We start from the raw sequence: 57,671 nt of genomic DNA, 5'->3' as shown, positions 1-57,671 counted from the left end.
CTTGTTTATCTCGCATTTATCTCTATATTTGCACCCGCAAACAGCGTTCAACAAAGCTACGAAAATTAGCTGAACCAAGCAAAAAGGCCTCGTGGCGCAACTGAATAGCGCATCTGATTACGGCTCAGAAGGTTACTGGTTTGAATCCAGTCGAGGTCACTCTACGGGACAAAAGATAAAAATCATCTTTTGTCCCGTTTTTTTTACTCTCTAACTCTTTGTTAATCAAATAAATACCCTCTACTATTTTGTTAACTCTAGCGGTTTGTACTTTATTTTCTTTAATAGTGAAATTTTCGGGATAAACCAAACCAATTAGGCTTCGAGCTTCTGATAAAGCCATGTCTAAGTAAGCTTCATTTATTTTAATTAAATTGTCAATCCCTTTAACTAGCAGGTTTTCAATGCTATGCTTGTCTTTTGATATCGACGATAATTCTCTCTCAAGGTTTGTAATTCGTACACCGTAGTCTTCTTTCATTAATTTATAGTCATCGGAATCTATTTTTGATTGTAAAAGAAGATCTCTTGCATTGCTTAACCTATGCTCATAATCTTTAATCTGTTCCAACAGTCTTCTTTTCTGCTCGCCAGCATTGTTCGCCATTTCGCGGTGAGTTTCATATAAAACTGAACTGTATAATTTTTTGATCTCCGGTATGGGTTGATATTTTTTTAAATTTTCGACAAATAATTCATTGGCTAACTCAGAATTGATTCTAAACTTACACTTCGTTTCACAATGGTAATAATAGTAGTGCTTATGCCTGCCTTTACACTTGCTCCCCTGAAGCTTCTTTTGGCACTTTGGACAATTAAAGAACCCTCTTAGAGGAAATTCCACAACTGTTTTAATTTTCGGTCTGTAAATACGAGATTTACCGTCTAAAATATCCTGAACATTATAAAAAAGACCCTCCGAGATTAAAGGCTCATGCTGCCCTGTAACCAACATGCTTTCTTCATCTTTATATTTGGGAACAAAAATTTTACCATAGTAAATTGGATTTCTAATTAATCCCCACATATTGCTTTTTGTTCTTTTAAAACCCCTTTTGCATGCGAGATGGTAAACCTGCTCAGTATTAAATACTCCTCTTGCAATCTCCTCAAAAATCCATCGCATTACTGACGCTGCTGGTTCGACAAGAGCTATATATTTAGTTCCATCTTCTTTTGATTTATTAGCATAACCAAAGGGCGCTGTTCCCATATATCTTCCTTCTTTTTTTGCTCTTCGCATTCCATGAAAAGTATTTAAAGCTCGTCTGTCATTTTCTACTTCGGGAGCAGCTAGGTAAAAAGCAAGCATCATTTTGTTCTCTGGAATGGATAAATCAAGTGGTTGTTCAATTGCCTGTGGTTCCACGCCAAGTTTTCGCAGAACACTTATCATTTGGTATGCATCCCCAGCATTTCTGCTGAACCTGTCCCATTTTGTAAATAAGACAAAATCACATTTATTTTTCTCTTTTTTAAAGTTAAGAAGCAGTTTATTCCACTGAGGTCTGTTGAAGGTTTTGGCTGAATGATCCTCATAGATAACATTTCTCACCTCAATATAATTTAAAGAACAGTACTTACGTAGCACTTCTTCCTGATTTCTTTGTGAATAGCCTTTTTCAGCTTGTTCATCTGTACTTACACGGATGTATAAATCTGCAATAATACTCATGATTCTAAAAATTTTGAGACGACCGCATGGGCCAATTTTCGTAAAAATAGCAAAATTTCGGTTGCTTCTTCAATTGTAACATTCATACCCTCAGAGTTTAACATTTGCCTAGCTTTCTCTGGAGTTATTTTTCCCCTCATTTCTTCTTTTTCATTTTCCATCATTATTTAATTAAAATAATAAAAGCCCATCAAGGGCTTTTATGGTTATTAATCTATGTTCGATCGTAAAAGTAAATCTTACTTCCCTGCGTTTTTTTAAACGAAGGTTCGTATTTAAGATATCCATAACTACTTAGTTCATTTATACATCTATGATAAGTGTAAGCAGATGAAATTTTAGCCAAAGGAGTTATTTCATGCCTATAGACTTGTATTGGATTAGCAAAACCCTTATCAACCCTATATTGAAGCAAGGCGGCATACAGCGCAATATGTGTCGTACTTATACGGAAATCTTTTTCTATAGCTAAAAAGAAATCTGATAAAGGTTTTAGCGTTTCCATTTAACTATAAAGTTTTAGCCTTGCTTTTCTTTTGAGATCTTTTTTTTTCACCTTCCTCCGATTGTGGTTCCTCTTTTTGACCTACATCCCTTTTCATTGATTTGCCTTCACTTTCGGCCTGCTTCTGATCTTTGCTTTCTCTATGATTTATTCTTTCCATGTTTCCGTCGTAAACATTCACAGTCTTAAACTGCGGATTTGCTTCTACGTACATTTTGTTTTCGACACCGCCGACAACAAAAGTTACCGACTGAAGATTTCCTTTTTTAAGAGAATTCAAAAGATCCTCTTTATATTTCGGCGTGTCGAGTTCTTTAATAGCGTGTTTTGAAAGACTGACTTCCAGATCATATCCATAATTTTGATGGTAATGATTCAGTTTGAAATTGCCCGAATTGTCGCTTTCTTTGAAATCTAATTTTAGCCAGGAATTGTAAACTTCACCTTCTTTAGTTTTAAGATCCTTATTGACAGATCGGCCTTCCATCAAATTATAGGCCTCTTTCATAGTTATGCTGCTACTGTCTTTGTTGATGTAAAAAGTCTGCTCCAGTCCTGGCTTATTTTCCTCTTTCTGTAGATTTACGTGGTAGGAATTAAAAAAGTACATATCGGTCTGTTCAGACTTCTTAAAATTCAATTCAACCATCAAAGTATCCTTGTTTGGGACACCATTATTCATAATGCCATTATAGATGATTTTAAAATCCTTATCACCTTTCTGCATGTTCTCTTTCAGTTCAGCATCGAACGTTTCTCCAAATCCAGTATATTTTAACTGGTCTTTCAGGTATTCTAAATTTTTCTGATTCATTTTATCTAGATTTAAATTATTTTCTAAAAATTCTTTCCTCTCCCTAAAAAGCTGGGCAAATCCATTAAGCTCAAAAGCTTCATTTTCGGAAGTATCAATTCCACTCTCTAAAACAGCTCTTAGGTCATCAATAAGAGATTCAACCGGCAGATTTTGAAAATATTCTGCATCATTAGTCATAACCAGACAGTACTCCTGCGCATCCAACGACTTTCTAAAAAATTCTATTGTATAGGTATCAGTTATCTGGTCAGTATTGAATGCGACAAATCGATGGCCGTTACGTGCCATTTCCTCGGCAAACGACAGCATCATTTCAGTTTCAGCTAAATTGATTATCATAATATTTTTTAAACCTTAAAAATTATCAAGGTTGAATTCCGTAATCGGAAATACCTTATCAGTAAGATTATTTTTTATATCCACTTCCAAATGTCTTCCACCGTTTTTTTCAATCATCTCAAGTGTTAAATACTTATTTTCAGGGATAGTAAATTTCTCCAGTGCATAAACTTTTATTACTTCAGATTTATAAGGAATCACAGCAGATGAAGAAGTGCCGTACAGCGGACGTATTTCTATTTCCTGTGATGCTGTGCGTTTAGATTTTCTCTGGTCCCTTATAAAAAAACGAAACTGATCTATGTCGTAGTTAATCTTGGATTTATTTTCAAATACTACTCTCAAATACAAAATATCCTGATGAACAAAAATGCCGTTTACTTCAAGACTGATTTGAAACTTAGACTTTTTTAAACCGCTGGTCTTTTTCTTTTTGGATAATGCAAGAGAAGCGCACTGCTCTATTTTTTTCTGATTTTCATTTTCGAGTGAAAATAAAATGTCCCCACTGGCTGCAACCGCATTCTCTGCCTTGATATTTAGATCCGGACAGTCTTCATTGTAATTCAGCACAAAAACATATAATCTGCCGTCTGAAGTTACTATGGTTAAATTGGTTTGGAAAAAATTCTGCTTAGCGGCTTTTACCAGCAGTATATTCTCTACTCCTTTGGCTTTCTGCACAAGCACATCGGCACTTCCTTTATCTATGCTTTTTATCGAATAAGAAAAAACAATGCTTGTAGTCTTTGAATAGCCGATCTGAAGGTTCTTATACTGGTCTTCATAAAAGACAGTTTCTCTGCTGTTTGACTGCGGGAATACTAAAACCGAAACCAACAGCAGGCCAATTAAAAGCAAATCATTAATTTTTTTCATTTTTACTTTCTTTTAGGGTTTTAAATTCTTTTGTTTTTCATCATACAGAAGCACCTGATATCCAGCTTTTACCACTACTTTTATGAGTTTTACTTTTTTGCTCATAAGGCTTTTTGCCGCTTCGATTCCCATTCCTGCTGCCTGAGCTCCCCAGGAATCTGTAACTCCTGTTAATCCTAAAGTTTGAATCGAACGGTCAGCCGAAGCTTTAGCAACATCTCGGCTGATTGCTCCTGGAATATAAATTCCATTAATCCCGTCCATATCATAAACAGTAAGTTCAACTGGATAAATTGAATTCCTGAATTGGATATTATCAATTTTGATTTCTAAACGCTCTCCCTTCAAAGATGCAGTTCCATATAAAAAAGTGTTCTTCGGAATTACATTTTTCTGGAGAAACACATCTTTTATTAATCTCAGTTTAACGACTGATCCATTTATAATAGTCTGTGTTTCATGAATAACCGCTTCAATTGAATTCTGCTGCTCTTCATCTTTTATATCCTCATCCAGTGAATAAAAAGCATTGATAGGCAATGCATTCCTAGCTTCCCCCTTAGAAGCCAGAGAGGTTATATTGTCTTCTTCTTTTTTCCTGCTGACAGTAAAAATTTTACCTTTTTTATTGTCTGATGACTGCTTTAATTTTTCTTCCACTCTGGATGGATGCTGAATATCCAAAATGTTTTCCAGCATCCCGCCCAGCTGCTGCAGTTCCGGGTCTGGCTCTTGAGAGGTTCCTATTGTGGACATCATCTGCTCCAGATTCTTTATTTGATCTGAGATTCCTGGCGATGAACCATAATTTTCAAATTCTCGCATATCCTGACCGTAACTATTTGAAAGAGCAGGCTGGCTGATTACTTTTTTCAGCGCATTTAACTTTTCGTAAACTTTCTGTTCGTTTCTGTCTTGAAATGATGATGAATTTGACAGTAGCGGGTTTTTCCCAAATCCTTTGTTTTTAAAATCTTCATCTCCGCAGTCCCCTATTGAATCCTCCAGTATTTTGTACTTGGAATAATTAGGATCTTTTTTAATCTGCTCCAGAAGTTTTATAGAATCCATTGCTGCCTGGTCATAGTAACTCATTTTATCAAATGATGAGTCTTCTTTGAATTTAGGGATAGGAAGATTAAAATTAAATCCTTTCTTTGGTTCCATTTCAGCGGTCATTTTCTCATTTTTTCCTCCTCCCAAAATGTAAAACAGAATGGTTATAAAAGGAAGCGTAATAAGAGGCAGAACCAAAAGCATTTTACGTTTTCTAGATTCTTTTAATGATATAGTTTTTTGTTCCATGACTTTATTTTTTGTTATGTATAGTTGTAATAGAAGAATTGTTTTTTAAAGCCGCAGCATCATTTTTTGACACCACTGCATAAATATTATAAAGAAAGAAACCTGCCGACATTACTATAAAAACGATTAAAAAAAATATGAGTTTTTTCTTTGAAAGATTCTGTGTCAGGTAATTCATTTTCTGAGCCCATTTGTCTTGTGCAAGCACATAATACCTGCTGTAAACAAATGAAGTTTCCTGTTTTTTCAATAGCCGTTTCATAATCTGTTATTTTCTGTTTTCCACTGCCAGATCCCTGTTCTCAACCGTATTGAATCTCTCGATTAGAAAGCCATGAGGATTATTATCACTTCTAGATACATTCCTCAGGCTGCCCTCTGTAATGAGATTCCTTTTTAAAATACTTGTTGTGCGGATAATACTTTGATTTGCATAACATTTAAATCGGTACGGATACTCTTTAATATCTATAGTAATACTGTCTATTTGAATGGTCTGGCTTATATTCCCAGAGATAATTCCCGAATAAAAACCGTTTTCCTTAAGGTCATCATAAATCCTTTTAGCGCTGTCATCAGCCAGATAAAGCGCTTTTGTAATATTGGCTTTAATTACTTTATCATCAGGATCAAGGGTGAAAAAGAACTTATGAAAGGTCTTTACATGATCTCTTGCTTCCACAGATACATTATCTTTACGCTCTGAAGCATACGCTTCCAATGCTTTTCCATTTGCCAGTATATATACCTTGTTCTGCATCAGTTTTACAGATTCAAAACTTTTGTACAGGGCGTAACAACTGATAATGACACATCCCGCAATCACCAGCATTGTAAATCCTCTCACATTTTGGAATGCTGTATCGATATTTTTCGTTTTGCTGAACATGCTCTTTTTAGATTACTTTGAATTACCTTTAAGTTTATCATTCATATAATTTCCCTTTTCCAAAAAATAGGGACTGCTTCCTGCTGTAGCTGCCATACTGCTGGTCATTCTTGCATCAGCGTTGCCCATCGCATCCAAAACCATTCCCGCTCCCTGCGACGTTTTGGATACAGCAGTAGTTGCTGAGCTGCCGAACATGCTGGTTACTTTCTGTCCCAGTGCACTGCCTCCTCCGGCATGAACAATATAGTTAGCTACTGACGGCACGGTAAAATATCCAATGATTCCTATAATCATAAAAATGAGATATGCCATATCAGTCCTGCTGAAAAAAGTGTCTCCAGTTGACTGTACCTGTGAAAGATCCAGTTTGAGCATTAGTTCCTGAATCTTCCCTATGATGCTTCCAAAAATATTAGCTACGGGAAGCCAGAGGTAAATATTGATATATCTTGCCGGGCTAATAGGACATTCCTTTGGCGGATATGAAACGGACTTTATTATCACTCAGACCAGTCTGTTTGCCGCTGCAGTAGCTGGTTCGGCTATAACGGATCTGACAAGCTTTTATTTATCAATTGGAACAGCCTCTGGAAAACCTGATATATGGCGTTTAGAGAGCCAGCAGTGGCGGATGGGGAAGTCATTGTATGAGGATCGTGCAGGCTATAATAGAAATTCTCCTATTGAGCATGTAAAGAATATTACAACACCTTTATTTTCGTGGACCGGGGGCAGTGATAAAGAAGTACATCCTGAGCAGAGTATAGAATTTTATGTGGCGATGCGCCGTCTTAAAAAACAGCATATTATGGCAGTGTATCCCGAGGAAGGACATACAGTTAATAACCCTGCAAACCAGAAAGATCTTTCCATACGTCTGCACCAGTGGTTTGATTATTATTTAAAAGATGAAGCACCCGCTGCATGGATAAAAGAAGGCATTAAATAACCGGCTGCTTTTTTACAAAACAATGCAGTTCCTATGGAACTGCATTGCACTTATTAAATGTTAAAAATTAAAATTACTCAGGACGGTACACTTCTCTTGAACAAGTTGTGCTTTCATTTGGAAACTTTGCTTTAGCCACAGGGCCGCTGTCATCAAACTGGCGGCAGATATCGCCTGTTTCTGTATCACAGTCTACAGGAATATCACACGGGCTTCCACCGTTCAGGGCATCAACGTAACCAATTATGGGAAGTACTTCAGCTTTTGCACTGCTCTGCATAGAGACAGTAAAAAAAGCTCCTGTAATGCCCAATACAAAAACTGCAAAAGGCATCATTTTTTTTAAAATTGTTGTTTTCATAATGTAAAAATTTAAATTAAATGATCTACTTTTTTATACAGGTTTTCGATCTGATTCCTGATACCGGCGCCGGTATATTTTTCAACGCATCATCAATTTGAATCTGCTGCGCCATTTATTTTATTGTTCAGTTCACTGCTGAATTTATAAACAGTCAGTTTTGTATCTATAAGAACAAAGATCCTGTCAGAAACCACGTAAAAATTCCGAAGTTTTTTTCCCTTTATCCCGTCAATATGAAAACTGAATACATAGGATTTTTTATTAAGGTCATAAACATCAATTACAGAAGAATTTTTCCATGACTCTTTTGGTTCATATTTGCCCGGTACATTGGAATTTACAAAGAGGAAATGTCTCCATATACTGCTGGTCCTATTCACATTCAGTATAGGGACTGCCATCGCCCGTTCTTTATTTCCTTTCAGGTAAGCCACTTTTATTTTTGCATGGGATATGGTATCAATTGTATGTCCCCTGAAATCCAGCATCCCGTTTTTATCTGCGACTATATATTCATTTCGATAGGTATACAGGTATATCATTCTTTTCATTTCAGTACTGTAATGAAGCATTCCGTCTACATCAAAAACTCCATCTATCTGTTTTTGCAGCAATTGCGGAGCCAGGGCGGTCCCTGCCTGTTTTCCCCATCCGAATACCCCAATAACATTATTATTTGTTTTTGAACTGGTTCCCCTGAATACTATGGAGGTACTGTCAGCTGGTACGGCAATATTAAAATAAGGGGGAGCAGGATTCAGCAATGCGGCTTTCCAGTCTGAAGTCTGTCCCTTGAATATAACGGGAACACCTCCGTCAAAAATGTAGAAAAATGGAGGGCGAACCGCTATTTTGATTGATTTAAAAAAAAAGCTTTCCCTGCCCAGTCCGATTCTTATCTTTTGCTGCTTCATTTTCTCATCAAATGCCAGCAGGCTTAAAGGAACAGTAGTATTTCCAAGATATAATTTCCCTTTCCCATCTCCAGCAAAATAATAAGAATTGTATTTTAAATCAACAGTCTTTTCCAATGCAACAGGATGGTGCGGATAACGTCGTATGAAGGGGTTTTGATAATGCATAATCTTCTCAGAAGTGAGAAATAAAACTCCTACCAAAGCAGTACCTGAAATGAAGGATATAAGCAGGAGTACTGGATTTGAAATCCTCTTCAATAGTACCTCTCCGCCCGGGTTAAATAAAATTGCGGCTGCTGCAAGCACCACAAAAACAATATTAAACACCAAATGCATCTCCCAGCTCATTTTCTCAAGTATACCTCCGCAGGAACAGGGAACAAAGGAGCTGTAGTTTAATATGATAAAAATGTAGGCACTGAACATTGTCATTAAACAAAATCCTGCATGAAGTCCAATAGTCCTGGTTCTGGGAAAAGCAAGCAGTAAAGCCGTTATAAATTCTGCAGCAATTACCGCCCAGGATACCCAATGTGCAAAAGCACTAAGCAGCGGCGACTGCCCCAGTTGAACCTGAAAATTCTCAAAATCAAGAACTTTACTAAAGCCCGCATAAACAAATAACAGTATATATAACAAACTAATTAATTCTATAATAATTTTTCTAAAATTGAAGTGAAATTTCATAGCCAAAAAAATTAGAGGTTTTCTGTTTAATTAAATAAGTAAATAATTATGTACAAAATTAGATGTACAGCTTAAGAAATGAGTTATCAAAAACAAGCCAAAAGTTTTATAAAACGTGCCAAATTTCAATTCTCTTTTTTTTAAATAAAAAACGGCTGCCTGATTTAAATTTATCAGCCAGCCGCAATTTCTTTTTTTTTCCTTGTTAGGTTCTGCACGCTTCGCTGAGCGTTTTTAATTTTTGATTGAGTTCCACAAGACCTGCTTTCTGCAGACATTCTTCCGATAGGTTTTTAAGATTCTGTAACCCTTCTTCAGAGACACTTGCCAGCAGTCCCGCGTCATCATCTTTCAAGTCTGCTCCCCTGCCGATTACATGGGTCAGCAGCAGTACATTTTTACGTGAAATTTTCAAATCAATCCTCACAATCTCATTCATTCCAGGTATGCTCAGCACGGTATCATACACCTTGGAAACATCATTTTTTGTAATCATAATTTCAGCGTTTTATATTAATAATATCTTGATGTAAACTTAGAAATATCCTCTGATATTATTCACGTCAAAATCTGGCGATGATTGTACATCCTTTAAGGCTTCGCTAATTTCGTAACGGCTTTAAAAGTTGAAGGGATATTCCGTCCATTCCTGGATTATGGTGATTTAATCCGTATTGTCCCCTTTATTTAAAAAAGCTGAAAGACTGCCCTGTTCCTGCAGTCGGCCAGATGTCCGGTTGTATCACAACCGCTATCTGGCTGCCCTTTTGGCTCGGAACTCGCCGGCAGAGATTTTTTAAAGAAAAAACAGGTTTCAGATATGAAAATGAAAGCAGATGAAAGAGAAAAATGCAAACCGTACCAAGTGGATCCACCTTAGGCTGACGCCAAATGAAATGGATCTTCTGCATAGAAGATTTGAAAAATCACTGTGTCCAAAACTCAGTGATTTTGCCAGAAAAAACATGCTTGGAAAACCCGTAATCTTAAAATACAGAAACCAGTCTGTTGATGATTTTATTGTAGAAATCAGCAGGCTTCGGGCTGATCTGAATGCCCTGGGAAACAATTATAATCAGGAAGTCAAAAAACTCCACAACCTGCGGCAGATCCCTGAATTCAGGGAATGGATTTCTGTATCGCAGATACAGAAAGAAAGGCTTTTGGATTCCATAGAAAAAATAAAAAACTGTGTTTTAAAACTTGGAGAAAAATGGTTGCAGTAATCAGGACCGGACAGTCTGTCCGCCGCATATTCCACTACAATGAAAACAAAGTTTCTCATGGTAATGCCCTTTGCATCGGGGAAAAAAATTATCCCGCAGACCATCAGGATCTGAGCAGTTCACTGAAAATAAATCTGCTGCTGAGTCGATTGGAACTCAATGAAAATGTAAAGCGCGGCAGTGTTCACATATCGCTTAATTTCCATCCTTCTGAAAAGGATCTGAGCCCGGAAAAATTAATGGATATCACAAACGCCTATATGACTCAAATCGGATTCGGACAGCAGCCCTATCTGGTATATCAGCACTTTGATGCCGCCCACCCCCATGTTCATATCATTTCAGTAAAAGTTAGACCTGACGGCAGAAGAATTGACATGCAGAATATCGGACGCAACCAGTCTGAGAATGCCCGCATAAAAATTGAAAAAGATTTTAATCTTGTAAAGGCGCAGGGAAGGGAAAAACAGATTGCCTGCGCACTGCCGCCCATTCTTCCCTCTATGGTAAAATATGGTAAGATACAGTCTAAAAAAGCAGTTTCCCAGGTTCTGGATTTTGTATTGGACACCTATCAGTATAAAAGCCTGCCGCAGCTCAATGCTGTTCTGAACCTCTATAATGTAACGGCTGACAGGGGCTCGGAAAACTCAAGGGTCTTTAAAGGCGGAGGCCTCGTCTACCGCATAATGGATACAGATGGAAAACAGACCGGTGTTCCTATCAAAGCCAGTGATTTTTACAACAGGCCGACCCTTAAATTTCTGGAGAAAAAATTTGAGGAAAACAGGCTCAAAAACGCAAGACCCGGCCTCAGGATAAAAAATGCGGTACGCTCTGTTTTTGATTCTGAAAAGCCGTCCCTCAAGGAACTTTCCAAGGCATTGGAAGCACAGGGTATTACAATGGTTCAGCGGCTCGCCCAAAACGGCACATTGTATGGGCTTACCTATGTGGACCATATTTCAAAACAGGTATGCAACGGCAGCGAACTGGGAAAGGAATTCTCAGCTGCCTCAATAGCAAAGAGCTGCAGAAACACGAAATCAGATCTTCCAAATACTGCTTTTTCTGCTGAATTCAGAAGCAGTCCCGCCGTTAGGACACTTCTTGAAATACAGGATATCCTAGTTTCAAATAATATGCATGCCCCGCTTTTGCAGGAATTCATCAGCAGGCTTTTCGAAAGGGAATATCCCGGCAGCTATGTCCCGGCGGCATTCAGGAAAAAGAAGAAAAACAGAAAAAGAAAAGGGCTCTCAAACAATTAATCAACGCTAAAAATCACAGTAATGCAGACAGGGGAAAATGAACAGGCACTGAGAAAAATTTTGGATATGACCCGGCTGATGAGTATCGCACTTCTGGGTATTCATCTTTATTATTATGGCTACAGCATTTTTGCTGAAGCAGGATTCTCATCTAAATTCAGCGACCGTATTCTGGAGAATATCTATAAAACAGGGCTCTTCAGTTTCTTTGATAAGTCAAAACTTATAGCACTGCTTTTGGTCTTGATTTCCCTTTTGGGTACCAGGGGCCGTAAAGACGAAAAGCTTGCACTAAAAACAGCTTTATATTTTATTTTTCCAGGGCTGGTTTTATATTTTGGAAGCAGCTTTGTACTGCAGCTGGGCTTTGAGGATTCATCTTCCTTTCCTGTCTATATTTTTATGACCTCCACAGGTTTTCTGATGGTAATTACCGGAGGCACGCTGCTGAGCAGAATAATAAGAAGGACTTTAAAAGGACGCGATATTTTCAACAGGGAAAATGAAACATTTCCACAGGAAGAAAGACTCTTGCATAATGAATTTTCCATTAATCTGCCGGCGCAGTATCACCTTAAGGACAAGGTCCGAAAAAGCTGGATTAATATCATAAACCCGTTCCGGGGCCTTTTGGTCTGCGGCTCGCCCGGATCAGGAAAATCCTATTTTGTTATCCGTCATATTATCACCCAGCATATCTCTAAAGGATTTGCCATGTTTGTTTATGATTTTAAGTTTGACGACCTGACCAAAATCGCCTATGATGCCTATTTGAGATACAGGCATTTATATATCCGCAGGCCTCGGTTTTTTGTCATTAACTTTGATGATCTCACCCGCTCTCACAGATGCAATCCACTGGAGCCGTCATCCATGACAGACATAACCGATGCCGCTGAATCTGCCCGCACAATACTTCTGGGGCTCAACCGGGAATGGATCAAAAAACAGGGTGATTTTTTTGTTGAATCGCCTATCAATTTTTTGACAGCTGTAATCTGGTACCTGAGAAAATACAATAACGGCGAGTTCTGCACCCTTCCGCATGTGATTGAGCTCATGCAGCTGGAATATAACAATCTCTTTACGCTGCTTAGATCTGAAAAAGAAATTGAGGTGCTGATCAATCCCTTTGTCAGCGCATATCTTAATGAGGCCTCAAAGCAGCTTGAGGGACAAATTGCTTCAGCTAAAATTGCCATGTCAAGGCTCTCCTCTCCTCAGCTTTATTACGTGCTTTGTGGTAATGATTTTACGCTTGATATTAATAATCCACGGGATCCTAAAATCGTATGCATGGGAAATAATCCGCAGAAAATACAGACTTATGGAGCCGTACTTTCTTTGTATATTAACCGTCTTATCAAACAGGTAAACCAGAAAGACAAGCTTAAAAGCAGTTTGATATTTGACGAATTCCCGACCGTATATCTAAACAATATAGACAGCCTGATTGCAACTGCAAGAAGCAATAAAGTAAGTACCTGTTTGGGAATACAGGATTTCAGCCAGCTTAAAAAAGATTACGGACGTGAGCAGGCTGAAGTGATTATGAACATAACTGGGAATATCATCTCAGGACAGGTTGCAGGTGATACAGCCAAACAGCTTTCCGAACGGTTTGGAAAAATTATGCAGGACCGAGAAAGTCTTTCCATCAACAGTTCTGATACTTCCATCAGCCGCTCAAGACAGCTCGAATCTGCCGTTCCTGCCTCTAAAATTGCATCGCTGAGCTCAGGTGAATTTGTCGGAATGACAGCAGATAATCCGGACTGCAGGATTGATCTTAAAACATTCCATTCAGAAATTTTAAACGATCATGAATCACTGAAGAAGGAAACGGAAAACTATAAAGATTTTCAGCCCGTCCGCAGCCTGGAGAATGGTGTGGTAAATAGAAATTATATTCAGATAAAAAAGGACATTCAGGATCTTGCAGATTCTGAAATAGACGCTATCGCGCAAGACCCGAACCGCAGGCACCTGATAGTTAAAATAAAGAAATCTTAAAATATTTTGATCTTTGCTGTTTCCTTTATAATGAAATTGCTCTCAGTATTCCATAACTGTTTCTGGCTGTTTCGGACTGCCTTGCTGCTGTTCTTTTTTGAATTAAGACAGATAAGATAATAACTGTCAGTATAGTAGAAAAAAGATTGAAAAAACCAATTGGATTTTATATCTAAAATCCGTTCAAAGCCTTGCCCCTGTTGAACTATTTAGTTAATTTTGCCTCATGAATCCTGAAGAAATAAAACGTTATTTTGAAACTGCACCTCCTCCTAAGGAAGTGGATTGGAAACCTTGGGCTAAAATTGTAGACTCCCAGCTTTTTCTAAACAGCTGCTATATAGGCATACGTAATTTTAATGGTTCTCTTGAAATGTGTCCGGCCTGGTGGCACCTTAAGGATTTTTATCTGCATACCAGGAAGACACTTGCTCAGGAAACTCCGGCTGAAAACCGGCCTGAATAATGAAATAATGCCTGCAGTTTTTGTCCTGAAAAAACAGCTTCAGGAAGCTGGATGTTCTAGTTTATAAGGGGATCGTTTTCTTGGTCTTTTAGTATCATAATATTAAGCCCGCAGAAATTTTTTTCTGTTCTTTCTTATTCTGTCCCAGTCATTATCCAGCACCTTTCTCAGCAGATCTTTTAGCCCTTGAAAAGTACTGGGTTTGACAGCATAAAAATCTGCCCCCAGCTCATCGGCCAGTTCAATATTGGATATGCTGCTGCTGGTCGAAAGCATAATAATCTTCACATTTCGAAGATGTCCTTCTGTATTTCGTATTTCTGTAAGGCAGTCAAAACCGTTTTTACCTGGCATATTAATATCCAGAAAAATCACTTCAGGGAGAACCTGAGCCTCAAAAAGGGTATTGAGCAGCTGCTGCCCGTCTGCCGATTCAACGACAACAGCCTGTAAATTCAGATCCCGTACCGCATCAGCAAACAACATTCTGTCATCCTCATCGTCATCTGCCAGATAAATAATTTTCTTTGAGCTTGGTTGCTGTGGCATGGCTTTCAAATTTATTGCGCAATAAGATAATACATATCTTCATATGCACAGGTTTATAAAAAGAATCAGCCTTTAAATCGTTAAACGATCGAATAGTTGTGGAACAGTTCAGCCTTACAAATATAAGCACTTTTTCCTTTTTTTCAAAAAATCGAATGTTGGATACTCAATTTATATATCATCACACCTCGACATGGTCTGCGTATTGGTTTCGTTTTTTCTTCCTGGCAATGCATAAAATAAAACTGCACTGATCTGCTAATAACGTAAATTCTTAATAAAGGCATTTCATGATGGTTTTGACGCAATTTGCGGTGCATTGAAAAATAAGGAATTTCAAACTTTGTTATTATTAATAACAATTAATTTTTATAAATTGTTCTAATCTGCACTAATTTTGACCTGTATAAAATGATATAGATTATGAGCAGGGCAATTGTACATATCGACATGAACACGTTTTTCGTTTCCTGTGAAAGACTTACCAATTCTGAACTTCATGGCATTCCGCTGATTATCGGCGGCGGCGAGAGAGGTGTTGTGGCATCGTGCTCTTATGAAGCACGCCGTTTTGGGGTCCGCTCGGCCATGCCGATCCATATGGCCATGAAGCTGTGTCCTCAGGCCAAGATAATGAAAGGCGATATGGAATTGTATTCAAGGCTCTCCCATGATATTACAGAAATCATCCAGGAAAAAGCACCTGTGGTTGAAAAGGCCAGCATCGATGAATTTTACCTTGACATCAGCGGAATGGATAAATTCTACGGCAGCTACAAATGGACCGATGAACTCGCCCAGCGCATTACAAAAGAAACCGGTCTGCCGCTCACCTTTGCCCTTTCTATTAATAAAACGGTATCCAAAATCGGCACAGGCGAAGGAAAACAGAAACAGAACCTTGAAATACCCGAACACTTGGTGCAGTCTTTTTTAAATCCACTCTCCATCCGTAAAATTCCTATGGTGGGCGACAAGACTTTTCAGCTGCTCTCCCGCATCGGGATCAGGAAAATCCAGACCCTTTCTGAAATGCCTGCCGAAGCCCTGCAGCGGATGATCGGCCAAAATGGAATCGAGCTTTGGAAAAAAGCCAACGGAATTGACAACAACCCTGTTGAACCCTACACGGAAAGAAAGTCGATTTCCACCGAACATACCTTTTCCCAGGATACCATTGATATCCCTAAATTAAACAGGATCCTGCTGGGCATGGTGGAGAAACTCTCTTACCAGCTTCGTTCGGAGCAATGGCTGACATCGACCGTAACGGTCAAGATCCGCTATGCCAATTTCGATACCGAGACCAAACAATGCCGGGTTCAGTATACCTCTGCCGATCATATCCTGACCCAGATCGTAACCGATTTATTTGACAAGCTCTACCAGCGTAGAATGCGCCTTCGTCTTATCGGGGTCCGCTTCAGCGGACTGGTAAGGGGCACCTATCAGATTGATCTTTTCAGTGATACAGAGGAAATGCTGGCGCTCTATCAGGCTATGGACCGAATGAAAAACCGCTACGGCTTTGACGCTGTGATGCGCTGCGCAGGCGCCTCTTTTAAACCCAACAATAAAAATGAAATTTTAAAACGTAAACCCTGATCCCATGTATCTCAACTGCCACTCCTTCCACTCACTTCGTTACGGCACTATTCCGGTTGAAGAGCTGGTGCAGCAGGCTGTGTCCTTGGGTGTTAAGGCCATGGCACTGACCGATATCAATACTGTGACGGGAATTTACGAGTTTATAAAACTCTGCGATACTGCAGGAATTAAGCCTATTGTAGGCATGGAATTCCGCTGCCAGCATCAGTTGCGTTATATCGGGCTGGCTAAAAATGCACAGGGACTTGCCCAGATGAACCGCTTTCTGACCACACATAATTTTGATGGGAGTCCCCTGCCTTTGTCTGCACCTGAAATTTCTAATGCTTTCTTTGTTTATCCCCTTGAAAATGCTCCAGAGGCATTAAAAGAAAATGAATATATCGGTATCCAGCCCGAACAGCTTCAGAAACTGGTATTATCCCAATGGAAAGATAGACAGGACAAAATGGTGGTGCTCCAGCCGGTCACATTCCGCACCAAAATCGAATACCAGCTCCATAAGATCCTGCGGGCCATTGATCTTAATGTTTTGGGCTCCAGACTTAAACCCGAGGATTTCTGCAGGGAGTCTGATGTGATGATGCCGCTGGAGAAACTGCTTTTCTTTTATGGGCAGTATCCCCAGATCACTGCCAATACGAAGTCCATTATAGAAAAGTGCAATTTTGAATTTAATTTCAGCACACCTAAAAATAAAAAGTATTATACAAAAAGCCGCCAGACAGATATTGAACTTTTGACTATTCTTGCCCAGCAGGGGCTCGAATGGCGATATGGAAAAGACAACACCGAGGCCAGAGTCCGAATGATCAAGGAACTCAAAGTAATTGACCAGCTCGAATTCAGCGGCTATTTCCTGATCACCTGGGACATTATCCGCTACAGCAACAGCAGGGGCTTTCTGCATATTGGACGTGGCAGCGGGGCCAACAGCATTATCGCCTATTGTCTTGGCATTACTGATATCTGCCCTTTGGAGCTCGATCTGTATTTTGAAAGGTTTCTGAACCTGAACCGTAAAAGCCCTCCTGATTTTGATATCGACTGGTCCTGGAAAGAGCGTGATGTTATTCTGGAGTATATCTTTTCACGTTACGGGGCGGATCATGTGGCCTTCTGCGGCACTAATGTGGAATTCAAATACCGCTCCATCTTCCGTGAAGTCGGCAAGGTTTTCGGACTGCCGAAAGAAGAACTCGATGCGCTGGCCAAAAATCCCATGAATCTGCACCCCACCAACAAAGTGGTAAGACAGGTGCAGCAGTATGGCATGATGCTCGAAAAATACCCCAATCAGCGCAGCATGCATTCCTGCGGAATTCTGATTTCTGAAGAACCCATCACAAACTATACACCTCTGGAAATGCCTCCTAAAGGCTTTCCAATTGTGCTTTTTGACATGCATACCGCAGAGGATATCGGGCTGGAGAAATTTGACATCCTGAGCCAGCGAGGTATCGGGCATATCGATGACAGTGTAAAGGTTATTGAAAAAAACAGAGGGATACAGGTCAATATCCGTGATACCTCTATTTCCAAGGATGAAGCCCTATGCAATCAGTTTTTGTCTGCGGGGAAAACCATCGGATGCTTTTACATCGAAAGCCCGGCCATGCGCGGTCTGCTGCGCCGCCTGAAATGCGGTGATTATAAAACGCTCGTGGCCGCCTCATCCATCATACGCCCCGGGGTGGCCCAGTCTGGTATGATGAAAGAGTATATTTACCGCCACAATCATCCCGATAAATTTGAATATTTCCATCCGGTGTTCAAAGAACAGCTTGGGGAAACCTACGGCATTATGGTCTATCAGAAAGACGTGATCAAAATTGCCCTGCATTACGGCGGGCTCCCTGCCGCTGACGGGGATATCCTGCGTCGTGCTATGTCGGGCAAAGGCCGCTCCAAAGCCGCGCTGCAGAAAGTAAAGGATAACTTCTTTGAATCCTGCTCCGCACAGGGTCATCCTGCGGCGCTCAGTGAGGAAATCTACCGACAGATCGAGTCCTTTGCCGGTTACTCCTTCTGCAAGGCACACTCGGCGTCTTATGCTGTGGAAAGCTATCAGAGCCTGTATTTGAAAGTAAATTATCCCATCGAATTCATGGTGGCGGTAATCAACAATCAGGGCGGGTTTTACCGTACCGAAGTCTATGTGCATGAGGCAAGGATGTCTGGGGGCATCATTCATACTCCCTGTGTAAACAAAAGCGGTTATGAAACAACAGTGTACGGCAGGGATATTTATCTGGGCTTTATGCACCTGCAGGGGCTTGAATCCAAAACGGCCTTTATGATCGAAGAAGAGCGGTCAAAAAATGGGGATTATAAATCATTGGAAGATTTCATCAACCGTATTCCGATCGGGATTGAAGGGGTTCAGATCCTGATTTTCATAGGGGCTTTTCATTTTACAGGCAAAACCAAAAACCAGCTGCTGGTAATCTCAAGGCTCCTGCTGGTTAATTTCAAACCTGGGGACAGCAATTTGAAACTCCTTCAGGAACCTGCAAAGGAGTTCAAGCTTCCCACATTGGAGCGATCCCAGTTCGAAGATGCTTTTGATGAGATCGAGCTTCTTGGCTTTCCTGTATCCTGTTCCCCTTTTGACCTGCTGCAGACCAGTTTCAGGGGGGATGTGATGGCCAAGGACTTGCTGCAGCATCATAAAAAACAGGTGCGTATGCTGGCTTATCTGATCTCCCGCAAGCATGTACCCACTAAAATGGGCGCTATGTATTTCGGTACCTGGATTGATGCAGAGGGGGAACTTTTTGACACGGCCCATTTTACGGGAAGCCTTAAAGACTATCCTTTTCAGGGGGGCGGCTGTTATCTGTTATTAGGCACTGTCGAGGTAGATTACCACTTTCCTACCATTACGGTTACCAAGATGGCCAAAATGCCTTTTATACCCGATCCCCGCTATGAACATGAGAACGACTGGAAGTATAAGACCCAGCAGAAACTGCGTGAAGATGTCAGTATGACCCACAGGGCGCCTTACCCGCAGGAACATGAAATCAACCTGCCAAGGCATAAAATGGCGGATTAGCGTAATTATTAATTGTAAAATATTTAAAAGAAATGATGCTTTTTGATGACACCGAAATTTTTTCATCGGGAAACGGCGGCAAAAGAATATTTGACCTTCCTGATGCTGACCTGCTGCTGATTGATAATTTTTTCAATAAGCAGGAATCTGATCACTATTACAATGTTTTATACCACGGCACGCACTGGAGGGAATATGAAATGCCCATGTATGATAAGGTGGTAACGGCACCAAGGATGATTTCCTGGTACGGTGATACCAACAGGCCGGAGCGAAAATCCAATCCGGACTGGCCGACAGAACTGCTCCAGATCAGGGAGCGTGTGGAAAATGAAACACAGATCCGTTTTAATGCGGTACTGCTTAATCTTTACAGGGACGGCACTGATGGTGTGGGATGGCACAGTGACAAAACTTCTTCCAGCAATAAGAATATGAATATAGCTTCGGTGACATTCGGAGAAACTCGGCTGTTCCGTCTTCGCCATAAAATCCTGAAACATATCCCGCCTATAGAAATTCCCCTCCATCATGGGACTTTTCTGCTGATGGCCGGAAGCACCAATACCTATTGGGAACATCAGGTGCCCAAAACAGCCAGAAATGTGCTGCCGAGAATAAATCTTACCTTCCGCCAAGTAAAGGAATCTTGATATTGTTCCCTTGTTCTAAGCTGTTTTATCATTAATGCTGACTGGGTTTCATTGGCATTTCAACATCTCATCCAACAGTTTAAGAAAACCAGTTAATACATTGAAAATCATTGCAATGCTGTAAAAATCCCTTCTTATAATATAACAGGATTATTTTCCGTGATAGTAACTTTGGACAAACCATAAAAATTAAAATCATGGACGATAATGCAAACATAGGAAAAGCGGATGACGAACATATCAACATCGCGGAACCGCAGGAGATCCGGTACTGGTCTGAAAGATTAAACGTGCCTGAAGAAATATTAAAAAATGCTGTCAGGGCAGCCGGAACACGTGTGGAAGACTTCAGCGAGCATCTGGAACAAAACAGCTGATATCATGCTGTACATAGTACAAAAGCCCATTGTTCATTTGAAACAATGGGCTTTGTTATGTAAAGGCATATAGCAGGAATGCCTGAATCTTTTCGTTTAAGGCACTCGGATATCGGCGTAGATCTTATATTATAACGCCTTAAAGCTTTAGTTTAGTATAAATCCGTCTTTACTCTTTGGGGTCTTCCATGCTGCTGATGATTTTTGTGACTTCAGCCTCGGTGGATTTCAGCTTCGCCTGGCAGAAGGCAATAAGCTCTGAAGCCCTTTTTACCTTGGCGGCAAGCTCGTCTACAGAGATCGTTTCGTTTTCAATTTCCCTTGCAATAGCAGTCAGTTCAGCTGACGCGGCTTCATAGGTCAGTGTGTTTTCCATCGTATGTTGTTTTTTCTTTGACAGTGCTTTTCAGTACTGCATCTTTTAATAGTATTTCTATTTCGTCTCCTTCTTGTATTGCTGCCGCACCGTTCACAATTTTGCTGTCCAGCCTTATCACTGCATATCCCTTGCTGAGTATGTTCTGCGGGGACATGAGCTTAATTGTTTTCTGGTAATGCTCCAGGTTTTGTTTTTGGCTTCGCAGATACAGATTGGCAAATATCTTAAGGTTTCCCGTCATATGCTGCAGGTCATTTCTTTTCTGCTGGATTATATAATGCGGACGCTGCAGGACCTGCTGCGCAGTAAGAAGCAGTTTTCGCTGCTCATTAGAGATTACCTTACTGCTATTGTTTGTTATATGCTGCCTGCTCTGCATCAGCTGTTCTTTATGTCCTGAAACCAGTTCCCGGGCATTATGTGAAATACTGCTTTTAAGTTCGCTGAGCTCTTTGTAATGAACAAGGAAAAGCTGCTGTGATTTTACGGCAATGGTCCGCTGAAGCGCGAGAATCCCCTGTTCAAAACTGCGGTTATGGGCTATGATAAACTCCGCCGCCTTGGTCGGGGTTTTGGTATTGGTATGGGCCATCATATCCGTAATGCTGACATTTTTCTGGTGGCCGATGCCTGTTATGACCGGAATCGGCAATTTTGCCACTGCCCTTCCGATATTGTAATTGTCAAAAATCAGAAAATCAGACTGTGCCCCGCCTCCCCTTGCAATGACAACTGCATCGTAGGGAATCCCTGTATTGTAAACCTCAATAAGCTTATTTAAAAAGAGCTTGGCGTTGTTGTCCCCCTGAACTACGGTGTGGTAATCATCTATCTGGAAAACATAGCCAAAATCATTGTGCTGCATGGTATGGCGGAAATCCTCATTTCCTGCCGAACTGCTCGACGAAATCACCGCTACGCGCTGGATGACAGCCGGGAGGTTCAGCCTGCTGTTTAATGTGGAGTACTCTTCCCCTTCTTTTTGGATAAAATCGTTTTCCCTTACCAGTCTGGTTAGGGTCGCATTACGCTGCTGTTCCAAAATACCCAGCATAAAATTGCTGTCAATGTCCAGAAGGTTTACCGAAAGCCCGTACAGAGGATGGTAATCCACGCTCACCTGTATCAGCACATGAAGGTTGTTGGTGAAGCGCTGTCCTGTGCTTAGTTCAAAGTCAAGGATTTTTAGTGCACCGGCCCCCCAGCACTTGCCCAGTATCTTGGCTGTTATGGCACTGCTCTTTTCTGATTTTTCCACCAGCTCGAAATAATGGATCTTTTTATCAGTCTTAAAGGAATGATTGGTAATATCAGCCACTACCCAGTACGTCTGCCCTTTGAAGCGGGCATTGATTGTGTCCTGGATCTGGTCATTAAGCTGTGAGAGTCTTATATACTGGTCTGGCCCCATTCTTTTTTTTGGGATTTTGCAATCCGTACTTTTCTGTACTTTTTATTATTGTAGCGCTAAGATACTAATTAAAGCACGGATTCTCAAAACAGAACAACCACCAAAATTCACATGTGAAAACTCAAAATACAATACAGTAAATCGGATTTCATCTGAGAAGTTATTTAAAAATAGCAGGACCATTTAAATGTAACCTTTAAGAAATATAAAAAGGCCCTGTCTTGTTATTTAAGAAAATAAAGTAATCAATTTATTTTATTGCGGCTGGACAAACCTTCAGGTCCTATAAGCTTATATATTCGATTTCAGTATTGGGCAATGGATTACTCTGCTAAAGCTGTTTTATTGAACTTTAAAATTTTGAAACATCTTCAATACTTCTTTCTTCCTTTGCTATAATTCGGGTAATTCTTCTTTGAATAAACAAAAGGGGCTCTGCCTCTCTAATCTGTTCAATGGCCATATCTGATACTGCTACATACCAGCCTTCGCCAGTCTCGCTCTCGTGACGTGGGAGCATATAATTATTCCCATTGACCCAGTAAACCGATTCCGCCATCATATTGCCATTTTTATCTTGCCACGCAAATAACCTTTCGGGAAATGGCACCCATCCTAAAAACCTTGCCAATACAGGATTTACTGCTAACCATCTCGATTTTAGACTTGAATGTTCAAGTATATGATTTCTAATGATGATAATTTCGGCGCCGGTATTTCTCAGGTTGTAATAATCTGATGTGAAAACCTGAAAAACTGACCCAAATATATGATAGTCCTCTCTAGAAATTTCACTCGAAGAAGAAAGCTGCAGCAGCTGTATTTCTTTGGGTAGGTCCCAATCCATGCATTTTACAGACGAATATTCACCAATAATATTCATTCCATTCTCTAACTTTAAAACCAAATCTTTTCTTAAAGCACCTTCTATTCTACCAAGCCATTCGGAACTTACACCTCCATAAGTCCTCTCAGTCAGGTCTGCAATAAATTTCGGTTTGGGTTCTTCTTTAAAGAAAGACAGATTGAGATCTGTCATTGTGAAATATTTAGAAAAATTATTCATATCAATCACTCCGCAGTCTTCCAGCTCCCCGGCCGTATACATCAATCCAGACCATGCATCTGCAACTCGATGTTTTACAAAAGGATATTTAAGGCTGATTTTTTCCAAATGATCTCGTACTCCCATTTCATATTCTTGCTTCCATTTTTCAGGACTGCCTATTAATTTCATGAAATGGTATGTCCTTTCCAGAATATTTTCCTTTTCAAGCCCGCTGTCTTCTGAGAGTAAGTTTACTAAATGCATAAATGGTTTCAAAAGTTCAAATGGATTTGTTGGATCGATGTCAGAAAAAAAGCTTTCCTGCTCTTTTTCGATACTAAAAAATCTTTTTTGCCCCAGATCCAAATTGTAAAATGCCGGCAGAATCTTCTTCGAAGGTGCCGCAAAAGGCAGTTTTAATGATTCTAATATCTGAATTGCATTGCGGCGTAAATTATAATTTGATCCTGACGCATGAATTTTTAAAATCTCAGCAAATTTTTCCAGTTTGACAGAATCCATTAAGTGCAGCAGACAAAAGATAGTGCTCTGGTTTTCTAATAAAAACTGGTCTTCCCCAGGATAGCTGTAAAGCTCAGCCGCATAACTGTTTCCCTGGTCAATAGCCTGCGCAATTATTTTGAGGGATCTCTCTTTAAGAATTGGGATCGGACTCGTGCAGAGATAATTCACATAATCAATAAATACCCGGTTTGCAGTAACATCCAAAGGTTCTATGACAGGTAAAATATTTTTATTGCGGCTGTTGACCATCAGCCTTTTTAAATAACTGAATATTTCCGGCCAATATTTTTCAATGTTATATTCAACTGTCAAAAGAGGAAGAATATTATCCAGCTCCTGAATGTACGATTGGGGATATTCATTACTGAGAATATCATGGGCAAAAAAATCAAAGGCCCTCGCTGCCCCTTCTGCTTCATCAATAGCTTTTAAGGCACCAAAAGCATTAAGCCGTGTCCCTCCGTCAAAATGCTTGACCCAGCCTGATTCGCTTGTGTGCAGCAGGCTTCTCTCAGCCAGGTCAAATGCTGTTTCCCTGTACCCTTTTGCTAAAGCGATAGAGCTTAGTTTTGAAAAAAACAGTGATTCTTTTCGGTTTTTGATTTCAAGATCAGAAAGTTCTTTTATTTGTTCGATAGTCAGTGAAGGAGCTAACTTATCTATAATTTCAGACCAGTCAAAAAATGAATTCCCCCCGTTTTCTTTTAATAATAAAGCTTTAAAAGAAGCAAAATCAGAAACTTTTTTCATTACCTCCTTTTCACTTATAGACTCATAAGACGCAAGTACTAATTCATTGCCGGAAGTAGTGTGAGAATCTATTTTTTTTCTTACTGAAGTATCTCTGGTATCAAATTCAACTGTAGTAAAATTATTGGAAATGCAGAATTCTTTGACCTTTAATATCAGGCCGTTTCTATACTGCTCCAAGGGCCTGGTCCCGAGCGCACTCAAAAGAAGCGGTATATAACTCTCAAAAAATTGCTCATTTATCAGCAATTTTCCTTTCTCTAGAATTGTGTTAAGCAGATTCTCTGAAAAACTTTCTGAAAAAAACAGATATATATCCGTGTAGAATTGAAAACCGAGCCAGAAGTCGTCTTCATTTTCTGCTGCGATAAAGTAATTTTTCAAAAAAACATACATTGAATCTCCAAAATCTATTAATTCATTCTCCAGCTGCCATTTTAACTGCTCAAATCCTGAAGATAAATTATAAGAACATGTAATATCAAGGATTTTTTCCGCAGATTCCCAAAATGCCCTTCCTTCGGTAGTCATTTTAATATGATCAAGCTGTGATAAAAACCACATTATGCGTTCGATAGCGCTATCGGGCTCTAATTTATTAATATTCTCAAGCCAGTCCAGCCAGGTATTAATCTGATAATCTTTTCTGTAGCCTATTCCTATTGACTCCTTAAACGCCTCCCTTATCCATTTTACCCCTTCAGCGCTTTCCTTAAGATCGATATATATATTGGCATGCTCAGTGCAATCAGTAATTCTCGCTGTAATGTCCATATCCAAAAACAGGTTATCCTCAATGCTTTTGAGTGCCTCGGCAACTTTATTTTTAGCAAAACCCCGCAGCAGTAATGCATGCAGAACAGCCCTTTGGTCTGCGGAAGTCCAATGTTTTGAATGTTCTTTAAATTCGTTTATAAACAAATCTCCCAGCTTATCAATACTCTCATTACCTGCTGCCGCTACCGAGCCTATAAGCAGTTTAAAATAGTTTTCCTTAATTTGTTTTATCTTATAATCGTAGAGGTTTCTATGTCCCCATTTTTTGTAATAAAATCTTATGATTGGTCTGACTCTCAATTCAAGATCAAAAAGTTCCAGCTTATCCTGAGCCGAGTCACTTTGAATTTGGGCAGTTAAGCAGAGCATTCTTTCAAAATTAACCAGAAGCTCTTCGTCAGTTCCTTTTGCGGCATCAGGAATTGCTTTATTAATTGCAACCCCTCTTCCTGCTAAATGAGATAATCTGTTAAATATTATAAGCGGCTCGAAAATCTCAAGGGAGCGGTTCATGTCAAGATCAGTATTGCCCACATTAGTCGGCTGCGGCAGATCTTCAATCCAGCTGTAGGCCAGATCGATATCCTTTCGGGTCTTATAGATAAGGTCGGCCATATATATCCTCATTTTCGGCCTCAGTTCCCGAATCGAAAATGTATCAAGCAAAATTTTTAAAAACCGTTCTGCCTGCCCAAAATTTTTCTGGCCAATACAGTCCACTATACACCCGTCAAGTGCATAGAAAAAAAATCCTGCTTCTTCCTTTTTTCTATTTTTTAAATCAAACTCCGAAATTACCCTTGAGACGGCTTCCCAATTATTAATTTCACTAAGGCTCTCAATAACTGTAGAGAGAAGCTTTATGCGAAGCTGCTGCTCATTGAAACCAGCTACCTTTCTTTTGTCGGAAAACTGAATATTGTTTATTTTTTGCAGAATATCCTCAATATCCATAAAATAAGCACTTGCTGCCACCCATAGGGTCAGACTTGAAATTGACGCTTCAGACCTGTTTGAATTTTCAATCTCGATCCCTTTTTCCTTTATACAGTCAGGAAAGGCCAGATTAAATAAAAACATGCCTTCCGTGCTGTTCCCATATTCCGCAAATAGCCTAGATGCCTCCAAAGCTGTGCCTTCACTGCATAAAAGCATGTTTCCTGTCCGCAATAAATTTATGGCTGTTGATTCCATTCCCAAAGACAGAAATTCTTCTGTGTAATTAGATGGATTTATATTATACAACCGCATCTGAATTTCAGAAACCGCAAAAAGATATCGTACAAGCAAAGCGGCATCCTTCTTTAAACTGGCAATTTCAACACCTAATTTTGCTTCCTGCTTTATTTCCTGCATCGGGCGGAACTGTAAAATTTGTTCCACAAAATTATCGGGCGTAACCTCCATTAAAAAATCATCAAATTTTTCAGCCTTAAACAGGTGATAATTTTTCTTCCATTCTGGTTCTGTTTCTGATCTGCGATAAAAATCAGCCAGTTCACTATGATAGCGAAGCTCCTCACTCTTATCGTAATCCCCCGTTAAGTAGTCTAAAGCAGTGTTATGAAGCAGAAACTGCCTGAATGAATTATGAAAAAAAGACCATTGGCTGTTGCCCTGGCTGAATAGAAACCTTGCACCCTTCTGAAACTCTTTAAGAACTGAATTATCAAAATTCCATTCCTTCACGAATTTCGGATTGACAGAATCATTTATTCTTGCCATAAGCCCCAAAAGCCTGATTAGCTGCGGGCTTCCCTGCACAGACCTCCAAAGCTTCTCATAATAGTTTTCTATATTTCCATCGATCTGATCAAACGCTTTAATTTTTCTGCTACGGTCCTTTGTATCACGAACTTTCTCTAAAAGATAAGAAAGGTAAAGAGGATGTCCCTGCGATTTCTCGAAGATGACCCTTTTTTGTGCCTCTGAAGCAGCTGGGCTTAGTTTCTGAAGGTCTATGTAACGGCTTACCTCAGAAATGGTCATTGGATCCATCTGAACCTTGCTGTCAGTTTTCTTGTACTCACTCCATACATCACTAGATAAATGTTCAAGTTCATAACTCTGGCTTCCCAGTACAATATAAACTCCCTCCGGGAGTGCAAGAGGATTGGGCAGGTCTGTAAGTAAGTTGTTGACTGTCAATTTATACTCTCTGGGAATATGATCTAAACCATCAATGATAAGAATTGTCTTTTGCCCGTTTTTTTTATATTCCTTTGAGAGAAACTCCAGCTGCTCTGCAAATACACCTCTCAGGTAAAGCAGGTCCTTATAGGGAACAATTTTTCCTAAAAAGTTAGTACTTTCTTTTATTTGAAACACCAAGTCAAAAAACAAATGAATGGAACTGCCTCTTTCAGAAACATTTGAGGCCGAAGATGGATTGGTAAAGTCAAATGCATAATACTTAATTATACGATGTTTTACCGTTTTGGACCATTGCGTCAGCATGGTTGATTTTCCTGTTCCTGGACCACCGGCTAAAAAAATGTAACCGCTGTTTTTATTTTCAATTTTTTCATTCAGCGAGTCGATGGTGGATTTTATAGGCTGGTATTTCTGAATGTCAATTACAAGATCATGATTGAAAGTTGTTCGAAAACGATCAGCCCAATTCAATTCGTCTATAATTTCTTTTCTAGTAAATTTGACGCTTCGCGCGGCTCCGGCAACTTTTTCGATGATAAATCGGCTCAGGGCCTGAACATCTTCATCTTCTTTGGAAAACCTTGTATTTGAAATATATAATTCTTTTGTTTTATAATCCGCTGTGAAGTCGAAAGAATCCGTAAAATCATTAAATTGCGCATCATCCAATTTTGAGGCTTTTTTTAATTCAGCCAGAACAGGAATCCATTGCGGATTAATAGGCTTTTCTATCTTTACAGGATTCCAGACCTCTTTCAGAAAATCAGCAAAACTCCCAAAAACCGCTTCCCCAATCATTATCGTATCACTTGAGGATATTTTTTTGTTTGTAATAAAATGAGCGATTACTTTTTTACCAGGGTTAGAAGACTTTATTTTAATCCAGGAAGAAGCTATTAACGGAATAAAAGCTTTAAATGTTTTATAAGAGATAACTGCGTTTGAAATTGTCCACTTTACCTGATAAGCATGAACCTCTGTAGAGGTAGAAAATTGAATATCATCAAGCTTTCCTGCTTTCGGATCTGCCACCTTGATCCACTCCAGATTTCCATTAATTAAATTTCTGTAAACTAATTTGGCAAATTCATCAAATTGAGGCAAATACCCGCCTATGGCGGCTCTTTCTCCTTTTGCTGATACTTTTTCACTCATAAAACTTTCTTTGGTAAGTAATTTAACCCACTAATATATTACTTATTCTTTAGAAAATATTACGGAAACTCTTAATTGCCTTATTCGACAAAAGAAAAAATTTAAGATTCCGGTACTGGAGAAAACTGCAGTAATTAAAAACTTCCCATATGATATTTTAATGGCGAAATTTTATTTCCTGTTCATATGGCAGAAAATCAGACATCAAGACAAATCGTCAACTGAAGAATGTTTTAACTATCATTAAGATTTATGCTTTGCTTAGACAATTTATTGAATATTAATTTATGCGGTCTGTCATGCAATGATTTTTATTACCATGCTGTAAAGCTGTTTCTATTCCTTGTGATTGCATTCAAAAGTAATCCGTGGGATGCCAAAACTAAAAAAGTGAAGTTGAAATCAACCTCACTTCTAAAATTTTAATTTTATTTTATTTTTTTTGGTGTTTTTTTATCACCTGAACCTTCCGGTTTACTGGAAACCGTTGCTTCTCCGTCTGCTGCTGGTGCTTCTGTTGCTGCCTGAGCTTGATCATCTTTGTCGTCCTTTTCCTTTGGAACAAAATAATTAATAATTGTCCTCGCTCCTTCCTTATTATCATTCCATGCAGATAAGATTTTTTCAGCCCTCACTTTGCCAGGATTTGTTTCAACTATTTTGATAGAGGCACCTAGTATATACGTTTTATCGGGCATCTCTATTAATTCAGTCCTGGCGTTTTTTAAATTAGGTGGTGTTTGTTTATACGCAACAGAAGAAACTACGATCGGTTTTAATTCAAGGCTTTTTCTTTCTTTATTGTCTACATAATCTAGTTTCAGCTCAATGGTATAATCAAAAGTAGGGAATTTTTTTGTGGATTTTGCGGCAGAATAATTCAGCTCCAGCTCGCTTATCTCGTAATAAATATAATTTGAAAGTAAAGTGTCGCTTGACTGCTTCGGCACTAATTCAATTATAAGTGCCGGCTGATCTGCCTGGTCTTCAAAAGATATATTTCGTGAGAATCTTATAACTGGAGGATTTTCGTACAGCTGTAAACAGCTGTTGTACTTGCTGTATTCTGCGGTAAATTTTTTAATATTTTTTTCCAGCATTTTAGTGGTTGCCTTAAAGCCAAAATCCAATACCAGAGGTATAGCGGCTGCAAGAAAGGTTGCGCTCTGCGGCCGTTTTAATTTGACTCGTCCACTTTTAAAATCCAGATTTATTTCCTCCGATGTAAAATCTTTTTTTTCATGGTCAGAAGTGTAGAATTTCTTTTGAGCCAGCACAGGATTTAGTAATGTAGATGCGAGCAGCAACAGCGCTGCAATGTTTTTTTTCATAATTATTTTTTTTTAGGGTTATACTAAAATATTCGGACGGTTAATCCACGCATTCCATACCTTGATAACATTAGGATTGACTCTTACTCCTGAACTTGGGCTCCCTCCCATAGTATGCAGGGCGACCACTACAATCTCATTGTTAAGTACAATAAAAACAGGGCTTCCACTGTTTCCTTTTTCGGTAGGCAGCTCATATTCCATGATAAAAGGCTTGATATTGGAAGACACGCCATGAAGGATAACCTGCTTGGATTTGCTTTTTATAGGATACCCCCAGATCATTATCGGCCCTTTTTGCTTGACTTCAAAAAATTGGAAATAGGCTTTTACTCTGTTAAAGAGATTATCCGAAGGGAGTATCAAAGCGCCGTAATCGTGGTCAGTACTTCCGTTCCGCACCCAGTTATTGGTGCTGATAAGCTCTGAGGCTATTTCTAATCCGTAAGGAGGGGGATTGCGTCCGTCAGCCCCGGGCAAGGCTCTGATTTCATCAGCCCATTTTCCCCCAAAAAAAACATTATGCCCAGCAGTAATTATAATTCTGGGGGATATCATAAACCCTGTTCCATAATATTCCTGTCTTTTATTATCCTTTTCCAGCACTGTTATAAGCAGAAGGCAGACACATTTTGCCGGAAAGTCATTTGGAAATGAAAAATCACCATACTCTTTAAAAAAACCTTCATTTCTTTTTGTACTTCTCGCCTCAAGGTCATCTGAAAACTTATGCTTAAAATTACCTTTAGCAGGCATCAAACCCTTATTCGGTCTGTCTTGTTTTGACCGTGCTTTCAATTGTACTTCCTTGTCCAGATTTGAAACAGTTTCAAGGTTATTGTCATTTTCGGTGCTGCGTTTCTTTCCCATAATCAACTTGTTTTAATATCGCTGTACTCCACTAGCCTGTATAATAAAATTTTGATCTGTCTTCATGACCGCTGAATCAAATCCGTAATAAAAGTAACATATTCAGCAGTTATACCACAGCGTATAAACACCTGTTTTATAAATAGTTAAAACTATTTTTCCTGCAAAAACTGAATCTTACTGCTCCCGGCATAAAACTGGTTTTAAGCTCAGTTTCTATTCTGCTTAAAAAAATCTTGTTATACAATTTTCATTCAAAACGGAGTAAAAAGGCAGCCAAAGTAGTGCCCGCCGTCCCCTGCATGCGCATAACGGCCCGGGGCCGCCCTTCGGTACTTATAGCACTCCGGCTCCTTATCCGGACACTGGCTTTTTGCTTTCTTTTTTCCCGTTTTTTCTTTTGAAAAATTTCATTTGCGGACTACGGGGGAAGAAAACGAAAGACAAGTATTCACTAAAAATCAAACATCATGGAAATCACAGGACGAATTGTAAAGGATGCCTCCGTTTCTAAGGCAAAAGAAAACCGTGAGGTGGTAAACTTCTCCATAGCTGTCAACGACAGCTATAAACCAAAAGGAAGCACCGAAGCCAAAAAAATTGTGACCTATATCGACTGCTCCTACTGGATGGGTGCAGGACTGGCCGTATGGCTCAAAAAAGGCACAATGGTACAGCTCTTCGGGCGCATCGGGCTGAATGTCTATATCGGCAGTGACGCTCAGGCGCACGGCTCGCTCACCTTTCATACCTCGAATATCAAGATACTGGTTTTTGCTGAAGGCGAAAACAGCAGGACTGCACCCGCCCTTAAAATAGGCAATGCATCGGATAATCCCGACGACCTGCCTTTCTAAGTCATATCAGCCTTGAATTTTTATACGCCTAAATGCAATATCATGAAAGCCTTAAAACAATCCAATTACAGCCAGTATCGTGTAAGCACCGCTTTTAACGAGATTATCCTTCGCAGCATCACTTCTTATGACGGAAAGAGAAAAGCACAGCTCAAATCTTTCTTCCTTGACCTGCAGACCGGCGGTTGCATCAGCGGGATGATTTCTGAATTTATCTACCACGCCGACTGCAGGGAATTTTATATCGAGCATATCGACGACCTCGAAAATATCAGAATCGAACTGGAAGAAGCCATCGGAGAACCTATCGAAAACCGATTCCAAGCGCCCCATTACACTTTTGTGTGCTGGCTCTGCTTTGAGGAATACTGCTATGACCTTTATACAAGACTGTTTGAATAAGCTTTTAATATTTAAAACCCTTTGTTATGAAAGCATCTGAAAATTTTAAAACAGCAATAGAAAACTATCTCAATGACAGGGCGCAGACCGATACAGGTTTTGCGCCTATGCTTGCCAAAGCATCGAAAAGCTTGGAAAGCTGTATCCACTACATTTTCGGCGAGGTAAAAAAGACAGGATTATGCGCCTTTGACAATCAGGAAATCTATGATATGGCGCTCAAATACTACACCGACGACAGCATCGGCACTCCCGCCCCTGTTGCATGCAGGGCTGTGGTTCAGCCTGCTGAGGCTGACCTGTTCTCTCAGCCTGAAATCAGCACATTGTCAGGCGCAAGCGAAATCCCACTTCAAGTAAAACAGGATGTAAAACCCGCACAGACCACCTTAACGTTTTTTGACCTATGATACCCAAAACCAACATCGAAAAACAGCTCACCGCCTTGAGCAGTTCCCTTGCGCCGATAGAGCCAAAGGTTCTCACTTGGGCAGAGCAGCATATCTTCCTGAAATGGGGCGTGCTCTCCCGCTCGAAGTTCTACTGCCTCGACTGCGCCCACGTCTGGAAACCTCAGTGCAGCAGCGACTGTTCCAAATTTACCCAGTGCACCGCCTGCAAAGGAAAACTTAAGATACAACCCTATAATCAGGTGCACTTCAGGGAAATAGAATATTTCTGCGTTCTGCAGACCTGCGCCGAATATCAGGTAGTGAGAATGGTAATTTCCCACAAGCACATGAAAAAGAATTTCACCCCGACCTACTTTCACAAGGAAGTCATGCAGCATTGGATCAATCCGAAAGGCGAAGTGCGTACGCTTTCGCTCAGCACCAATGTCTTTTCGCAGAACTGCGATGCATGGAAATTCTATTCCCCTTTGGAAATAAAACCAAAGGATTTCGTGCGCAATGCCAAATACTATATCAATCCCTACAAAGTTTATCCGCATATACAAGTGCTTGGGATTTTAAGAAGGAACGGATTCAAAACCTCGGTCTATAATATTGCACCACACCTGCTCTTTTCATCGCTTTTGAGCAATCCCATCGCCGAGACCCTGCTCAAAGCCGGACAGCTGAAGCTCTTGCAGTATTATCTTGGGGCTTCACGGCAAAACATCCGCCGAAACTGGCAGGCGGTCAAGACCGTCATCCGAAACGGCTACAAAATTGCAGATGTGCAGATATGGGAGGATTACTTGGAACTGTTGCGTTATTTCAACAAAGACCTCTCGAATGCGCTGTATGTTTGCCCCGACAACCTTAACGGAGCGCACGACCGCCTGGTGCAGAAAAAAAGGGAACTTCTCAGAAAGAAAAAACTCCAGGAACTGCGCCTTGAAATTGAAAAGGTGCAGAAAAAATACGAAAGCGATAAAAAACGCTTTTTCGGACTGCTCTTTACAGAAAAGGATTTGAGCATTTCCGTAATCGAGAACGTAAGGGATTTTATGGCCGAGGGCGACGACCTGCACCACTGCGTATTTACTAACGAGTATTATGATAGAAAGGATTCCCTTATTCTATCGGCTAAAGTGGCGCAGCAATCTGTGGAAACCATTGAAGTATCACTGAGCCGTATGGAAATCCTCCAATGCAGGGGCTTGAAAAACAAACCCTCAAAACTTCATAACCAGATCCTGCGCCTTTTGGATCAAAACCTTTATCAAATCAAACAGAGAATGCAGAAAAGAAAAAGAGCCCCTCATGCCCAAAGCCGATAATTTTATCGGCTTTTTTTAATGGCTTAAATCAAAGCCAGAAAGCCCGCCTGCTTAACAGCCGGCGGGCTGGTTTTTAAAAGACTTTTATATTTATTTGATGCTGATCGTATCCAGAAGGCTTTCCTGATCGATAAATGCGGCAATATACTGCTGGACTTCGTTTCGTTTGTCAGGGTCCGTTTCAAAAGTATTTATATGATACTCATCATCCTCGTCAAGGATATGGATAATCTCGGTGTAACCTTTTGAAATCAGGCTGCCTTTGAGTTTAAGTATGGTGTGCTGCTGGTGGGCATCCAAATCTTTTCTCACCTTTAGTTGTATTTCTTTTTCCATTATGAAAGATCTGCTAATTTGTTTTTGTAAATTTCTTTACCAAATATAATTATTTAGCACTTATCCACACTTCTGTGCGATGTTAAAAAAATGAAGAAATTTAAATAAAAATCCTGCACGAAAACTCCATCTAAGTTTTGTGGCAGAATCGTGGCACATAACTTTTTACAAAACAGAAATCCAGTAAAATAAGCTCCTTAGAAGTCTAGGTTCGAAACTGTATTAACACTAAAAATGTTATTGTATATACTCGTCTTAGATTTGTGGCAAAATTGTGGCACATTGGATTTAAAAAAATAAGCCCTCAGCAAAATAAGACCATAAGCAGCTTAGGTTCGAAACTGTTATTAAAATTCCATTTAGTTCAAAAGACGTTTTATTTCTAATCTAAATCGATATAATATTGTCTCAAATATTTACGTATTATATCTCCAGTATATGATAGTTCAAATTCAAGCTAATTTTATTGAGTTTATATTCATTCCCTCCTTCATAACCATAATTAGTAATCTCCTCCAATCGACGAAAAATTTTTTAAATCTCAATAATCCCCAGTTTAGCAAATCCGAATTAAATTCAATTGACGATACTTGATTATCTTCTAGTACAAATTCTCTCAATTCTTCTAAAATACATTTTTCTATAAAATTACAGCAGCTTATGAAATAACCGTAACTAATTTTTCAAGTAGAAAAGCTCTAAATAATACATCAACGATTTCTGCTTTTTCGTGGTCATCACATTTATCAACAATGTAAAGTATCTTTTTGCCTTCTTTTACTCTGCAATCATGAGAATCGTCTATTTTAGAAATAACTTTTTTCTTTCTTCCGCTTCCACATCACTAAGTTGAATTAGAAAGAATAGAATCTTTTTTTGCAAACATCATATCTTTAACAGTTCCACTTGTTTTAAAAACTGAGAAAAGCGTATTTAGAAAAGGAATGCTTTTCGCCACTCCTTCCTCTAAAAACGAATCTAACAGTACTTCTCCGTACTCCGCTGTTAAACATTTTAAATCTGATGCTTTTAGCGTATCAGTTATTTACTTGGTAATGCTGTTAATGCTTGACCTAAATAATTAGGTAGATAAAAGATACTAATTTAGTATATATATGCTAAACAGATAGCAGAGTTGACTTCAAAAGTACCCTAAAATGTTAAAAAATCTGCCGAAAAAAACAATTACAAGGTACTTATAGATTTGTTGCTCTAATGACGCAAAAAAATGGTTTATTTCTCACAGATGATAGTTATTTTTTTATGACTTAGAAGAAGTTACGTGTCCGGCTGCATCTATGGTCACCGAAATTGGTTCGAAATCATCATCATCATACAGCGTTGGCACACCGGAAATTCTTTCATGCAGTCCTTGGAAAATGATGAATAGAACTGGAATGATCAGCAGGCCGAGTACGACACCTGAAATCATACCACCCGCTGCAGAGTAGCTTATCGAGTGGTTGCCCTGTGCTGAGGGACCGGATGCGATACTCAACGGAAACAAGCCGAAGATAAAGGCCAGGGATGTCATGATGATCGGGCGAAGACGTTGCTTGGCAGCTTCGAGCACTGAATCAATCAGCGACAGACCCTCCCTGCGGCGTTGGACTGCAAATTCTATGATGAGGATGGCGTTCTTGGCAAGCAACCCAACGAGCATGATCAGTGCTACCTGAACATAAATGTTATTTTCAATGCCTTTAAGGCCTATCATGGCGAACACGCCAAATACACCTGTAGGGACAGAACAGATCACGGCCAAGGGAAGAATGTAGCTTTCATACTGGGCAGCCAGCAGGAAGTAGATGAAAATCAGGCTCATAATAAATATGATCACTGACTGTCCGCCTGACGATATTTCCTCACGGGTCTGGCCTGAAAACTCATAGCTATACTCCGTAGGCAGTTTTTTGGCCGCCAGTGCCTTGATCGCTTCGATAGCTTCACCTGAACTATATCCTTTTTTAGGGATAACGTTCAGTTCGATCGAATTGAAAAGGTTATATCGGGATGCGGTTTCAGGGCCAAAAACCCGCGTAAGTTTGACAACTGTGCTGAGGGGCACCATTTCACCTAACCCGTTCTTTACGTATACGCTTTTGAGGGCTTCCGGCGTACGTTTATCGCCGGAGTCCGCCTGTAGCAATACCCGGTAATATTTACCGAAGCGATTGAAGTCGCCGGCCTGCGAGGTGCCGAAATAAGACTGTACGGTTTGGAGTACATCTTTTACTCGCACCCCGAGTTGACCTGCCTTATCATCATCCACCTCTATTTGATATTGTGGGTAGTCCGCCTTGAAACTCGTGAAAGCCATACCGACAGAAGGCAGTTTATTCAGTTCTGCAATAAAGTTGTTGGCGACACCTGCGAACTTACTCAGTTCTCCGGCAGACCGGTCCTGGATCACGACGTTAAGGGCATCCACGTTGCTGAATCCGGGAACCGTTGGAAAGGTGAATACGAAGAAGGAGGCGCCTTTTACAGTGGCGAGATCCTTCTGTACTGCGGCCATGATCTGCGCGATGTCTTTCACTTTACCGCGCTCCTTCGGATCTTTCAGCATAACAAACATCACGCCTGCAGATGGACTTGCTGATTGCGTAAGCATATTAAAACCCGGAAAATTTAAAACATATTTGCCCGATTCAATTTGAAGTTTTTTCTCTGCCTGCAACATAATACCTTCGGTGCGCTTCAATGAGGTCGCAGAGGGTAGTGACACCGATACCGCAAAAAAGCCCTGATCCTCGCTGGGTATGAATCCGGTGGGAGTAGACCTGATCATCCATATCGAGGCAAGTACGACCATCGCGAGGCCGCCTATGGCTATCCACTTACGCGCTACTAAAAAGTTGATAAACTCAAGATAGCGATTAGTAAGGCCATTAAAGCCGCCATTGAAGCCTCTAAAAAAGCGGGCCTTAAAATTTTGCTCCCCGGACGCTTTTGTTTCGTCATGATGAACGTCCTTAAGGAATAATGCGGCAAGAGCCGGACTCAATGTCAGTGCGTTCAGCGCTGAAATCATGATCGCGATGGCCATGGTAAAAGCGAACTCCCTATAGAACAAACCGGTTGAGCCTTCCATAAAACCGACAGGTAAAAATACTGCAGCCATCACCAGGGTAATGGAAATGATCGCGCCGGTAATATCATGCATCGCAGATATGGTTGCCTGTTTGGGCTTCATGCCGGTTGCTGCCATCTTGGAATGCAATGCTTCCACAACCACGATGGCATCATCCACCACAATGCCAATGGACAATACCAGTGCAAACAGGGTCAGAAGGTTTATTGTAAATCCGAACAGGTACATAAAAAAGAAAGTACCAACAATGGCTACAGGCACGGCAATAGCCGGGATAAGTGTAGCGCGAAAATCCTGTAGGAAAAGATAGACCACGATAAATACCAGAAGAAAGGCCTCGATCAAGGTGTGCACGACCTGGTCAATAGAAGCATCCAGCTGGCGCTTGGTACTGTAAAATGTTAATGAATGGATGCCGTCAGGGAATTTCTTTTCGATCTTTTCCATAAACTTATTGACTTCTATCTGGATTTGATTCGAGTTGGAACCTGCCAGTTGGATTACTGGCATGCCGATCCCTACGTGGCCATTTATTCTTTGTTTCGTGGCATAATTGAACGAACCGAATTCAATCCGGGCTACATCTTTCAGACGAAGGACTGACCCGTCAGGATTGGTGCGAATCGCTATATTTTCATAATCCTCCGGCCTATTCAGTTTACCTTTATATTTCAATACATATTCAAAAGCTTCGTCGGTCCTGTCCCCGAAGCGGCCGGGAGCTGACTCCAGGCTTTTATCCTGTATCGCATCGGTGATCTCTTTGGGAGAAACCTTGTAAGTAGCCATTTGCGCCGGATTCAGCCATACTCTCATGGAATAATCTTGCGCGCCACCGAAAATATTTGCAGAGCCTACACCTGTAATGCGCTTGAGTTCCGGTATGATATTGATTGATGTGTAGTTACTCAAAAAGGTCTGGTCATATTTTGTTTGATCATCTGAGTATATACCAGTGGCCATAACCATACTGTTCATCTGCTTAGCAGAAACAATACCCTGCTGAACCACTTCCGGTGGCAACTGAGCTGTAGCCTGAGTAACGCGATTTTGCACATTAACAGCAGCCTGGTCGGGATTTGTACCCAATTTAAAAAAAACACTTATAACGAGAGTACCATCATTACTTGCGGTTGAGGTCATATAGGTCATGTTTTCCACGCCGTTGATAGCCTCCTCAAGTGAAGGCGCCACCGATCGAAGGATTGTTTCTGCATTGGCACCGGGGTAGGTCGCATTGACCACTACGCAGGGTGGAGCGATATCAGGGAACTGCTGCAGGGGTAATTTTAGCAGGGCAAGCGAACCGAGAAGGACCAGTATGATTGAGATTACAGTCGCCAGCACTGGTTTTTTAATGAATTTTTTAAGCATGGCTTTAAAATTTAGGTATTAATTTTTGGCAGCGGTCAGCCTTTAGTGACCTTCGGATTGATTACCTGACCTTCCTGTAGATTGTTAATCTCGTCGACAACGATACGGTCACCGGGCTTTATCCCTTCCTTGACTACATAGTTATGTCCCGAACGGCCAGCGATCAGTATAGCCTGCTTTTTAATTTTGTTACTATCTGCGAGCTGATAAACGAAGATTTTCTCCTGTATTTCTACCGTCGCTGACTGCGGCACGAGTAACGCCTCCTTATGTAGAATGCTGAGCTGTATCTTTCCTGTATTGCCCGAGCGAAGAAGTCCCTTTGGATTTGGGAAATTAGCACGGACGGTAATTGAGCCGGTGTTTTGGTTAAACTGCCCGTCAAACGCATCGATGTGTCCCTTGGCCGGGTAAGCGGAATTATCACTAAGCAGTAAGGATACAGGCGGAAGTTGCCGGATCTTTTCCGTAAGTGTTTCTCCCGGATATTGCGTTTTAAAGTTTATAAAGTCATCTTCGCTCATAGCGAAGTACACGTGCACATTATGTACATCTGAAAGTTCTGTCAGTGCGGTGGCGTCAGCAGGGCTGACCAAACTTCCTCTTTTCTTTTCCAAGCGGCCAATATAGCCGCTTACAGGGGCTTTGATCAGGGTAAAACTTAAATTGATCGCTGCCTGGCTGATGTTCGCCTTTGCCTCGTCTATTTTTGCTTTAGCAACACCTGCAGCTGCGTGGGCGCTCTTCAGCTGGTAATCGGAAATAACCTTATTCTGTACGAGTGGCGTTAATCTCTGAATTTCAAGGTCCGCGTTGATTCCGGCTGATTCCGCTGCATGTAAGTTGGCCAGCGCATTGCTCAACGCGGCTTTAAATGGTCTGTCATCTATTTTGAAAAGCGGTGTCCCGGCGGTTACATAGGCTCCTTCATCAATGTAAACCTGTTCAAGCATGCCGCTGATTTGCGGCCGAATCTCGACATTATCCACACCTTGTATTGATGCAGGATATTGCTGATACGTTGTAACGGGCGCTGGCAGAATACTCGCAACGGCTAATGGCGGCGGCATCTCACTTTCGGACTTGGGGGAACAACTGTATAATCCGCTAGCTATAATGGCTAAAATGATGCGTCTCATGATTTTACTTTTTAAAATTTATTTGTTTTCACTTTTTATGGCCAAATACCTGTTGCCATTTTACCTTAACATTCTGCAGACAATAGAGTTATCATAATAATCTTTATCAGTTTTATTAACGAGTGCCAAAATTTACGCAACTGATGAACTGGCGAAGTCCGCCAGTTGTGAATTTGTCCACTTGCTTACCCTTGTTGCTCGCTAAGACCAAGTGAAACTTACTATTTGGATCTTCAGGACGCAAGATTATCGAATAAGAGTTCAATACTAGTGTACCACCTTTTACATTATCAATCACAAGCGTGTAAAGTTGCCCCATGGCTGAATCCATGGGGCATTCCATCTAAGCAAGGTATTCGCCATCGACATTAATTACGGCTCCACTAATATAACTGGCATCCGGACCGGCAACTGCGGCGATCTCATCCGCACTGCCATATCGGGCTAATGCTGTGTTGGATTTTAAGAAGTCCGACCATTCCCCATATACCGGATTCATGCCGGTATTGACTGGCCTTGCCTGAACGCTGTTAACGGTAATTTTATGCGGGTTTAGATACAAGACCTACTCTACCGCTGATTTGCGCTTAGTCAACTTGTTGCGAACGCCACACTTCAAGTGTGTCGATTAGTTGATGAAAACTTATGATTTTGCCGTTAGCAACACGCAAAACATGCATGTATTGCGCATCGAATGGCTTTCCAGTCGAGGCCATGATGCCTTTCGATCGGCCAACGGCCACGACAACATCGCCACCGTCGATCAACTGGTCAGGCCCCGCTATGTAATTCTGAAACTCTTTGGCGATGCGGCCAAAAACACCTTCTACGACAGCAGCTGGAGTCAAGTAGGGATTACGATCACCAAGTAAGAAGTTTTCAGATTCACGCCAATCCAGATTATCACTCAAGGTTGCGACAGCCGCCTCGATATCGCCTCGCACGAAACTGTCGTAAAAATGTTTAACTACAGCAAAACTGTTCTGGTCAGCCATACTCTTTTCTTTTTCTGTAAAATTCTCTTTTTCCATAATATTTCCTTTTTTGTTAAATTAGTTAGTAATTATTGTTATTAATTTTATTTCATTTTTAATGTGGTGAGGTGGCTAAATCTCCAGTTTACTGCCTGGTGGAAGGTGACGCTGTCATCGACTATCGCAGCCCAAACCCAGCACGGCTGCTCGGCGAGCATCCAAACCGTCACGGTACGCTCGACATAGTCGACGAAGACTGCCCGACGTTCTATCACTATCAGGCGTTAGCACCTCCATCGACTGTCAGTGTAGTGCCGGTAATGTATCGAGCTTTGTCGCTGGTCAGATATGCGACCGCATGCCCAATTTCAGCACCTGAACCAAAGCGGCCCGCAGCAGTCAGTTGGCGCATTGGATCACCAAAGGGCCCGTCAGCCGGGTTCATATCCGTGTCTATCGAGCCAGGCTGGACAATGTTCGCGGTTATGCCTTTAGGCCCAAGTTCACGTGCAAGTCCTTGATTAAAGGCCTTAAGGGCCGACTTCGTCGCTGCATAGATGCCCAAGGCACCGTAGGGCACGCGATCCGCGAAGTAGCTGCCGATTGTGATGATGCTGCCACCCTCTGGCAGATGGGCAAGAGCAGCCTTGCTCGTGATGATCGGCCCGCGCACGTTGACATCGAGAAGAGCCTGAACATCCTCAATGGCAATATCGGAGAGATTATTCATCCGGATAATCCCCGCGTTGTTAACAAGGATGTCAAGGCCACCAAGTGCTGCAGCGGCTTTGTCGACCGAAGCCTGAATTGCCCCGATATCCGCACTGTCGGCCTGGATTGCTACGGCGATGCGGTCAAGGGCCTTGATTTCGGCAACAACTGCCTCAGCCTGATCCTTTGACTTTTCGTATGTGATCGCAACGGAAGCGCCTTCTGCTGCAAGTGTCTTTGCAATCGCCGCGCCAATGCCCCGGCTGCCGCCCGTCACAAGTGCCTTTTTACCTGTAAGCAGCATCGAAGCTGAACGGTCATCGCCAGATTGCTGATTTTCACTATTTGTTATTATTTTCATTGAAATATGGTATTGATATAACTAATATTATTGAGCGGAAAGGGTTGCAAATTCTTCTTCCGACAAAACGATGTCTGCCGCTTTTAGATTCTCGTGCAGGTGAGTGACCGATTTTGTTCCCGGGATTAGCAAGATATTTGATGAACGTTTTAATAACCAGGCTAATGCAATTTGGGCTGTTGTAGCTAGATGCGTTGCGGCGATGGATTTGATTTTAGCTTTCAATTTATCTGGACCTGATGCAAGAGGGAACCATGGAATAAAGGCCAAACCTTGCTGCTCGGTGTAGTCCAGGACATTTTCCCATTGCCTGTCTACCAGATTATACATATTTTGCACAGAAACAATCGGCAATATTTTCTGTACTTGTTTGATCTGATCAACGCTAACTTCTGAGAGCCCTACATAACGTATTTTTCCGGCCTTTACTGCATCAGCAACAGGAGCCAACGTTTCTTCAACATCTACGTTGGGATCAATTCGATGCAATTGCCATAGGTCGATTGTGTCCACTTTTAACCTTTTTAAACTTCCGTCGATGTTTTGGGTAATATAACCTGGTGAACCATTAGGGATCCATTGTCCAGGCCCGGGCCTGTTAAATCCACCTTTGGTGGCGATCAGGAGTCCTGCTTTGTAAGGATACAGCGCTTCTGCAATTAAGGTCTCATTCAATTTTGGACCATAGGCTTCCGCTGTGTCAATAAAGCTTACGCCCGCTTCAACTGCAGATTGTAATACCTTTTTAGCGTTTTCGCGATCAGCGACTTCCCCAAAGACGCCTTTGCCTGTCAGTTGCATCGCACCGTATCCGAAACGGTTGATTTCGATGTCTCCAATTTTATAGTTTGATGTGTTTTTCATTTTATTACAATTGTTTCTTTAATTTCTGCATCATTTATAGATTATGTTTTTAATACCACGTAGAAAATTGACGCCTATGTTTGTTTAGATCATTGAATGCCTGATAAATTTTAATTTTGAATTGTTGCGTCATTTAAAAGTCTCGGATATATTTATGGTTGCCGATTTTTTTTCTATTAAACTACGCCAGGAAATAAAACCCATGGCAGTAATACCAAATGCTGCCCCGATCCAGGGAGCAATCGTGGCAGTGTATTGTCCTATGAACAATCCGCTTACAACTGTTCCAAGTGTTACACCTAAGTTTCCGGTAGATATTTGAATGCTATTGGCAAATTCCTTGGCATCTGGAGCTGCTGACACAACATAAGCTAGCGTAGTAAGAAAACAAGGGCCATACATAATACCCCAGAAACAGACTATGCCAGAAGTAGTGTAAATCGACTTATCGCTAAAAGTGAAAAGTAATGGTAGCAAAATGGTTCCGAAGAGGAACAGTATTGTTGTATTTGTCAAATTTTTACTGAGTAGTCTTCCAGCGAGAAAATTTGATATCACGCCCATTACTCCGAATAAGAACAGCATGTAGCTAATCTCACGCTCATTTAGTCCCCTAGCTTTTGACAGGTATTCTGCAAAATACCCATAGGTACTGAACCATGCAGAGATAATTAGACAATTAGTCACAATGCTTATAATGAAACTCTTACGCTTGAGAATCCTCATCTGAAGACCAATTGATTTTTCCACATTTAATGAAGTGCTTGGAACCAAAAAATAGACTGCTACTGCGGTAATCAAGCTGATGGTCCCTTGAACAATGTATGATGCTGTCCAGTTAAAAGTGCCTGAGATGTATGTTGATAGAGGGATGATCGTGACTTGTGCCACCGCAATACCCCCAATAACTATGCTCATTAAGCGGTGTTGATATTCTTTAGCCGCACTATCGATTGCTGTTGCCATTGCTATCGAAATAAACACTGGATGCAGGAAAGCTGGTAGTATACGTAATAGTATTAAAACCCAATATGGTGGGGCTAAAGCTGATAGAAAATTGCTTACGACAAAAATGAGAATCGCTAATAACATCAATTTTTTCCTGTCAAATCTTGAAGTATATAAAACAATAAACGGTCCCGTTAATGCGATAATTAATGCAAACGCACTTAGTAAGTAGCCAGCCGTATCTATATTTATCCCATAAAATTCTGCAAGCTGAGGAAGTATACCAATTACTCCAAATTCTGTACTTATTATGGAGATCATACCTAAACAACCGACATAAGCGGCTTTTTTACTTGTTGTTTTCATTGTTGTCATTGCTTTGAGTTAAGTGTATCATTCTAGTCGTGCTACTTTTTTTATCTATTTAATCTTCCATTTCCGTATCCTGCAATTTGGCCTGCCCATAGAACTAATTGAATCCATCAGCTAGAAGAAATTAAGTAGCTATATTAAACCGTTCGGTTTAAATAAGGCTAAAAAAAAGTTTTATATTCATTCTACCATCAATTGTAGTTATTGTGTTTTTAATTGATTTATTTTATTGCTTAGAATATACTTTGATCTCTTATTAAACCATTCGGTTTAATAAGAGGCAAATTTTTTTAGTTGCTTACATTATCTATTAACATTTTAGCCATTTGGCGAACAAGCTTTTCATCTGAATATAACAGATCTGTGTGCCAAATAGCGGTTAGACTCATCAATGTAAAATGAGCCAAAGCCTTAACATCCTTTTCAGCTGGGATCTGGCCATTTTTCTGAGCTGTTACCATCAGTTCCTCCATCACTCTTATACCCCAAGACATTTGACTCTTAAGCATATTTTTCACTTCACTGTCGACGCGAGCAAGTTCAAATGATGAATTTACAACCAAACAGGTCTTACTTTCTTTAATAGTATCAAGTACAGACATAATCATATTTTCTATCGCCTGTAAAGGATTTTCGCTGCTTTTCGCAGCTTTGTTGTATTCCTTACCCCTCAACGCATTGTAGCTCTTCAGACATTTTATGAAAAGGTCATGTTTGTTGCCATACGTCAAGTAGAGGCTGCTCCGATTAATTTTGAGGGCATCAACCAAATCGTTTAAAGAAGTTGCATTATAACCCTTTCTCCAAAAGAGCTCTCTCGCTTCCATTAGCTTTTCATCGTAATCAAATTCCTTTTGTCTTGACATAATAGGGCAAAGATATCTATTTAAACCAATCGTTCCAAATAATTTCATCATTAATATTTCTTTTTTTTTAAAACTCTTGGAAGGGAGTGATAAAAAGTTTAGATAACATCAGCCTCAATACATGATATACATTACTTTAAGGATGTATAAACTCAAATTAAGAGTTGTATATTATTGGGCGATAATAGGTATCTATCTTCTAAGCAGCAACTTAATCTCTTTTAAAGTTGTCAAATCAAACTCGAAGCACCCATGCGTACGAGTCACGATAATTTTAAGCCACAACCTTATATCTTCAAGAAATCAAGAAAAAGGATACAAACATTCTTCTCTCAATTCTACGACCAGTTAATGATTCAATGGAATTATGCAAAATCATTTGAAATTTATAAAACAATAATCCTGTTAAAAAATAACTGCTGCAATAATCCTTCAGTACATCAACAAATTTATCATGACAGGAATATAAGCAACATTAAAATCAGTATTGTAAAATGCACAACAGATTTTCCTATCTAAAAACAACTCTTAGTAGTCCTGAGAGTTCTATAATTTAATCCAGACGCTTTAAAATGAGCGATCGTAAACGTTCTTCATGTTCATCCCCCCAATTCCCGATAGCTGAAATTACCGGAATCAGTGTTTTTCCAAAATCGGTCAGACTGTATTCTACTTTCGGAGGCACAACAGGATAAATAACTTTTGTCACAAGCTCATGTTCTTCTAATTCCTTCAGCTGAATATTTAAAACCCTGCGCGAGGCATCGGGTATTTTGCGCTGCAGTTCACTTGGACGCTTATGTCCCTGCTCTATAAACCAAAGTAAACGTATTTTCCATTTACCATAAAGTACCTCACCTATCAGGTCAAGGCCACAATTAAGATTTGGTATTGTTTTTCTCTCATACATACCACAAAATTAAAGGTATATATCAATTTATGCAATAGGGGAATAATTTATCCCTATATGAATCGTAATTCCGTACTTGTAAGTTACCTACATACTCCCGAGATTTGTACAAAGAAATTTAAAATATAAATAAGATGGACTATCAAAATGAGTTATCAGGCAAGATTGCCTTAGTGACAGGAGGTACAAAAGGAACCGGCAGGACTATTGCAGAAAGGCTGCTTCAAGCCGGTGCAACGGTGATTATAACTGCCCGAAATTTTCCGGAAAATGAAAACAGCCAGCTGCATTTCATCTCTTCCGATTTGAGTAAGGCAGAAGATGCGCAAAAGCTGGCTAACGAAGTTCTCTCAACATATGGGCGACTGGATATTCTGGTGAACAACCTGGGCTCCTCAACCACACCTGCCGGCGGATTTAGTGCATTAACTGATGAGGACTGGGTATCAACTCTGCAAGCTAATTTGCTGGCTCCTGTTCGACTGGACAGGGAATTTTTGCCACAAATGATAGATAGGAAAAGTGGTGTTATTATACATATAGCCTCTATTCAGGGAATATTGCCTTTGTATGATTCTACCCTCCCTTATGCCGCCTCAAAAGCAGCATTAAGAAATTATAGCAAAAGCCTATCCAATGAAGTTACACCAAAAGGTGTCCGCGTTTTGGCAGTTTCGCCGGGATGGATAAACACATCAGCATCGGTAGCCTGGCTGGGCGAAATAGCGCGAAATGCGAACAGTACCGTAGAAGAAGCCCAACAAAGTGTAATGGATGCATTGGGTGGTATACCTTTTGGCAGGCCTGCGCAACCGGAAGAAGTCGCCGAATTAGTAGGCTTCCTAGTCTCACCAAGAGCGAGCTACCTTACAGGGACTGAATATGTAATTGACGGCGGCACAGTACCTACAATTTAATAATTAAAAATACGATATTATGAACTTACCTAAAGTGATAGCAGATTTAGTGGCAGCTCAAAATAACTTTGATAGCGCTGCATACACAAAGTGTTTTTCTGAAAATGCGGTTGTCCATGACGAGGGCAAAACCCATAACGGCCGCAAAGAAATTGAAGACTGGATCGCTGATTCCAACGATCGATACCAGGCAACAATAAAACCAGTAGGCTACGAAGAGAACGCAACGGAAAGCATCCTTAAAGCGGAAACGTCTGGGAATTTTCCTGGAAGCCCAATCGTGTTGAATTATCACTTAGTGATAGCCGATGGACTGATACGATCATTGAAATTTACAGTATAAGTAAGGAAATGGCTAAACAGCCATTTCTTCGTTTTAATAATAAATACAACCTGATATAATGTCATACTGCAGCAATTGATAATATGCAACCCGACGAAAGGAAGGCTATTCATATGGAATATCATGATAACTATTATGGTTTCCCGATACATGATGATAATGAATTGTTTGGACGGCTAATTTTAGAAATCAACCAAGCCGGGTTAAGCTGGGAAACAATTTTGAAAAAAGAGGTTTCTTTTCGTAAGGCCTACAGCAACTTCGACATTAAACAAGTAGCGGCTTACACAGATAAGGACCGTGAGCGGCTTTTGGCAGATTCAGGTATAAAACGCAACAAGTTAAAAATAAACGCCGCTATTGAAAATGCAAAAACCATTATAATTTTACAAGATGAATTCGGCTCCTTACAAAAATGGCTGGAACAATTGTCGCAGTCCTCCTCTTAACCCTACAATCAGCAATAGTATGGGCAGCATCCAGAAAAAGCGAAGCGATGAGCTCCATATCCAGTTGCTTCCCGATAGCGACATTAGTCCATTGACTATATAGGTGACGGCAAAAAACAATGCGGCGGCCACGCCCATTAAAATTGGTGTTTTATCTTTCAAGGAAGTTAGATTATGTTTTTAAGATATTAGACGATCCAAATTAGCATCCTCACTACTAAGATATTTGCTCTTAAACCCAACGGGGGTTTCGCCGGTTTTTATAAAAAAAAGCCGGCTGAAATAAGAAGGGTCCTCATAACCCAGATCGTAGGCGATCTCCTTGGCGCTTTTTGAGGTATGTACCAGAAGACGTTTAGCTTCTAAGATAATACGACTTTTAATAATTTCATTGGGCTGAGGGAGGTTCAAACGCTTAAATTTGTGCGTAAGGGTTTTTGGTGCTATAGTTAATATATCCGCATAGTCTGCAACACTGTGCTTTTTTTTATAGTTTTCTTCAACCAATTGGGTGAAACGCCTAAAAAATTCTACATCGTTATTTTTCTGGGCCATTGACCCATCCAGATGCTGTATCTTCCACAACCTAGTAGATTTAATGAAAAGCTGTTTTAAATAGGTACGGAGCATTTCTTCTTGTGAGCAATCCTTCATTTTAAATTCATCTTCAATTTGGAGAAATAAACTATTAATATACATTGATGCTTCCTTTGGAACAGCTGTCATGGGCATATTATGGATATTATTATACAGCAGTCCATCACATGCTACTTCATCATCGTGTAACTGAATACAGTAGAAATCCTGATTGTAAAATATAAGTTGTCCAGGCTCATCACACAACTCTTCGATGCTCAGGACCTGATTTGGGCTGATAAAAAAAAGAGAGGGAACGGAAGTATCATATACTTTAAAATCTACCTTGACCTTACAGCCTTTAGAGACGTATAGCACCTTTATATACGATTTATAAGCTTCGGAATTAATGACATCCAGGCTTTGGCTATTTACCTGCACCATGCCTATTGTTTTGAGGCTTGAATCAAAAATATGTTGTTTCATTACAGCATGGGTTTTAAATGCCGGCCTTTACTAAGGCCGGCATATTAATCTAATTTAAATAATTTTATCCACATGAAGAGGACAACAGATTAGGGTAATTAACTTTTAGCAAACTTTTCAAGTTCAGTGTTAAATTTCTCCATCTCTTCAATGAATAAGGCGTGCCCGCTTTTTTCAAATTTTACAATGTAAGAGTTTTTGATTCCTTTGTGCAACTGCTCTGCGAAAACAAAGTCACATAATTTATCTTTTGTACCGTGGAATATTGCAACGGGAACTTTAATTCTTGCTAATGCCGGGCGCAGGTCAAGGTCTCGCAGGGCAATTATAGCCTGGGTAGTTGCATAGGGTGAAGCATCTGCGTTAATACCTGCTAACCACTGTGACATTGCCGGTGAAATAGAATTTTCTGAAGCTCCGAAACCCTTGCCAAAATCTTCTATTAATTGTTGCCTGTTGATTCTTGTGGTCTGGATTAAACCTGCAGCAGCCTCATCTGTTGCACCGTAAGGATAAGCTTCACGCTGTTTCCAAGAAGGCGCAGCCGCTCCAAAAAGTGCCAGTTTACTAATATGTGCTCCATTGTACTTGTCCATATAGTGAAGTACAACAGCCCCACCCAAAGAAAAACCGCCGAGTACCGCGTTGTTTATTTTCAGCTTTTCTAATACTACTTTAATGTCATCCGAAAATACATCAAAATCATATTTACCGTATGGGCGATCTGATTTTCCAAATCCCCTTAGCGATATCCCAATTACCCGGAAACCTTTTTGTACAAAATACTGATACTGGTATTCGTACATCGCGTCATTCAGTGGCCAACCGTGTATTAGCACAATAGGCTGACCGTCGCCTAGATCGGTAACGTGAAGTTTAACATTGGGTTCAACCTCAACATATTCTGCCCTTCCTGCAGATGCAGGAGTTCTCTTAGACTGAGCGTAAGTTGATTGGTTAAAGGTAAGTGCACATAGTAGGATAAGTGTTGAAATGAATGTTCTCATTTTGTTTTTTATTAATGTTAATATTGCTATGAATTATTTACACTGCAAAGATGGGCAGAACCGCCGCGTTATGAAATGGACAATTAGACAAGTTAATTGTATATTTTTCCCTTATATACAAATAAAGCACTGTTTTAAATAAGTGAACACATGTCCTAAATGCGCTTAATCTTTGGAAAACAATAAAATCGACAAATAAAACTTAAAAGTAAAACACTTTGAAACAACTATTTACAAATAAAATAAAATTATAGATCTATAATTATTGCTATATAAACTTGATATAATCTTAATGAATAGTTAATAACGCTCAGAACCGAATTAGCATATTTTTCCCCATAACATAAAACGACAACTTATATTACGTATAAAATATTGCCGGTATGGATTGCCTTTTTAAAACTTTCATATTGGTAAATGGCTCGTAACAGATGAAATTGGTAACGGCTTACCGCTGCTGAACCTTGCGGTTTCTAATAGCGCACTGGTAGCGTTTTGATTTGGCTAATTTATCGTATTCCAAACACCTGCCGTGATTAGCGTAGGAGCTTCGTTTGTTTCTTCATTATCCAAATGTGGCATAATATTTAAAACGCCATCTACGATATGGGTCGCTTCATGTAATAAAACGTAAACGATAGCATCCAGATTACCGGCATCAACAATTACCTCGTATTCATTATTTTCATACTTCACATAACAGGTGTTTTCTTTCCATGTAGCCATTCAGAAATGGTTTCGTTTAAAATATCAGCCCTAAATGTTATATTGAACATCTTTTCAGCACTGGCACTTTCAACCGGTGATGTAAGTGCGGTATTTGGCATATCAGCCATAAAACTAATACTGTGCAGATAATCCTTTAAAACTTTTTGATGCAAGAGGGACAGAAAAGAAAATGCCTTGTTTACCTTTTCTTTTTCGATAGCTGTTAATACACGAAGGGTATGCCGCATAAGCGCCCATAACTCCCTGTTGTGCATATTCTATAGTCCTATTTGTATTGCTTGTAATCTAGGCCAGTAAGTTTTCCGATGCCTTGGTATTGATCCTCCAGTTACCTAGGCTATCTTTCCAGATAATTCGTTTCCGTAATCCATTTTTATATTTTTTAATTTTTTTTTGTACAAAGCTCGCAACTAAGTTACTTACTTGCAAGTACGGTGTTACGGTTCGTATAGGGACAATTTTATTACATACTGCACATATAAGAACATAGGCTAACTTTCATAATATGTATGAAAGAAAAATAATACCTAACATAAACTGTGGACTTGACCTGATGGATGAAGTACTCTAACACTAATTATTTAAAAGGTTTGAGCTGGCAACAAGCACGGGCCGTGAGTGATGTGTAAAATTTTTGTATTACCACAACAGCATCGCTTAAAGGAAACTATACTTCTGCAAGGAAAAATCTCCCATAATAACGGAACTATATCCATTTTTAGCGCCTATATCTTTTCTGAGCTTTGTACCCAAGGATTAAACCTATTCTACTGACCTATATGGGAGCAAATACAGGCTTTAAGCTTATTAAAATTAAAAATTGTTAAAAATGACAAAACAAAATCGCACACTGGGTGCATTCGAAAAAACATTTTGGTTGTTAGACCAAATCGATTCTAAAGACTTTGCACTTGCTGCAGAGGTAGAGGGTAAAGAATCAGTCTCTACCTGGCAAATGGCAATTGAGCAGGTGCAGCAAAGACATCCTAACCTATCGGTAAGGGTTACTATGGACGAGTTTAAGAGACCTGTAACAGAACATGTTGACTCTTTAGAGATTCCGCTGAGAGTAATTGAAGCAGACGATGATTACAAATGGGAACGAGAAGCTGAAAAAGAGCTGGCCTTACGTTTTGATACGCAACAGGGGCCGTTATTAAGGGTAGTTTTAATTCAGAAACCTAAAGACACCGTAATAATCCTGGTGGCAAACCATACTCTGGCAGATGGCTCATCACTTAACTTTCTTTTCAGGGATATATTAGCTGCTGCAGCCGGCCAAAAGCTGGAAGTATTGGCTCCGCAAAAGTCTAACGATGAAACTTTGGGGCTACCTGATGACACGGTAGTTACAGATACAGAAAATGTAGATTTTGTATTTAAAAGAATCCCACCTGTATTTCCAAAAGTTGACAGCATTCGGTTCTCTGCAGAAACTACATTGAATATACTGGAAAGATCGCGACGGGAACAAACCACTGTACATGGTGCTATTTGCGCTGCCGTAGTACTTGCGGGCAGAAAACTGCGTAACGATTGGGCAGATAAAAAGCTCGAACTGATCTCCCCTATTTGTACAAGAAAGGCACTAAGGTTAGATGATAACTTTGGCCTGAATATCACTACGCATCCTGTATATTTTGAGACTGAACTGAATCTATCTTTTTGGGACATTGCCAGGTTTGCTAAAATGGGGCTTAATGGCACCGACTCCGTAGAACACGTACAGAATTATATTGATTTTTTCAGAAAGTTGACTTTTAACAGTGCTGATATCCAACAGATGATTGATGTTTTAAAAGAAGCTTTTAACCACGATATCATGGTTACCAACCTTGTACGCGTAAAATACAATACCGACTTTGGAAAGCTTAAGTTAAAAGCGGTGTATGGCCCTATGGTCCGATCAGGCAAAGGCAAGGAGCAAACAATTGGCGCTATAAGTACCAATGGACAGCTTGGACTTACCAATACCAGCGACAACCCTATACCGGGCATACTTAAGGAAATGCAGTCCATCCTAATAAATGCTTGTAAAAAAACAGCAGAAACTACTGCCTAATGTAATAACACCATATAATGCGCAGTAATGTTGCATTGTATGGTGTTAACTTTAAGCTAAAATAAATTTAAAAAAAAATTGATATACGAAAATTACTAAATATAATTTTTGTTTTAAATCTGTCAAGGTGTTTCTTTTATCGTTATTGTGCAGCAATCCATTACAGGCACGGCAAAGCATTATCCAGGTACTGTACAGCGCGCTAAAAAATCCTATAGAGCTATGATGGATACCATGATGGCAAATAGGCATGATGCATTCACCAGCAGTACACCAGAGATTGTTTTTATGCAACAAATGATTCCACATCACCAAAATGCCTTGGATATAGCAAAATATGAAATTGCACATGGGAACACAGACGTGATAAAGCTCACTGAAAGCATAGTAACTGAACAAAAAAAATGCGGTGTTGGCTTAAAGAGGCTAGCCTTCACTTGGTAAATCGCCTGATTTACTTGTAAACACTATTCCCTATACAATTGCTACAATTGGAGTTGCCTTCAATTTTGCCACAAAATGCTAAGACGGTTTTTAACAATATTTCACCAGTTTAAGTTTTGTGGCAGAATCGTGGCACATGGCATTTTCGAAAAATAGAAGCGAGGCAAATCAAGGTGTAGCGAGAATAGGTTCAAAACTTTTTTAAATTCAGTATAAAAGCTAAGTGTACAGCAAAGCTGAAAGACAACTCCCTGTGTTGAATAGAAAGACATCAATTGGGTTTGAATAGTACATCTCTCCAACACAAAAACAGGGCTCTTTGGCAGCCCTTAGCCCCGATTGCTTCGCCAGTTCGCTTCGCTCGTGTGCAGTGAAATCCTTTTGTGCCGGGATTCGGCACAAAAGATTGGAACGGATAGCGGGAAAAAGCTCCTAAAAAATAATATTACATACAATTGACCCGAGGCTGGGCACAAAGATTGCTTGGCCGGTTCGCTGTCGCTCGGGTGTATCTTACAGCTGGAAGAGCTCCTGAAAAATAAATACTAATAATATATACACCACATCCATAAAACAAAAAAGGCACCTCATTAGAGGTGCCTTTATAAGTTAACTGTGATAGTATATTATGCTACAACTACGTTTACTGCGTTTGGACCTTTACGGCCTTCTTCTAGGTCATATCGTACTGCATCGTTTTGAGCGATGTTTTCTGACAGACCTGAAGCATGAACAAAAACTTCGGCCCCTCCATTATTAGGAGTTATGAATCCAAATCCTTTTTCTTCATTGAAAAATTTTACTGTACCTTCTTGCATTTTTATGTATTTAATTGCTTAAAGATAACATTAAAAAAATGGGAAAGCTGCTAATATTTAATATTTTATTTTTTTAATTAATTAAAATACGTTTTTCAGCAGCAAAATTAAAATGAGGATACATGGAAAAATACTCTGAAAACTTATAACAATTTCAGATCTTTCCTTTCTATTTTATCCTGTAAATTAACTGCTGAATAATCGTAAGCCAAATGGCAGTTAACAGCATAGTTGAAGTAATTACAGCCAGTGTTATCTGATAGGCATAATTTTCTACTAATTTTAAAGAAGCTGCCATGGTCATTAAAATAAAGCTGAATTCCCCTATCTGCGATAAGAGGGCGCCTGCATATAAACTGTCGCGCCAGGAGTTCTTGGTCAGTTTAAAAAGAATGGTATTGATCAGGCTGTTTATAAAGAGTACGGAAAATGAAATCAATATAATTGTACCTGCATTTTGAATAAAAAAATTAATATCTAACTGCAGTCCTACAGCTAAGAAAAAGAAAGCCATAAAAAATACCCTAAAAGGAATAAGGGAACTGCCCAGCCAGCGGGTTGCCTTATCATGCCCGATTAATATTCCTGAAGCAAAAGCACCAAAAGCAGTAGACAAGCCAAACCATCCGCTGATCCAGGCCATTGTGAAACAGATACTAAAGCCGATAAAAACCTGCAGTTCATGGTCAGCAGTAATCTCTTTGCGCATCGGAATTTTAAAAAGTTTTTTAGTCAGAGCCCCTTTCAAAAAAAGAATCATCAGTACACCTCCTGCGCATACTTTTATCAATTGGACTGCTGATACAGCGGCACCTGACATAAAATTCAATGCCAGCATCATAGGTATAACCAATATATCCTGCATTAATAATACACCGCAGGTAATCATGCCGAGCTGGCTTTTAATTTGGCCTGTTCTGGCCAGATATTGAAATACAATGGCCGAACTGCTGATGCTGATTGTAAAAGCAGTCAGTACAATTGTTGTAATTTTCCATCCCGCATATGATCCTACAAAATACATGCAGATAAAACTAAGCACAATCTGAACAACTGAAATCATCAGCGGTTTGTAAAAATTACGCGCGAGATATTGAAGGTCAATTTCGCTTCCTATAGAAAACATCATAATAATGATCCCGATCTCACCAAGTTCTGATATCACATCAGGTTTGTCAATAATATTAAATACCTGAGGGCCTAAAAGTACACCGGCCGCTATATAAGCGATAAAGTACGGCTGCTTTAAACGCCGAAGCAATAAAATCAGCAATAAGACAATAAGGGAAAGTACAGCTATCCCCGAGAATAATTGTGACAGCATATTTTAAATTATTATCAAGAAAGCTGCCTTTATGGGGCAGCTTTGAATAAAAAAATTAATAAAAGTTTTTAAGAAATCTCTATCATCCTTGGTGACTTTTGTCTGGCCTGTTCCAGTTTTGGAATAGACAGCAGTAAAATTCCATTTTCGTAACTGGCACGAATTCTATCTTCGTCCACTACATTTTTAGGCAGTACAAAACTTCTCTGGAAAGATTGATAACTGAACTCTCTGCGGGTGTAATTTTCTTCCTCTTTATTTACATGTTCCTGTTTAGACGAAGAAATAAGCAGCTGTCCATTATCAAGGGTAACCTTGAAGTCATCTTTGATCATACCGGGAGCGGCTACTTCCACTTCATAATTCTCATCAGTTTCCTTAATATTCACTGAAGGCAGTGTAGTGCTTGTGGTTGAAAAATTGTTGTTTTCCCAATTGAAAAGATCGCGGCCAAAAAAATCATCAAAAAACAAGCGTTGGAAAGCCGGCACATGGCCTCCGTTTCTTTTAATAAGATTCATAACAGTAATTTTTAAAATTGTTATACAATAAATTTTTAAACTTGCACAAAGGTGTGCACAAGGAAAAAAACAAAAAATATGCCAGGGGTTAATTCTGACATTTTTTCATAGTAAACAATGAAAAAATGTCATTTTAATCTACGACGAATACTCTTTTTTTCGCACTGCTTTTATATTGTTGCAGAATGATGGCGTATGGTGTTTTCGTAAATAGAAAGTTAACAAATTCAAGTGTTAAGGAGGTTAGGTTCGAAACTGTATTAGAAAATTGCTACAATAATTCAGAAATTTGAATATATTGACATAATTTTAATCAAGTACTTTAAGTAACTTAGATACGCTAATCTTGAATAATAGTAATAAGATGGAAGAAATACCAAAATGTCACACACCTGACTTTAAAAAGAATGCGATTCTGCTGAGTTATGAAAGAAAAAATGTTCTTAATACAGCCCAAGAACTTGAAATAAATCCCAAATTGCTTTCTAAGTGGAGGATTATTTATCGGAAATATAAAGAGGGTAGTTTTCCTGGCAAAGGAAAAAAAAGAATTTATTATGAGGATTCAAAGATTTTTGAATCAGAAAAGAAACTTGCAGAATCGCAATTAAGATTAGAAATACTTAAAGAAGCTATAAAATTAAAAACTCAGGACAAACAAACAATATATAATTTTATCCATCAAAATAGAAAAAAATACCCAATTGGCATAATGTGTCAGGTCTTATGCGTCTCTACTTCCATGTATAATTTAAAAATGAAGCATCCTCTATCAAAAAGAGAAATCCAAATTAACCTGTTCAAAGATGCAATAACTTCTATATTTTATGAATTTAAACAATATCGTGGGTGTGTATTAATTGCTAGAGAACTTTGCAAAAGAGGAGTACATATATCGGAAGACCAGGTTACATTTTTCATGAAGCAACTTGGTCTTAAACGTAAAGTCAAAATGAAATATAAAGTAACCACAGATTCCCAGCATAAGCTATTTATTTCACCAAATATACTTAACAGACAATTTACAACGGACAAACCTTCAAAGGTTTGGGTTTCCGACATCACCTATCTACAAATCGAAAGACGTTTCTTATACCTTACAGTCATAATAGACTTATTTGACCGCAAAATAGTCGGTTGGAATCTTAGTTCTGTGCTTTCAACAAATTCAACTATTCTTCCTGCATGGAATATGGCTGTAAGTAATCGAAAAGTAAAAGATGGCTTAATATTCCACTCCGATCGCGGAACACAGTATGCGAATAAACTTTTTACTACTACTCTTAACACATATGGTTGTATGCAAAGCATGAGTAGAAAAGGAAATAGTTTCGATAATGCTGTTTCTGAGAGCTTTTTTAACTCATTAAAAAGAGAATTGATATATAGTCAGAAAAGATTATTAACTCCAAAAGAGATGAGAGCGGAGATATTTGATTATATAGAAAACTGGTACAACAAAAAAAGGAGACATTCAGCGCTTAAATATAAAACAATTGAAGAGTTCAATGCAGAAATATAATGTCAAAAAATAAAATAGCTACTTATATTCATGAAGGCAAATAAAAAAGAATACCACCGTGATTTCAAGCTCAAAGTCGTCAAGCTAAGTTTTGAAAAATTTAAACTGGAAGACATCGCTCGCAAATTCAATATAACTTATGCCTCATTGTTGCACTGGAGAAAAAACTACATTATAAACGGAGAAGAAAATTTCTCCGTTTTAGGAAAAACAAAATTAACTATCCGCGAAAAAAAAATTTATGATCTTGAAATAAAAATTAAAAAGGCAGATACTGAATTTAAAATTATTAAAGAAGCTACAGATTACCTTCAAAAAGGACCACCTTTTATATTTGAATTTATAGCTAAAAGTGAACAAAATTATTCAAGTTACATGATGTGCAAAATTCTTGGTGTAAACTTAGGAAGCTACAACAAATGGAAAAATGAATATGTCTCTGAAAGACAAAAATGGAAAATGATGGTTAAGGAAGAAATAGTATCTATATTTATGTCATCTCAAAAACGTTATGGATCTAAACGTATCACAGCAGAACTTCAAAGATCGGGATACGAATTATCTTCAAATACAGTGCTCATATATATGC

53 protein-coding genes, 1 tRNA gene and 2 pseudogenes (1 of these 56 cut by a window edge) are annotated in these 57,671 nt (G+C 39.7%); 22 read left to right on the top strand and 34 right to left on the bottom strand.

The features are described 5' to 3' along the window. The first annotated feature begins 85 nt into the window (after positions 1-85). Positions 86-159 (top strand) — tRNA-Arg (locus tag NLJ00_RS17975). Here NLJ00_RS17975 and NLJ00_RS17970 read toward each other — a convergent pair. Genes NLJ00_RS17970 through NLJ00_RS17930 form a run of 9 tightly spaced genes read right to left on the bottom strand, consistent with a single transcriptional unit; the run spans position 125 to position 6,676 of the window. Beyond that, positions 125-1,675: a recombinase family protein gene (locus NLJ00_RS17970; RefSeq protein ID WP_256634849.1), complete on the bottom strand. Its 1,551-nt coding sequence runs from the start codon at positions 1,673-1,675 to the stop codon at positions 125-127. The genes NLJ00_RS17975 and NLJ00_RS17970 overlap by 35 nt on opposite strands. After that, the gene (locus tag NLJ00_RS17965) at positions 1,672-1,839 is read right to left on the bottom strand and encodes a hypothetical protein (protein WP_256634848.1); all 168 of its coding nucleotides are present in this window, start codon (positions 1,837-1,839) and stop codon (positions 1,672-1,674) included. Before NLJ00_RS17965 ends, NLJ00_RS17970 begins: the two co-directional genes overlap by 4 nt. A 50-nt stretch (positions 1,840-1,889) precedes the next feature. Continuing rightward, a complete protein-coding gene (locus NLJ00_RS17960) occupies positions 1,890-2,180 on the bottom strand; it encodes a hypothetical protein (RefSeq protein ID WP_256634847.1) in 291 nt (96 codons plus the stop codon). Positions 2,181-2,184: 4 nt separating this feature from the next. Beyond that, positions 2,185-3,336, bottom strand: coding sequence for a hypothetical protein (locus tag NLJ00_RS17955; RefSeq protein WP_256634846.1), 1,152 nt, complete (start codon positions 3,334-3,336; stop codon positions 2,185-2,187). A 15-nt stretch (positions 3,337-3,351) separates the two neighbouring features. Beyond that, positions 3,352-4,215 carry a conjugative transposon protein TraN gene (gene traN, locus NLJ00_RS17950; protein WP_256634845.1) on the bottom strand — a complete coding sequence of 288 codons (864 nt, stop codon included), beginning with the start codon at positions 4,213-4,215 and terminating at the stop codon, positions 3,352-3,354. Positions 4,216-4,227: 12 nt separating this feature from the next. Beyond that, entirely contained in the window at positions 4,228-5,520 is a 1,293-nt protein-coding gene (gene traM / locus NLJ00_RS17945; protein ID WP_256634844.1) for a conjugative transposon protein TraM, read from the bottom strand. A gap of 4 nt (positions 5,521-5,524) precedes the next feature. Continuing rightward, positions 5,525-5,782, bottom strand: coding sequence for a hypothetical protein (locus NLJ00_RS17940; protein ID WP_256634843.1), 258 nt, complete (start codon positions 5,780-5,782; stop codon positions 5,525-5,527). Positions 5,783-5,788: 6 nt separating this feature from the next. Beyond that, a complete protein-coding gene (traK, locus tag NLJ00_RS17935) occupies positions 5,789-6,409 on the bottom strand; it encodes a conjugative transposon protein TraK (protein ID WP_256634842.1) in 621 nt (206 codons plus the stop codon). A gap of 12 nt (positions 6,410-6,421) precedes the next feature. Next, positions 6,422-6,676: a hypothetical protein gene (locus NLJ00_RS17930; RefSeq protein WP_256634841.1), complete on the bottom strand. Its 255-nt coding sequence runs from the start codon at positions 6,674-6,676 to the stop codon at positions 6,422-6,424. Positions 6,677-6,851: 175 nt separating this feature from the next. Between NLJ00_RS17930 and NLJ00_RS17925 the strand changes: the two genes are divergently transcribed. After that, positions 6,852-7,361: an alpha/beta hydrolase family protein gene (locus NLJ00_RS17925; RefSeq protein ID WP_256634840.1), complete on the top strand. Its 510-nt coding sequence runs from the start codon at positions 6,852-6,854 to the stop codon at positions 7,359-7,361. Positions 7,362-7,434: 73 nt separating this feature from the next. Here the strand turns inward: NLJ00_RS17925 and NLJ00_RS17920 are convergent, their stop codons facing one another. From NLJ00_RS17920 to NLJ00_RS17910, 3 genes are all read right to left on the bottom strand, one after another. Then, a complete protein-coding gene (locus NLJ00_RS17920) occupies positions 7,435-7,722 on the bottom strand; it encodes a DUF6520 family protein (protein WP_256634839.1) in 288 nt (95 codons plus the stop codon). Between the two features lie 92 nt (positions 7,723-7,814). Continuing rightward, complete coding sequence (locus tag NLJ00_RS17915; RefSeq protein WP_256634838.1) at positions 7,815-9,329, bottom strand: DoxX family protein; 1,515 nt, start codon at positions 9,327-9,329, stop codon at positions 7,815-7,817. A gap of 205 nt (positions 9,330-9,534) precedes the next feature. Beyond that, entirely contained in the window at positions 9,535-9,825 is a 291-nt protein-coding gene (locus NLJ00_RS17910; protein ID WP_256634837.1) for a hypothetical protein, read from the bottom strand. Between the two features lie 340 nt (positions 9,826-10,165). Between NLJ00_RS17910 and NLJ00_RS17905 the strand changes: the two genes are divergently transcribed. The 4 genes from NLJ00_RS17905 (at position 10,166) to NLJ00_RS17890 (ending at position 14,305) form a co-directional block, all read left to right on the top strand. Then, positions 10,166-10,555, top strand: coding sequence for a plasmid mobilization protein (locus NLJ00_RS17905; RefSeq protein WP_256634836.1), 390 nt, complete (start codon positions 10,166-10,168; stop codon positions 10,553-10,555). After that, entirely contained in the window at positions 10,543-11,826 is a 1,284-nt protein-coding gene (locus NLJ00_RS17900) for a relaxase/mobilization nuclease domain-containing protein (RefSeq protein WP_256634835.1), read from the top strand. The genes NLJ00_RS17905 and NLJ00_RS17900 overlap by 13 nt, the downstream gene beginning before the upstream one ends. A 21-nt stretch (positions 11,827-11,847) precedes the next feature. Continuing rightward, positions 11,848-13,839 (top strand): conjugal transfer protein MobC, encoded by a 1,992-nt coding sequence (mobC, locus tag NLJ00_RS17895; RefSeq protein ID WP_256634834.1) that lies wholly within the window; start codon positions 11,848-11,850, stop codon positions 13,837-13,839. 226 nt (positions 13,840-14,065) lie between these two features. Beyond that, positions 14,066-14,305, top strand: coding sequence for a DUF6965 family protein (locus NLJ00_RS17890; RefSeq protein ID WP_256634833.1), 240 nt, complete (start codon positions 14,066-14,068; stop codon positions 14,303-14,305). Between the two features lie 102 nt (positions 14,306-14,407). Here NLJ00_RS17890 and NLJ00_RS17885 read toward each other — a convergent pair whose 3' ends face one another. Further along, positions 14,408-14,854 (bottom strand): response regulator, encoded by a 447-nt coding sequence (locus NLJ00_RS17885; RefSeq protein WP_256634832.1) that lies wholly within the window; start codon positions 14,852-14,854, stop codon positions 14,408-14,410. Between the two features lie 423 nt (positions 14,855-15,277). On the opposite strand from NLJ00_RS17885, the gene dinB reads away from it, so the two are divergent. From dinB to NLJ00_RS17865, 4 genes are all read left to right on the top strand, one after another. After that, the gene (gene dinB / locus NLJ00_RS17880; protein ID WP_256634831.1) at positions 15,278-16,459 is read left to right on the top strand and encodes a DNA polymerase IV; all 1,182 of its coding nucleotides are present in this window, start codon (positions 15,278-15,280) and stop codon (positions 16,457-16,459) included. Between the two features lie 4 nt (positions 16,460-16,463). After that, entirely contained in the window at positions 16,464-19,520 is a 3,057-nt protein-coding gene (locus NLJ00_RS17875) for a DNA polymerase III subunit alpha (RefSeq protein WP_256634830.1), read from the top strand. A 32-nt stretch (positions 19,521-19,552) separates the two neighbouring features. Next, positions 19,553-20,173, top strand: coding sequence for an alpha-ketoglutarate-dependent dioxygenase AlkB family protein (locus NLJ00_RS17870; protein WP_256634829.1), 621 nt, complete (start codon positions 19,553-19,555; stop codon positions 20,171-20,173). A 197-nt stretch (positions 20,174-20,370) separates the two neighbouring features. Further along, entirely contained in the window at positions 20,371-20,550 is a 180-nt protein-coding gene (locus NLJ00_RS17865; protein ID WP_256634828.1) for a DUF3606 domain-containing protein, read from the top strand. 169 nt (positions 20,551-20,719) lie between these two features. On the opposite strand, the gene xseB is transcribed toward NLJ00_RS17865, so the two are convergent. The 5 genes from xseB to NLJ00_RS17840 all read right to left on the bottom strand — a co-directional run bounded on the left by xseB (position 20,720) and on the right by NLJ00_RS17840 (position 30,950). After that, entirely contained in the window at positions 20,720-20,926 is a 207-nt protein-coding gene (xseB, locus tag NLJ00_RS17860; protein WP_256634827.1) for an exodeoxyribonuclease VII small subunit, read from the bottom strand. Next, positions 20,904-22,340 (bottom strand): exodeoxyribonuclease VII large subunit, encoded by a 1,437-nt coding sequence (xseA, locus tag NLJ00_RS17855; RefSeq protein ID WP_256634826.1) that lies wholly within the window; start codon positions 22,338-22,340, stop codon positions 20,904-20,906. The genes xseB and xseA overlap by 23 nt, the downstream gene beginning before the upstream one ends. A 352-nt stretch (positions 22,341-22,692) precedes the next feature. Beyond that, positions 22,693-28,749: an NACHT domain-containing protein gene (locus NLJ00_RS17850; protein ID WP_256634825.1), complete on the bottom strand. Its 6,057-nt coding sequence runs from the start codon at positions 28,747-28,749 to the stop codon at positions 22,693-22,695. Positions 28,750-29,177: 428 nt separating this feature from the next. Further along, positions 29,178-30,080 carry a hypothetical protein gene (locus NLJ00_RS17845; protein WP_256634824.1) on the bottom strand — a complete coding sequence of 301 codons (903 nt, stop codon included), beginning with the start codon at positions 30,078-30,080 and terminating at the stop codon, positions 29,178-29,180. Positions 30,081-30,098: 18 nt separating this feature from the next. After that, on the bottom strand, positions 30,099-30,950 hold the full coding sequence (locus tag NLJ00_RS17840) for a trypsin-like serine peptidase (RefSeq protein WP_256634823.1): 852 nt from the start codon (positions 30,948-30,950) through the stop codon (positions 30,099-30,101). A gap of 470 nt (positions 30,951-31,420) precedes the next feature. On the opposite strand from NLJ00_RS17840, the gene NLJ00_RS17835 reads away from it, so the two are divergent. Genes NLJ00_RS17835 through NLJ00_RS17820 form a run of 4 tightly spaced genes read left to right on the top strand, consistent with a single transcriptional unit; the run spans position 31,421 to position 33,935 of the window. Beyond that, positions 31,421-31,807 (top strand): single-stranded DNA-binding protein, encoded by a 387-nt coding sequence (locus tag NLJ00_RS17835; protein ID WP_256634822.1) that lies wholly within the window; start codon positions 31,421-31,423, stop codon positions 31,805-31,807. Between the two features lie 42 nt (positions 31,808-31,849). Beyond that, positions 31,850-32,209, top strand: a complete 360-nt coding sequence (locus NLJ00_RS17830; RefSeq protein ID WP_256634821.1) for a DUF7222 domain-containing protein — start codon at positions 31,850-31,852, stop codon at positions 32,207-32,209. Between the two features lie 26 nt (positions 32,210-32,235). Beyond that, on the top strand, positions 32,236-32,619 hold the full coding sequence (locus NLJ00_RS17825; RefSeq protein WP_256634820.1) for a Cas9 inhibitor AcrIIA9 family protein: 384 nt from the start codon (positions 32,236-32,238) through the stop codon (positions 32,617-32,619). Continuing rightward, on the top strand, positions 32,616-33,935 hold the full coding sequence (locus NLJ00_RS17820; RefSeq protein WP_256634819.1) for a PcfJ domain-containing protein: 1,320 nt from the start codon (positions 32,616-32,618) through the stop codon (positions 33,933-33,935). Before NLJ00_RS17825 ends, NLJ00_RS17820 begins: the two co-directional genes overlap by 4 nt. A gap of 90 nt (positions 33,936-34,025) precedes the next feature. Here NLJ00_RS17820 and NLJ00_RS17815 read toward each other — a convergent pair whose 3' ends face one another. The 9 genes from NLJ00_RS17815 to NLJ00_RS17780 all read right to left on the bottom strand — a co-directional run bounded on the left by NLJ00_RS17815 (position 34,026) and on the right by NLJ00_RS17780 (position 45,025). Further along, complete coding sequence (locus NLJ00_RS17815; protein ID WP_256634818.1) at positions 34,026-34,271, bottom strand: hypothetical protein; 246 nt, start codon at positions 34,269-34,271, stop codon at positions 34,026-34,028. 1,261 nt (positions 34,272-35,532) lie between these two features. Further along, a complete protein-coding gene (locus tag NLJ00_RS17810; RefSeq protein ID WP_256634817.1) occupies positions 35,533-38,739 on the bottom strand; it encodes an efflux RND transporter permease subunit in 3,207 nt (1,068 codons plus the stop codon). A 35-nt stretch (positions 38,740-38,774) separates the two neighbouring features. Continuing rightward, positions 38,775-39,878 carry an efflux RND transporter periplasmic adaptor subunit gene (locus NLJ00_RS17805; RefSeq protein WP_256634816.1) on the bottom strand — a complete coding sequence of 368 codons (1,104 nt, stop codon included), beginning with the start codon at positions 39,876-39,878 and terminating at the stop codon, positions 38,775-38,777. 343 nt (positions 39,879-40,221) lie between these two features. Then, positions 40,222-40,440 carry an SDR family oxidoreductase gene (locus NLJ00_RS25120; RefSeq protein ID WP_408611580.1) on the bottom strand — a complete coding sequence of 73 codons (219 nt, stop codon included), beginning with the start codon at positions 40,438-40,440 and terminating at the stop codon, positions 40,222-40,224. Positions 40,441-40,465: 25 nt separating this feature from the next. Beyond that, complete coding sequence (locus NLJ00_RS17800; RefSeq protein WP_256634815.1) at positions 40,466-40,909, bottom strand: nuclear transport factor 2 family protein; 444 nt, start codon at positions 40,907-40,909, stop codon at positions 40,466-40,468. 220 nt (positions 40,910-41,129) lie between these two features. Further along, positions 41,130-41,924: an SDR family NAD(P)-dependent oxidoreductase gene (locus tag NLJ00_RS17795; RefSeq protein WP_256634814.1), complete on the bottom strand. Its 795-nt coding sequence runs from the start codon at positions 41,922-41,924 to the stop codon at positions 41,130-41,132. Between the two features lie 27 nt (positions 41,925-41,951). Next, the gene (locus tag NLJ00_RS17790; protein ID WP_256634813.1) at positions 41,952-42,788 is read right to left on the bottom strand and encodes an aldo/keto reductase; all 837 of its coding nucleotides are present in this window, start codon (positions 42,786-42,788) and stop codon (positions 41,952-41,954) included. A 129-nt stretch (positions 42,789-42,917) separates the two neighbouring features. Beyond that, positions 42,918-44,102: an MFS transporter gene (locus NLJ00_RS17785; RefSeq protein ID WP_256634812.1), complete on the bottom strand. Its 1,185-nt coding sequence runs from the start codon at positions 44,100-44,102 to the stop codon at positions 42,918-42,920. A gap of 296 nt (positions 44,103-44,398) precedes the next feature. Next, positions 44,399-45,025, bottom strand: coding sequence for a TetR/AcrR family transcriptional regulator (locus tag NLJ00_RS17780; protein ID WP_256634811.1), 627 nt, complete (start codon positions 45,023-45,025; stop codon positions 44,399-44,401). Positions 45,026-45,076: 51 nt separating this feature from the next. On the opposite strand from NLJ00_RS17780, the pseudogene NLJ00_RS25135 reads away from it, so the two are divergent. Continuing rightward, positions 45,077-45,493: pseudogene (locus NLJ00_RS25135) on the top strand (IS982 family transposase); the annotation flags it as partial. A 34-nt stretch (positions 45,494-45,527) separates the two neighbouring features. Here the strand turns inward: NLJ00_RS25135 and NLJ00_RS17775 are convergent. Continuing rightward, on the bottom strand, positions 45,528-45,884 hold the full coding sequence (locus NLJ00_RS17775; protein ID WP_256634810.1) for a winged helix-turn-helix transcriptional regulator: 357 nt from the start codon (positions 45,882-45,884) through the stop codon (positions 45,528-45,530). A 134-nt stretch (positions 45,885-46,018) separates the two neighbouring features. Here NLJ00_RS17775 and NLJ00_RS17770 point away from each other — a divergent pair, with 134 nt between their 5' ends. From NLJ00_RS17770 to NLJ00_RS17760, 3 genes and pseudogenes are all read left to right on the top strand, one after another. Next, positions 46,019-46,801, top strand: a complete 783-nt coding sequence (locus tag NLJ00_RS17770; protein WP_256634809.1) for an SDR family oxidoreductase — start codon at positions 46,019-46,021, stop codon at positions 46,799-46,801. Positions 46,802-46,820: 19 nt separating this feature from the next. Next, entirely contained in the window at positions 46,821-47,144 is a 324-nt protein-coding gene (locus NLJ00_RS17765) for a nuclear transport factor 2 family protein (RefSeq protein WP_256634808.1), read from the top strand. 58 nt (positions 47,145-47,202) lie between these two features. Then, positions 47,203-47,569, top strand: a pseudogene (locus NLJ00_RS17760) (DNA-3-methyladenine glycosylase I); the annotation flags it as partial. 204 nt (positions 47,570-47,773) lie between these two features. Here the strand turns inward: NLJ00_RS17760 and NLJ00_RS17755 are convergent. From NLJ00_RS17755 to NLJ00_RS17745, 3 genes are all read right to left on the bottom strand, one after another. Continuing rightward, the gene (locus tag NLJ00_RS17755; protein WP_256634806.1) at positions 47,774-48,655 is read right to left on the bottom strand and encodes an AraC family transcriptional regulator; all 882 of its coding nucleotides are present in this window, start codon (positions 48,653-48,655) and stop codon (positions 47,774-47,776) included. 98 nt (positions 48,656-48,753) lie between these two features. Then, a complete protein-coding gene (locus NLJ00_RS17750; protein WP_256634805.1) occupies positions 48,754-49,662 on the bottom strand; it encodes an alpha/beta fold hydrolase in 909 nt (302 codons plus the stop codon). A 504-nt stretch (positions 49,663-50,166) separates the two neighbouring features. Beyond that, on the bottom strand, positions 50,167-50,388 hold the full coding sequence (locus NLJ00_RS17745; RefSeq protein ID WP_256634804.1) for a hypothetical protein: 222 nt from the start codon (positions 50,386-50,388) through the stop codon (positions 50,167-50,169). Between the two features lie 832 nt (positions 50,389-51,220). Between NLJ00_RS17745 and NLJ00_RS17740 the strand changes: the two genes are divergently transcribed. Both NLJ00_RS17740 and NLJ00_RS17735 read left to right on the top strand, forming a co-directional pair. Continuing rightward, positions 51,221-52,453 carry a condensation domain-containing protein gene (locus NLJ00_RS17740; RefSeq protein WP_256634803.1) on the top strand — a complete coding sequence of 411 codons (1,233 nt, stop codon included), beginning with the start codon at positions 51,221-51,223 and terminating at the stop codon, positions 52,451-52,453. 147 nt (positions 52,454-52,600) lie between these two features. Further along, positions 52,601-52,897, top strand: coding sequence for a DUF305 domain-containing protein (locus NLJ00_RS17735; RefSeq protein ID WP_408611579.1), 297 nt, complete (start codon positions 52,601-52,603; stop codon positions 52,895-52,897). A gap of 626 nt (positions 52,898-53,523) precedes the next feature. On the opposite strand, the gene NLJ00_RS17730 is transcribed toward NLJ00_RS17735, so the two are convergent. The 3 genes from NLJ00_RS17730 to NLJ00_RS17720 all read right to left on the bottom strand — a co-directional run bounded on the left by NLJ00_RS17730 (position 53,524) and on the right by NLJ00_RS17720 (position 55,560). After that, positions 53,524-53,715 (bottom strand): cold-shock protein, encoded by a 192-nt coding sequence (locus NLJ00_RS17730; protein ID WP_256634801.1) that lies wholly within the window; start codon positions 53,713-53,715, stop codon positions 53,524-53,526. 169 nt (positions 53,716-53,884) lie between these two features. After that, a complete protein-coding gene (locus NLJ00_RS17725) occupies positions 53,885-55,039 on the bottom strand; it encodes a cation:proton antiporter domain-containing protein (RefSeq protein WP_256634800.1) in 1,155 nt (384 codons plus the stop codon). Between the two features lie 68 nt (positions 55,040-55,107). Further along, positions 55,108-55,560 (bottom strand): Hsp20/alpha crystallin family protein, encoded by a 453-nt coding sequence (locus NLJ00_RS17720; RefSeq protein WP_256634799.1) that lies wholly within the window; start codon positions 55,558-55,560, stop codon positions 55,108-55,110. Between the two features lie 364 nt (positions 55,561-55,924). On the opposite strand from NLJ00_RS17720, the gene NLJ00_RS17715 reads away from it, so the two are divergent. Next, positions 55,925-57,082 (top strand): IS3 family transposase, encoded by a 1,158-nt coding sequence (locus NLJ00_RS17715; RefSeq protein ID WP_256634798.1) that lies wholly within the window; start codon positions 55,925-55,927, stop codon positions 57,080-57,082. A gap of 30 nt (positions 57,083-57,112) precedes the next feature. Continuing rightward, positions 57,113-57,671: the 5' portion of a transposase gene (locus NLJ00_RS17710; protein WP_256634797.1), read on the top strand. The gene runs 50 nt beyond the window's last position; 559 of the gene's 609 nt are visible here — the first part of the coding sequence; its start codon is at positions 57,113-57,115; the stop codon falls past the right edge of the window.

It is taken from the genome of Flavobacterium panici (genome assembly GCF_024499525.1).
Lineage (GTDB): Bacteria > Bacteroidota > Bacteroidia > Flavobacteriales > Flavobacteriaceae > Flavobacterium > Flavobacterium panici.
Note: the sequence above shows the minus strand (reverse complement) of the source record. Positions and strands in the feature narration are given on the sequence as shown.

Bases quoted from the DNA above. Each gene is read 5' to 3' on its own strand.
- NLJ00_RS17970 (WP_256634849.1), bottom strand. From the start codon at position 1,675: ATGAGTATTATTGCAGATTTATACATCCGTGTAAGTACAGATGAACAA.
- NLJ00_RS17750 (WP_256634805.1), bottom strand. From the start codon at position 49,662: ATGAGAACATTCATTTCAACACTTATCCTACTATGTGCACTTACCTTT.
- NLJ00_RS17745 (WP_256634804.1), bottom strand. From the start codon at position 50,388: ATGGCTACATGGAAAGAAAACACCTGTTATGTGAAGTATGAAAATAAT.
- NLJ00_RS17780 (WP_256634811.1), bottom strand. From the start codon at position 45,025: ATGATGAAATTATTTGGAACGATTGGTTTAAATAGATATCTTTGCCCT.
- NLJ00_RS17940 (WP_256634843.1), bottom strand. From the start codon at position 5,782: ATGAAACGGCTATTGAAAAAACAGGAAACTTCATTTGTTTACAGCAGG.
- traN (WP_256634845.1), bottom strand. From the start codon at position 4,215: ATGAAAAAAATTAATGATTTGCTTTTAATTGGCCTGCTGTTGGTTTCG.
- NLJ00_RS17850 (WP_256634825.1), bottom strand. From the start codon at position 28,749: ATGAGTGAAAAAGTATCAGCAAAAGGAGAAAGAGCCGCCATAGGCGGG.
- NLJ00_RS17875 (WP_256634830.1), top strand. From the start codon at position 16,464: ATGTATCTCAACTGCCACTCCTTCCACTCACTTCGTTACGGCACTATT.
- NLJ00_RS17715 (WP_256634798.1), top strand. From the start codon at position 55,925: ATGGAAGAAATACCAAAATGTCACACACCTGACTTTAAAAAGAATGCG.
- NLJ00_RS17755 (WP_256634806.1), bottom strand. From the start codon at position 48,655: ATGAAACAACATATTTTTGATTCAAGCCTCAAAACAATAGGCATGGTG.
- NLJ00_RS17890 (WP_256634833.1), top strand. From the start codon at position 14,066: ATGAATCCTGAAGAAATAAAACGTTATTTTGAAACTGCACCTCCTCCT.
- NLJ00_RS17730 (WP_256634801.1), bottom strand. From the start codon at position 53,715: ATGCAAGAAGGTACAGTAAAATTTTTCAATGAAGAAAAAGGATTTGGA.
- NLJ00_RS17720 (WP_256634799.1), bottom strand. From the start codon at position 55,560: ATGAATCTTATTAAAAGAAACGGAGGCCATGTGCCGGCTTTCCAACGC.
- NLJ00_RS17910 (WP_256634837.1), bottom strand. From the start codon at position 9,825: ATGATTACAAAAAATGATGTTTCCAAGGTGTATGATACCGTGCTGAGC.
- NLJ00_RS17820 (WP_256634819.1), top strand. From the start codon at position 32,616: ATGATACCCAAAACCAACATCGAAAAACAGCTCACCGCCTTGAGCAGT.
- NLJ00_RS17965 (WP_256634848.1), bottom strand. From the start codon at position 1,839: ATGATGGAAAATGAAAAAGAAGAAATGAGGGGAAAAATAACTCCAGAG.
- NLJ00_RS17800 (WP_256634815.1), bottom strand. From the start codon at position 40,909: ATGGAAAAAGAGAATTTTACAGAAAAAGAAAAGAGTATGGCTGACCAG.
- xseB (WP_256634827.1), bottom strand. From the start codon at position 20,926: ATGGAAAACACACTGACCTATGAAGCCGCGTCAGCTGAACTGACTGCT.
- NLJ00_RS17960 (WP_256634847.1), bottom strand. From the start codon at position 2,180: ATGGAAACGCTAAAACCTTTATCAGATTTCTTTTTAGCTATAGAAAAA.
- NLJ00_RS17785 (WP_256634812.1), bottom strand. From the start codon at position 44,102: ATGAAAACAACAAGTAAAAAAGCCGCTTATGTCGGTTGTTTAGGTATG.
- NLJ00_RS17900 (WP_256634835.1), top strand. From the start codon at position 10,543: ATGGTTGCAGTAATCAGGACCGGACAGTCTGTCCGCCGCATATTCCAC.
- NLJ00_RS17830 (WP_256634821.1), top strand. From the start codon at position 31,850: ATGAAAGCCTTAAAACAATCCAATTACAGCCAGTATCGTGTAAGCACC.
- NLJ00_RS17915 (WP_256634838.1), bottom strand. From the start codon at position 9,329: ATGAAATTTCACTTCAATTTTAGAAAAATTATTATAGAATTAATTAGT.
- NLJ00_RS17740 (WP_256634803.1), top strand. From the start codon at position 51,221: ATGACAAAACAAAATCGCACACTGGGTGCATTCGAAAAAACATTTTGG.
- NLJ00_RS17905 (WP_256634836.1), top strand. From the start codon at position 10,166: ATGAAAGAGAAAAATGCAAACCGTACCAAGTGGATCCACCTTAGGCTG.
- dinB (WP_256634831.1), top strand. From the start codon at position 15,278: ATGAGCAGGGCAATTGTACATATCGACATGAACACGTTTTTCGTTTCC.
- NLJ00_RS17770 (WP_256634809.1), top strand. From the start codon at position 46,019: ATGGACTATCAAAATGAGTTATCAGGCAAGATTGCCTTAGTGACAGGA.
- traM (WP_256634844.1), bottom strand. From the start codon at position 5,520: ATGGAACAAAAAACTATATCATTAAAAGAATCTAGAAAACGTAAAATG.
- NLJ00_RS17775 (WP_256634810.1), bottom strand. From the start codon at position 45,884: ATGTATGAGAGAAAAACAATACCAAATCTTAATTGTGGCCTTGACCTG.
- NLJ00_RS17920 (WP_256634839.1), bottom strand. From the start codon at position 7,722: ATGAAAACAACAATTTTAAAAAAAATGATGCCTTTTGCAGTTTTTGTA.
- NLJ00_RS17795 (WP_256634814.1), bottom strand. From the start codon at position 41,924: ATGAAAATAATAACAAATAGTGAAAATCAGCAATCTGGCGATGACCGT.
- NLJ00_RS17825 (WP_256634820.1), top strand. From the start codon at position 32,236: ATGAAAGCATCTGAAAATTTTAAAACAGCAATAGAAAACTATCTCAAT.
- NLJ00_RS17765 (WP_256634808.1), top strand. From the start codon at position 46,821: ATGAACTTACCTAAAGTGATAGCAGATTTAGTGGCAGCTCAAAATAAC.
- NLJ00_RS17805 (WP_256634816.1), bottom strand. From the start codon at position 39,878: ATGAGACGCATCATTTTAGCCATTATAGCTAGCGGATTATACAGTTGT.
- NLJ00_RS17725 (WP_256634800.1), bottom strand. From the start codon at position 55,039: ATGCTGTCACAATTATTCTCGGGGATAGCTGTACTTTCCCTTATTGTC.
- NLJ00_RS17835 (WP_256634822.1), top strand. From the start codon at position 31,421: ATGGAAATCACAGGACGAATTGTAAAGGATGCCTCCGTTTCTAAGGCA.
- xseA (WP_256634826.1), bottom strand. From the start codon at position 22,340: ATGGGGCCAGACCAGTATATAAGACTCTCACAGCTTAATGACCAGATC.
- NLJ00_RS17815 (WP_256634818.1), bottom strand. From the start codon at position 34,271: ATGGAAAAAGAAATACAACTAAAGGTGAGAAAAGATTTGGATGCCCAC.
- NLJ00_RS17885 (WP_256634832.1), bottom strand. From the start codon at position 14,854: ATGCCACAGCAACCAAGCTCAAAGAAAATTATTTATCTGGCAGATGAC.
- NLJ00_RS17865 (WP_256634828.1), top strand. From the start codon at position 20,371: ATGGACGATAATGCAAACATAGGAAAAGCGGATGACGAACATATCAAC.
- NLJ00_RS17955 (WP_256634846.1), bottom strand. From the start codon at position 3,336: ATGATAATCAATTTAGCTGAAACTGAAATGATGCTGTCGTTTGCCGAG.
- traK (WP_256634842.1), bottom strand. From the start codon at position 6,409: ATGTTCAGCAAAACGAAAAATATCGATACAGCATTCCAAAATGTGAGA.
- NLJ00_RS17790 (WP_256634813.1), bottom strand. From the start codon at position 42,788: ATGAAAAACACATCAAACTATAAAATTGGAGACATCGAAATCAACCGT.
- NLJ00_RS17845 (WP_256634824.1), bottom strand. From the start codon at position 30,080: ATGAAAAAAAACATTGCAGCGCTGTTGCTGCTCGCATCTACATTACTA.
- NLJ00_RS17840 (WP_256634823.1), bottom strand. From the start codon at position 30,950: ATGGGAAAGAAACGCAGCACCGAAAATGACAATAACCTTGAAACTGTT.
- NLJ00_RS17810 (WP_256634817.1), bottom strand. From the start codon at position 38,739: ATGCTTAAAAAATTCATTAAAAAACCAGTGCTGGCGACTGTAATCTCA.
- NLJ00_RS17870 (WP_256634829.1), top strand. From the start codon at position 19,553: ATGATGCTTTTTGATGACACCGAAATTTTTTCATCGGGAAACGGCGGC.
- mobC (WP_256634834.1), top strand. From the start codon at position 11,848: ATGCAGACAGGGGAAAATGAACAGGCACTGAGAAAAATTTTGGATATG.